This is a genomic window from Fluctibacter halophilus, assembly GCF_020687825.1.
Taxonomy (GTDB): domain Bacteria; phylum Pseudomonadota; class Gammaproteobacteria; order Enterobacterales; family Alteromonadaceae; genus Fluctibacter; species Fluctibacter halophilus.
On record NZ_JAJEWP010000006.1, the window covers coordinates 1 to 57,671 of the forward strand.

Consider the following 57,671-nt stretch of genomic DNA (forward strand, 5'->3'; position numbering starts at 1 on the left):
TTCCTCACTGCGTTCGTTATTTTAGCCAACAATTAAAAGCCCCTGAATGGGGCGTTAACAGTCTGCTATTCACCCAAAGCCCCCATTCACTTTTGAGCTAACCACCGTCCACTACTGGCACTTAGCGTTCTTCCCACCATCAGTCACTGGTCGTCCGCTCTATCGCATTGCCCCGTGAAAATCGATAGCTAGCCTTGCCGTTGCGGCAACAGCGGAGGCTGTCTGACATCAAACAACGAGGATTTAATGATCGAAGTGTGGGTTTCCGCAAGGTCATGAAGCTCGCGCAGGATGTCATCCAGTTCGGCAACATCCACCAGTGCCAGTTTGGCAACGAAGCAATCCTCTCCGGTCACCCGATCACAGGACATGAAGCGAGGTTGTTGTTGGATCATTCGCTCTACCGTGTGCAATTGACCACTGCGAGGTTTGACCCGCACCAATGCCTGCAGGGAATAACCGAGTTCGCGTAGATCAAGTCGCACACCAAACCCGCTAATCACCCCTTGCTCTTTCAATCGGCGCACCCGTTCACCCACGGCCGGGCCGGACAACCCGATCTGCTTGCCGATATCAGCAAAACTGGCGCGAGCGTCCGCATCCAGCGATGAGAGAATGGCGGTGTCTAAATGGTCGAGGCGTTTGGTCATCTTGCATCACCAATGATGAATTTATTAATCATTAGCATAATCTGATCAATAGCGACAATTCAAATGCAGGTGAGCAAAACAACCTTTCATATCACAGTGAATTAACCGAACAGGCAAACGTATAATAAACCTACATTTAATCACTCATCACCCATGTACCCTGGCTATTGAGGAACCATTGGCTGAGCGGTAGCGAGGGTGATCAGACAGCAAGACAAGGATAAAGACATGCGTATTGCAAAAATTGCCGCCTTTAGTCACAACCGTACCGGTGGCAACCCCGCTGGCGTTGTACTGCTAGACACGCCGTTGACGGATCAGGAGATGGCGCGTATTGCCGCCGACCTCGGCTATTCAGAAACCGCCTTTGCCGTGGCACAAGACGGGTCAACACTCGCATGGCGTGTGCGTTATTTTTCACCTCAATCTGAAGTGCCGTTTTGCGGTCATGCGACCATAGCGTTAGGTGCCGCGCTGGGTGAACAGTATGGAAAAGGTCAATATGATCTAACCCTCAATGATGCAGCGATCAGTGTACATGCTCAGCATACTGATGGGGGCTACACAGCTACCCTGACCTCGCCACCGACCCACAGTCGCCCGCTGACGGCTGACGAACGTGCGGAAGCAATGTCCTTGTTTGAACTCAGCGAAATTGATTTCGACCCTCGCCTTGCACCCGCCCGTATACACGGTGGCTCGGACCATATTGTGCTACCACTGCGCAATCGGGAACGGTTGTCACAGATGCACTACCGTTTGGCGGATGGCAAGGCGATAATGGACCGTCATGGTCTGGTCACCATCATGCTCGTGACCATCGAAGATAACCATACCTTTGATGTGCGCAATGCGTTCGCCTCCGGCGGTGTATTCGAAGACCCGGCGACCGGCGCCGCGGCAGCCGCGTTTGCCGGTTACCTGCGCGATGTTAACTGGGAACACGGCGGGCACATCACCCTACACCAGGGCCACGACATGGGTCACCCCTCGCTGATCAAGGTTCAACTCAGTGACGAAAAAGGCAGTCCGGTTTCAGTTTCAGGTGCGACGCGCAGCATTACTGACGATTAGGCAGTGCAAGGTGCATAAACGCCCGTAATCCGCTATGGTTGCGGGCGCAGGCTGAAGACGAATAACTCGGGAGGATCAGGCTGATGGTCGGATTGATTGGCGTGGTGGTGGTTGGCGCAGTGCTGTTGTGTTTATTGCGCCTGCGTGATCGTCATGACGACAGCCGGGCCTGGGCAAGGTTGGCCAGCCTGCAGCCCAAACTACCTGCTCGATTTAACCCGGCGATGCTGGCGACACAAGCAGAGCCGGTGCAGCGCTTTTTCAACTATATGATCGGCCCTGATGCGCCCTTGTATACGGTGGCTGAAATCCACATGCAGGGCCAGTTCAGCCTGGGCAGTAAAGCCAACCCCGACTACAAAGCGATGCGCGCAAAGCAACTGCTGGCCGCGCCTGCAGGGTTTATCTGGCAACTGGTGTTGCCAACCGGGCTGAGAGTGTCGGGTTCCGACACCGAGCGTTGGACCCGCTTTCGTCTGCTTGAATTATTACCCGTGGCGCGCCTGGGTGGCGACCCCGACCACACACTGTCGGCCTATGGCCGCTACATTGCAGAAGCGATCATCTGGTCTCCGGCAGCGGTATTACCCGGCGCGGATGTGATTTGGGAGGCCATTAATGACCACCAGATCCGCGTCACTGTAAGCCATGAGGGATTACGCCAAACCGTCAACATTGACATTGCAGCTGACGGCGCTCCGCAAACCATCACCTTCTTACGCTGGTCCAATGCCAATGCGCAAAAGATCTTCACCTGGCAACCTTTTGGGGCGTATCTGAGTGATTTTCGCGAGGTCTGCGGTTATCGATTACCTCACTACGTTGAAGCCGGCAACCTGTTCGGCACAGAGCAGTATTTCCCGTTTTACAAAGCGCAGGTTACCTCGATAGCCTTTCCGACCCGGTCATCCTGACTTGGCGCCTCAGTCTGGCGCGTCGAGACGGGCCAGGTATTCCGATCGCAACAGGGAGTACATGATCAAATCAACCTGACGACCATTGAACTGTCGCGCGCCGCGCAGCGTCCCTTCACGGCGAAAGCCGCAGCGCTCAAGAATGTGTGCGGACACGTCATTGCCGTCAACAATCACAGCCTGCAGACGGGCGAACGGGGTCGATTCAAAAAACAGTTTTGTCAATAACGACAGTGCTTCACGGGCATAGCCACGACCCCGGTGGCCGCTGAAAATGCGGTAGTACAGTTCACGCCCGTCCATGTAATGGGCCGCTTTAAACAGGCCGGCTTCTCCGACCAACTGTCCCTGCACATCTTCGATCACCAACTTGCCACTGTGATCGTGCCAGAAACCGTGTTCGGCAAAGGCTTGTTGAAAAGACACTTCAGAAACAACCGCCAAAGGCATGTACTCACCGGCGTCAGTGTAGTCATTTGCCAGCGCATACAATGGATCTAGATCAGACGCTCTGACCGTTCGCAGGCGGATTTTCTGTCCTTGCAACATCGGGAGTCCCTCTTATCGTGGCCAGCCAGGCCTACGGCTCTTGTTCCTGCTGATCCAACAGGCGTCCATACAACATTTTGTCCACATCGCTCATGGCGTCGCGGGCACACTTTTTTACGATCCCCGGGCCCACTTTTAATGTCGTGTTGTCCAGGCTCAGAGGCTTGCCACAGCAGGAGCAACACAAGCGCGGATTAGCCACCTCACCACACTCGGTATGCACATATTCGACCGGCACACCGTCATGATCGCACACCCACTTGTCGCCCCACTGGGTGATGGTGATCATCACCGGGTACAAATCCAGGCCCTTCTCTGTCAGCCGGTATTCATAGCGGTTGTAGCGCTCATCGTAGAGGTGCTTAAACACGATTTCTTCTTCAATCAGGCGATTCAGGCGGTCCGTGAGGCGATGCTTGGTGATCCCCAGTGATTGCTGAATATCCGAAAAACGTCGAATACCCAAAAACAGCTGGCGAACAATCAATAACGTCCATCGATCACCGAAGATGGATGTGGCTTTGGCAATCGAACAAGTCTGGGCACTGATGTCATCCCAACGCATGGTCGCACTCCTGAAATAAAACGTTAATGATGATTTTACTTGACAGGTTCCATTTTGCAACCATAATTAGGGTTCCATTATGAAACTATAGTAAGAGGAAACATCATGAGCCTTATCATTACCGCAGGACTCATCAGCGCGCTTATGACAGCACCCCAGTCTGTCCCCGCACATGCGACGCTCAGTCAGTCGACCCTTAAGCAGCAAGCTGTCAGCATGTGCTCACAAGCCGCCACCGACGTGTATGGCGAAGATGCCATCGTCGGCGTTCGCCAACACGTCGAGTGGCAGCGTTCGCCCAGTCGTCTGGCATGGCACAATGGTTTAAACGCGAAAGTCAGAATGGTATTGAGGGTGGATGAGCAGACACTGGCACGGGTTGAATGTGGCGTTGATCAGCGCGCCCAGATCAGCCTGTCTACGCTGACCACAACAGCTCAGGACAGCCACGAACTGTTCGCCAATACCCAACAATGACAGGTCAATCATGGTTGCGAAGTACCAGAAAGGTTGCACCCGTTTGTCAGAATCCTGCAACCTTTCTGAGTACCACCGCGACCAGGGTTAACCGGATGGCATACTGTATCCCGCGATCGTTGTCGCTTGCAGGCTCAAACAGCCACGCTTTTCAAGGCAAAGGGCATGGTTGCCTGGCGTATTGGTTATGGACAGCCAGGCATCGGTACTGATATCCGGGGTCGACTGGCCATTCAACGTAGTAACAATATCACCGGCCTGAACACCTGCAGCACTGGCAGGCAGGTTTGGCATCACGTAACGTACAATGAAACGACCATCAGACAGTTTACGCAGTTCCAAACCGAGTAGATTGAAGCGACTTTGAAACGGCGTTTGTTGCGAAGACGTGCGCAAAATCATTTGCTCACTGAAATAATCGATGATGGTGGTGTAATGTCCCAACAAGGCACTGCCAATGACCCACAATTCGTCTTCATCCTCGGTCTCAATCAGGTGCGTGCGCAAATTGTTTACCTCAAGCGTCCCCAGACGCAATCCCTCCAGACGCATGCGTTGATGCTCCGCCAGACCACTCAGGCCAAAGTCACCGCCCTGCACCGTGACGCCGGGGTCTATGTCTCGGTTGCGTAAATACAACGCACTGAGTTTGAGCACATGCCGACTGCCGGTATCAATCAGGATCGGCTCTTTGCGCCACTGTCCGTCACCTACATTAAATTCGGCATCCACGCTGATCCGGGTCATAAAGGTATCCAATGGCAGGGCCACATCACCCGACTCAACCTCGACCGGGGTATTGGCAACAGTGATACGCCGCTGTTGCTTTTCAAACGTCCAGCGGAAGTGCCGCAGGACATCGTAGCCCAACACGCCGTCAAAAATGACTTCTCTGGGATCGGCAAAATACGGCGTTGAACCGACAGGAATGTAAGCAAGGTTGAGTTTTTCCATCTGGAAAGGGCCAAAATCAACGCTATCCACCTGGGTCTGATAAGCACGGGAACCTTGTTCATCTCCCCATCCGCTCATTGGCAATTCAAACCCCGCTTGGAGTCCTAATGCACGTACCCTTGGGGAATCTGTCAGGATCGAAATCGACGCACCGGTGTCGATCAAAAAGCGAAAGCCGTCAATGCCGTTGATCGCGATATCAATGTAAGGTTTTTCCCCTTCGTAGTGCGCTTTCAGGGCAACCTCAGACGCCGAAGCGGTCCATCGTGGCTCGATATCATCATTGGCACTGCGCATTTTGAGGGCATTGATCACGCCACATCCACTCACCAGCGTCAGCACTATGCCAACGCATAAAAGCTGGCCCATGCTGTTCATAGCGAACCTCCCTGTGCCAGCCCATTGATGCGGCTAAGCAGTCGAATCACCCCGACGGTATTGCCCAAATCGCCTTGCATGATGCCCAGAATGGCATGCACCGCAATCAGCTCTTTTTTAAGCCGCAAACCAGCCTTTATACGTTGCTCCGCTTCCACCACAGCAGCTTCCAGCCCCAGATGGTGATAGGCCAGCAGAACATCCACGGCATGCTCCTCGTCGGTGCGCTCGCGGGCAACCGGCGTATAGCCCAATGATGCGACAACCTCTTCGGCAAGGGCCCATACGGACCAGGGGTTTTGTCCGGTCAGCAGACGATCATCGATGGCTATCTGGGCGAGATAGTCTGGGCCTGTTACCACCTCAGCTTGCTGCTGTGACAACTTGGTTTCGAGCAGAAACGGAAAAATCTCTTGTGCATCGCTTATTAGCAGCAGCTCTTCACTGTTGGTAAAGGCACTGACCCGTTTGTCGGCAACCAGCGGTGTACCGTCAGAAAGGGTCACGTTCACCAGCGCAGCGGGCCCATGACAGACACCGGATACCACATTACCCTGCTCATAAAGCTGGCGTATCAGTGTCTGTAGGTGTGGGTTGTCGGGAAAGTCGAACATTGCGCCTTTACCGCCAACGAAAAACACCGCGCGATACCGTGAGGCATCCAGCGTCGACACCGGCATGCTGTTACGCACTTTTTGTTGTGCCTGGTCGTCATTTAAAAACGCATAGTCAAAATCACCCATATCGTCAGCATCAATCACCGCCGGCGGTGTGCCGCCCAAAATGCTGGCGATCTCAACCGCAAAGCCATTGGCGCTGAACACGTAATAGGCCCGGGCGAGTTCCGACAGTTCATAGCCGGTTGGCTTATCGCTATTGCCCATCACATCCGTGCTGGTCAGGACCATCAGGATAGTGCCGCGGGTCGCGGGCATGGCATTGGCAATGTAGGGAATGTGTGCGGGCATGATATCCGGATTGGCGCGGACATCTCCCTCGATAGACTGTATCAGCCATTGAAAGCCACTGAACGCGGCAATGATGAGGGCAAGGATCACCCCCAGTATGATTTTCCACATAACGTATCTCCTGCTTGGTACAAGCAGGCTACGTCAGGCAATGTAACCGGAATGTCAAATACAGGAAAGAGACCGACTCAGGAGATGCTTTTTGGCCGCGCTGATTAAATCAGCTCTCGGGGAAACTCACTCATGCTTTTGTTCAGCCAGCGGGCATCAAACAACAGTTCTTCGACCTTGGATTGGGCATTGGCCATTTGCCGATCGGTCATTTTCTCGTGCAACTGAAAATAGTCGGCATTGATCTCCGCCCGCTCCTTATCTCTGGCGCTGTATAGCCCTTGCCAGATGGCAGCTTTGTGGAAATCTTCCTTGCGGATGTAGTACTCGATGTAGAACTCATACACCTTGGGTTCGATGTCCGCGATGACGGTTGCGTTAGCAAGCACTTTGCGCGCATAGTCGCGCGCCTTTTCCAGGTCGTGACGGGCCGCTTCATACATCATCGCAATGTACACGTCTGGGTGTATGGACTCCGCCATTTCCACACCGTTTTTGATCGACTCGAGGTAATCGTCATTCTGGGTGTTCTGCCACAACCACAAATTGATTTCCGGCCGTACCAACGAACGGGTGTCAGCCATGATATCCCGCTGTATTTCAGGTATTTTTCGGATTGTCGAAACCTGTGACTGTTTGTCTTTTTTGTTGCGCACGTTCTCCGACACGTATGCATCCTCAAGACATAATCGGTACTTCTCAAGGGTCTTAAGAGCATTGTAAGCATTCAATGAGGAGAGGGTTTCATGGTGTTGGGCAACGGCGCGAATGGTGTCGTTTTTCTGGATCCCGCACAGTGCACCACTGTGTGTCGCATCACACACTTCCGGGTACTTCTCACAAATTTTCCAGATGGAGCTCTCGGCCACGCTCTGTTTCTGACATGCCGATAATAAAAGGGTCATCGACAGAACCACCCATATCCCGAACCGTTTACGCTCACCAACCACTGACCATCGTTCCCAAAGTCACCTAAAAAGTATGACTCAAAAATAGCCTGTCAGCGTTCACTAGTCCAGCCTGTTCCCGTTACGGCGTGTATCTTCCAGCAATCCGGCTTATTGACCCAGATAGCTGGAAAGCTGGTCGACGTGCCCCTTGGTTTGTTCAATCAAGGACGTAATTTGCTCTGCCGAGTCGGTTGAGCTGCTGGCCAAATTGCGCACTTCATCGGCAACAACCGCGAAGCCCCGCCCGGCTTCGCCAGCTCTGGCCGCCTCGATCGCTGCGTTCAACGCAAGTAAATTGGTCTGATTGGAAATATTGTTGATGGAGCCGACAATCGCACTGATCTTATCCAACACCTCTGACATGGCAGCATGGGTCTCAGCAATCACTGCATTCTTGCGAGTGATGTCTTCGGCATAGAACAACACCCGAATCACCTTGCCTTCGGCATCAACAATCGGTGTGCCCTCCAGCTCTAAGGTGATGGCATTGCCATTGGCGTCTTGCAGCCCACAGTTGCGGGTAATATCGTTGCCTTGCAGCGCCTCTTTCCACACGCTGTCACTCAATAATGAAGCTGCGTTACCCAGCAATGCTTTTGCACTATCAAGGTCGCGACAAGCCAGCGCCTTGAGCATCAGTTCGTTGGCAGTGATCAGTTCGCCCTGATGATTCACTTCCATCATCAGGCTATTCTCATTCAGTGCCTTCATCCGCACCGCACTTTCCAGTGCGCGCTTCTTGGTGGCATCAATGTTAGCCTGTACCGCGACGTAATTGGTGAGGTTACCGTTGTCATCAAACACCGGATCAATGGCCAGTGATATCCAGTACGGCGTGCCGTCTTTATGGTAATTAAGGATTTCCTCGTAGAATGGCGTCTGTTTGTCCAGATGATGGCGAATTCGGGCAACGGTTTCCTGACTGGTGTGTTCGCCCTGCAAAATGTGACCGGGCTTTTTGCCTTTCACGTCGGCCAGTGAATAACCCGTCATCGTTTCAAAGCCCGCATTGACATACTCAACCAAGCCCTGATTGTCGGTAATAATAACGGCGTTACTGGTGTTGTTCGCAACCAGAGACAAACGCTTGAACGCCTCTTTGGCATGATATTGCTCGGTGATGTCGCGCACAAACGCCGTATACAGAATACGGTTTTCAAGGGTCACTTTAGACAATGACAGTGACACCCAGATATCTCTGCCATCCAGGGTCTCTACCGGCAAGTCAATCGAAGAGCCGACAACACGGTTCTCACCGGTACGTCGGTTACGGTTCACTTTGTCATCATGGCTATCACGGATTGAGCGTGGCACTAACATTTTTACATTGTTACCCAATACCTGCTCTTTTTTACAACCCCAGATCTTTTCTGCTGCAGCGTTGAAGAAGATGACATTGTTGTGCTCATCAATGGTCACCACGCCATCTACGCATTGCTCCAACGTCTGATTGATCAGTTCTTTGGCATCGCGTTGCTCGGTAACGTCTTTAACGATGGCGGAATACCAACGCTTACCCTCTACAGAGAGTTTGGACAACGACAACGAACACCATATTGTTTTACCTTGTTTGGTTTCGATGGGCAGCTCAATGGTCGTACCGACCAACTTGTCGTTGTCACTGCTGCGGTGCCTGTTAACGTAGCTATCGTGGGCGTCGCGGTGAACTTTGGGCACCAGCATTTTAACGTTCTGCCCCAGCACTTCGGATCGCGTAAAACCCCATAAACGCTCCGCGGCTGCATTGTAGAACACCACGTTGTTGCTTTCGTCTATGGCGATAACCGCATCAATCGATTGGTCGAGAATTTGCTCATGAAAAGACGTTTTATTCGAACCGAAGAGTGACAGCATAACGACTCCTAAAAATTTAGATTTGATACGGCAGCAGACACAGATTGGTTCAGAATCATCTTTTGAGCTGCTCAACAATTGAACCATATGCAACATCAGGGCGTATTACATCGGGTTCAGTAAATGGTTGAGGTGAGTAACATGTGGTGTGCCGATTGTGAGTCCGTGGAAGATTACTTTTTTGATCAGACCTATTTTTGGTTTTTCCTACCCACCACCGAGTCATTCGGCAAGCTGGCAGCGATGTGTGGCGACAGTGGCCTAGAAGCCACTCAGCAACCAAAGAACACCATTTGCGTCAACGTTCAAAACAGTCACATTGGTACTTTCCTGACCAGCTTGAATGGTTGTCTGGCGGGTCCCGAGTTTGGCAAGGCCAAGGTAACCACCACACAAACGTCGGCGATGCCTGATATCGAAGCCATGAGTCGGATGACCACTGCGGAAGTGCTTGTTCGCCGTTACCAGGCCCAATGGATACGTGCGGCGATGGAAAACGACTCCTATCAAAGCTGGTATCAACCCATCGTCCATGCTGACTCTAGCCAAGATGAATTACGCATCTTCGGCCATGAGGCGCTGTTTCGTCTGTTTGATGAGAACCAGCAAGTCATGCCGCCCGGTATGGTGTTCCCGCTGGCCGAGCAAAGCGATCTGCTGTACTCGCTGGACCTCATTGCACGCCGCTCTGCGGTGGAGCATGCTGCCCGGGGAGGATTGAAGGAAAAAATCTTTATTAACTTTAATCCTTCCAGTATCTACGATCCGGCCTATTGCCTGCGCTCTACCGCAGCGGCCATCAATGAACTGGGCCTGAAAACTGAAAACATTGTGTTTGAATTAACCGAAACCCACAAAGCCCGGGACATGAACCACCTCAAGGGCATATTGTCGTTCTACCGCAGTTCCGGGTTTGCAATCGCACTGGATGATATCGGTTCCGGATGGTCGGGCCTCAACCTGATGGCACAGTTGCGACCGGATTTTGTCAAAATAGACATGGAACTGGTGCAGGGCATCGACACCAATATGTTCAAACAAAACATCGTTAAACACCTGATCCAGTTGGCCCATGACAATCGCATCCAGGTCATCGCCGAGGGCATTGAAACAGCCGAGGAAGCCGCCTTGCTCAGAGAACTGAATGCAGATTTTCTGCAAGGTTTCTATTTTGCCAAACCGGCGCCAGTAACAGACCGGCTGTCGGGACGTCAGAATGATGAAATTTCACGCGGGGTTCGGCCGTTATCCCAAGCGGCCAAAACCATGGCCAAGGTCTGAACTGCCAAACAGCAACCATCCAACACAAAAAAGCGCACCGTAGTGCGCTTTTTGTTATTTGATCACTTTAAGATTGGGTCGACCTTTAGCCGGAGGGCGACTCTGGCCTTCGCTGTGCTGGTCAGAGGCTGAAACCGGCGCTGGCGCCGGTGTTGGTGTTTCCTCGGCATCCATCTCGTCTTCAACGGTGAACACCGTACCCGCACCGTTTTCCCTTGCGTAGATCGCAAGCACTGCCCGACAGGGCACATTCAGGATGCGAGGAACGCCACCAAAGCGCGCCTCAAATGACACATCAACATTACCCAACTGCAATTTCCCACACGCAGACGGCGAGATGTTCAGCACAATCTGGCCATCTTTGACGTGTTCCTGAGGCACTTGGGTACCCGGAACAGTTGCGTCCACGACGATGTACGGGGTCAGATTGTTATCCACAATCCAGTCGTAGAACGCGCGCAACAGATAAGGTTGATTGGAAGTCATAGGTCTCCCGTTACAAAGGATCGTGAATTTCGCGTTCCTGATCGGTCAGTGACGCTTTAAATGAGCTGCGAGAGAAGATGCGGTTCATGTAAGCCAACACTTCTTTGCTGCCGGCACCACTCAATGTGATGCCCAAGGCAGGCAAACGCCACAACAACGGTGCCAGGTAGCAATCCACCAGACTGAACTCTTCGCTCATGAAATAAGGTGTTTCTGCAAACAGCGGGGCCAGGCTCAGCAATGCTTCACGCAGTTCATTGCGCTGCGCATCGACATTGCCTTCACCGCGCAGGATGCGCTCGGCAATGGAATACCAGTCCTGCTCAATTCGGTGCATCATCAGACGACTCTGACCACGAGACACGGGGTAAACCGGCATCAAAGGAGGATGAGGGAAACGCTCATCAAGGTATTCCATGATGATGTGTGACTTGTACAGCACCAGCTCACGGTCAACCAGTGTTGGTACCGTGCCATAAGGGTTTAACTCCAACAAATCTTCCGGCAAGTTGCTTGGATCAGTAAAGCTGATCTCAACTCCCACGCCTTTTTCAGCCAATACAATACGAACTTGATGACTATAAATATCAAGCGTGTCAGAAAACAGCGTCATGATAGAACGCTTATTCGTGGCAACAGCCATTCACTATCCTCCAGAGTAAAACATAGGCTCCGAACACACGCTGTTAAACAACAAAGAGCCCTCGGTACGACCGCGGGCTCTTTTTGACGTTTGTCCGAGCAAACTTTTGATGGCCCTGAGCTGCTCAACAAAGGCAACTCAGCCGCGCATTATACCGCAATTTTTGCCGAATTAATGCACATCTCGCCAATATTCTTTCTTCAACAGGTAAACAAACACGAACAGTACCAGAATGAACACCAGCACCCAACGGCCAATGGATTCTGCTTCAAGTCGCGCAGGCTCACCCACGTAGACCAGGTAGTTGACCAAATCCAATACCGCGGCATCGTATTCTTCAGGGCTCAGCTCGCCAGTGCCGTCAGATTTGATACCCACGTATTGGTCGACCATTTCACCGTCGATCAAACGTTTTTCATGGGTTTCACGAGGCAGACCTTGCAGTTCCTGCAAAACGTGAGGCATACCCACGTCTTTGAACACCTTGTTGTTGACGCCGAACGGACGGCTGTCATCGGCGTAGAAAGCGCGCAGGTATGTATAGAGCCAGTCTGCGCCACGCACACGCGCGACCAAGGTCAGATCCGGTGGCGCAGCACCGAACCACTTGGCTGCGCTTTCTTCCGGCATAGTATTGGTGACATGGTCAGTCACTTTTTCACCGGTGAACTGCAGGTATTCCTGACCCATTTCCAGGGGAACACCCATGTCTTCAAATGAGCGTGAATAACGCTGGTACTGTTGCTGGTGACATCCCAGACAGTAGTTCATGAACAACTTGGCACCGTTTTGTAAAGAAGCCTTGTCGGTCAAATCATAGTTGGCTTTGTCCAATGGGACACTGGGTCCGGCGGCCAACGCCAAACCCGGCACCAACAAACAAGCAATCAATAACAATTTCTTCATTTGGTGATCCTCTCTGGTACAGGCTTGGTGTTTTCGTTTTTACTGTACATCCACAGCAGGCCGAAGAAACCGAAGTACATCACGGTCAGAATTTGCGACGCGATGATTTTCCAGTTTTCTTGTGGCGTGCCACCCAGGTAACCCAGGAAGATGAATACGCCAGCAAATACCAACAAGTTCCACTTGTGCAGGCCACAACGGTAACGCCATGAACGCACTTTACCGCGGTCAATCCAAGGCAACAGGGCCAGGGCAATGATGGCGGCAAACATGGCAATAACACCACCCAGTTTGTCCGGTACCGCTTTCAGAATTGCGTAGAACGGCGTGAAGTACCAGACCGGGAAGATATGCTCAGGGGTCTTCAGCGGGTTGGCAATTTCAAAGTTAGGGTGCTCGAGGAAGTAACCGCCCATTTCCGGATTGAAGAACAACACGTAACAGAACAGTGCCAGGAACACGCAGAAAGCGACCAGGTCTTTTAGCACGATGTGCGGGAAGAACGGTACCACGTCATCAATGATGTCGTACTTCTTGGTGTAGTACTCATGCATGGCAAACTTGGTTTTGTCTTCTTCTTTCAACGAGCCTTTCGGACGCTTCACTTCTACGCCGTCAGGGTTGTTGGAGCCGACTTCATGCAGCGCAACAATGTGCAGGAACACCAGGATCACAATCACCAGCGGTAACGCGATGACGTGCAAGGCAAAGAATCGGTTCAGTGTTGCGCCAGAGATCACGTAGTCACCCTGGATCCAAATCACCAGGTCTTCACCGATGACCGGGATAGCGCCGAACAGCGACACGATAACCTGTGCGCCCCAGTAAGACATCTGACCCCATGGCAGCACATAACCCATAAAGGCCTCTGCCATCAGTGCCAGGTAGATGAACATACCGAACAACCACAGCAATTCACGGGGCTTCTGATAAGAGCCGTACATCATGCCGCGGAACATGTGCAGATAGACCACGATAAAGAACGCAGAGGCACCGGTGGAGTGCATGTATCGCAGGATCCAGCCGTACTCTACATCACGCATGATGTATTCAACCGACGCAAACGCACGTTCTGCAGACGGTTCAAAACTCATGGTCAGCCAGATGCCGGTGACAATTTGGTTTACCAGTACGATAGTGGCCAGAAAACCAAACACGTACCAGAAGTTCATATTACGCGGTGCGGGATATTGGATTGCGTGCATGTTCGCAACCCGCATCATGGGTATACGATATTCAATCCAGTCGAGAAGATTTTTCCACATCTTAGGCTGCCCCTTCTTCTGAACCGATGAGTAGAGTTGTATCGTCCAGGTACATGTACGGCGGTACAACCAGGTTGGACGGCGCAGGCACGTTTTCAAACACGCGACCGGCCATATCAAATTTGGAGCCGTGACAAGGGCAGAAGAAACCTTCCGGCACCCCTTCAACACGCTCTTCAAACGCACCGTCTTTCAGATGCTGCGGCGAGCAGCCCAGGTGCGTACAGATACCGACCAACACCAGATACTCTTCTTTCAGAGAACGGTAGCGGTTCTGCGCAAATGCAGGTTGTTGTTCAACCTCGGAGTTAGGATCTTTCAATTGATCTTCATGATTGGCCAGCGACGCCAGCAATTCCGGTGTACGGCGTACAATCCATACCGGCTTACTACGCCACATCACACGGATCAGTTGTCCCGGCTCAATCTTGCTGATATCCACTTCAACGTCAGCACCCGCGGCACGGGCTTTGGCGCTTGGATTCCAGGAACCGATAAACGGAATAGCCACACCAACGACACCCGCCGCGCCTACAACCGAAGTGGCAACGGTCAGAAACCGACGACGTGTATTATCTTGGGGCTGGCTTGCGACTTCAGACGAATCATTCGCATCTGCTGATACTTTGCTCATCCACTTTATCTCCAAGGTCGGATTTAGTGAAACTCTTTGCGCAATCGAACGTCGAAGCTGTCGCGCGGGGTGCGCAGTGGCCGACCTATTGACACAAAAAATTACGGTTTTGTTATTAGCCCGAAATGATAAAAGAAAACCCCCAATAAAGACAAGGAAATACACAATAAAAGCCACAATAACTTGTGGATTCGGAAAGGGATTTTTACAAATGCTTAACGTTTTAAGGGTTTCAACCCCGTAAGGGCTGAACCAATAACAGGGCAGAACGGTAGAAATAAAAAAACCCGGTCGAATGACCGGGTTTTTGAAGCTTGCAATTCTGTTGCGAATTAACGCTTGGAGAATTGAGGACGCTTACGTGCTTTGTGAAGACCAACTTTCTTACGTTCAACACGACGCGCGTCACGGGTAACGAAACCAGCTTTACGCAGTGCAGGACGCAGACTTTCGTCGTACTCCATCAGTGCACGAGTGATACCGTGGCGAATCGCACCAGCCTGACCGCTGATACCACCACCAGTAACGGTGACGTACAGGTCAAACTTGTCAGTCATTTCAACCAGCTCTAGTGGCTGACGAACGACCATGCGTGCGGTTTCACGACCAAAGAACTCATCCAAAGGACGCTTGTTAACCACGATGTTGCCACTACCTGGGCGAATGAATACGCGAGCGGTAGAGCTTTTGCGACGGCCAGTGCCGTAGTATTGAGTATCTGCCATTTTTGTCGCTCCTTAGATGTCCAGTACTTGAGGCTGTTGAGCAGCGTGCTTGTGCTCAGAACCCGCATATACTTTCATTTTGCGGAACATAGCACGACCCAGAGGACCCTTAGGCAACATACCTTTAACCGCTTTCTCAATGATCATTTCAGGCTTGTGGGCCTGAAGTTTTTCAAAGTTGGTCTCTTTCAGACCACCTGGATAACCAGTGTGAGCGTAGTACATTTTGCCCTGTGCCTTGTTACCGGTCACAGTCACTTTCTCAGCGTTGATAACAACGATGTAATCACCGGTGTCAACGTGAGGGGTGTACTCAGGCTTATGCTTACCACGCAGGCGGCGAGCGATCTCAGTCGCCAGGCGACCCAATGTTTTGTCAGTGGCGTCTACCACGTACCAGTCACGTTTTACCGTCTCTGGCTTTGCAACAAAAGTTTTCATAAAAACTTACCCGAAAAATCGTTTTAAACGTTACAGATGTTTTCTGTCCGGCCTTACGGCAACTGCCAGAAAACCACTTAAACCAACCTGTCGACCCCTTCGAGTCCGTTGATTTTTCCGCTCATACAAGCGGGAGTAACTGGGCAGGGCGCGCATTATACAGCAATGACCACAAAAGGCGAGTAGAAATTTTGCGCAACCAAACGGCCGGGAGTAAATGTCACGAAACGGTTGCTGTTTGGTCATTTTAACGTCACCCCAAAAGCCCATGCTAGTGGGGGCTGAAGAACCATTATCAGATCAAAGAACCATTCAATAAATCCGCCAAACCTGACCAGCCAATCAAGTTATCTATTTGTATTCACTTGATATTTTTTTTAATTGATCGTTCAATTAACTGTCACCTAATCGTCACATTTCACCCGTAAGGTGAGCCACGAATTTCACATTAGAACCATTAGGGAACACACATGAACAACACTCTACTGCCACGCAAAAGCGTGCTGAGCCTGGCGATTGTGGGCGCACTATCGAGCCCGGTCATGGCACAGGAAGCCCCTTCCGAAGAAGGCGCTATGGACGAAATCATTGTTATCGGTCGTAGCGTTTCCTACGCCAATAACGCCACCGATGAAGCGATGATCAAGCAACAGTCGAGCATGACCAGCGCTCTGGCGGTGATTGATAACCTGCCCGGCGTATTGATCAACGAAGGCGACACCTTTGGCACCGATGACTGGTCTACCAGTATTTCAATCCGGGGTTTTCAGACCAACCTCGACGAACAACAAATCGGCATGACCGTCGACGGCATTTCCAACGGTAACTCCAACTACGGCGGTGGCGCCAAAGCCAACCGCTACATCGACACTGAAAACCTGCGCAATGTTGAAGTGTCACAGGGTACATCCGACATCAGCTCCCGCTCCAACGAAGCGCTGGGCGGCACCTTAAACTTCACCACCATCGAGCCGGGCACAGAGCAGCAGATGATCGTCAGTGCCACCATCGGCGACTTCCAGGCGCAGAAACTGTACGCCCGCTTCGAAACCGGTGAACTGGCAGAGAATACCTATGCCTGGATCAGTGCATCGAGCATGGAAAATACCGACTGGATCAACGGTGCGGCGGAGAACACCCGTACCCACCTGGCCGCCAAGCTGACCAGTATGATTGGTGATCTGGACCTGACTGCCTACCTGTCGTATGACGATGTTCACGAAGACAACTACCAGCGCATTTACGGTCTTGCCCAATATGCTGAAAACCCTGAATGGGATGGCCTGACCGCGGATTGGACCGGTATCCCATACCAGGACCAGGCATACCGCAAAGGCTGGTCAACGCTGCGCGAAAACCTGTTCGGTTACTTGCAAGCGACCTATCAGCTTGGCGAGGTGATGCTGAAAGGCAATGTCTACTTCCACGATAACGAAGGCCGAGGTGACTGGGTTCCTCCCTATGTGGTTGATGTGATCAATGATGGCGCAGGCAATCCGCAAACAGAGGTGCTATCCAACGAGCCGATTCGGGGTGGGTCTGCGATTGGCCAGATCTATTTCGTCGATGCCAACGGCGTTCAACTGGCACCCATCGAAGGTTGCCAGAGCAGCATCTCCTTCCCCTATGGTGGTGCAGGCCCGGAGTATGATCCTGGCTGTTATGCGCAAGGTGCCATTCCGGTAGGTTCATACCGCAACTCTCATTACAACAAGTCTCGCGTAGGTTTCAACGGTGATTTCGAGTGGATGACCTTCGTCGGTGACATGGAAAACACCCTGCGCGGTGGTATCTGGTATGAAAACTACCAACGTGAAGAATACCGTGACTGGCACAAGATCATTGACTCTGCCACCAGCTACGAATTTGATCACGTACCTTACTGGATCCAATACAGCCGCGAATACCCGGTGGATACCACCATGCTGTACCTGGAAGACACCCTGCGTGTTGGCCCGGCAACCCTGCGTGCCGGTGTGAAGAAATTCATGGTTGAACTGGAGCGCAACGACAAATTTGGTGAAACGCCATCGGTCACCGTAGACTCCGATTCCGATCTGCTGTTTACCGCAGGTGCGGTGGTGGAGACACCGATCGACGGACTGGAAGTGTTCGCGGGCTATGCCGAGAACTTTGCCGCCATCAAAGATGAAGTGCTGGAACGGGATGCATCTTCATTAGCTAACATCGACCCTGAAACCGCCGACAACATCGACGTCGGTCTGCGTTACAGCTCTGACAACCTGCAGTTGAACCTGACCTACTATGACATCACCTTTGAAAATCGCCTGACCTTCATCGCACCGGATTCCGACTCTGGCATTGACTACCTGGTCGGTACCAACGGTGTTTTCCGCAACGTTGGCGGGGTGGAGTCAAAAGGTATCGAGGCGTCACTGAGCTATTTCCTGACTGACGATTTAACCGTGTTCGCGTCCTATACCAACAATGATTCGACCTATACCGGCAGTACGATCACCGACGAAGACGGTGATGCCATCGAAGTAGGTTTCCCCAAAGGCAATACGGTCCTGGGCTCGGCGGAAGACATGTTTGTGGTGACCTTTGACTGGCAGCGCGACAACTACTTTGCCGGTCTGTCCAGCAAGTATGTCGGCGAGCGCTACATCGATGGCGCGAATAGCGCCAAAGTCGATGCCTACACGGTCAGTGATTTCTATGCCGGTGCTACCGTGGACATGAGTGCGTCGAGCGGTCTGCAAAGCCTGGAATTCCGCCTGACCATCAACAACCTGTTCGACGAGAACTACCTGGGCACCATTTCTAACGGTGCTGGCTGGCTGGGTGCGCCGCGCACGGCTGCCCTGAATGTGAAAGCCACGTTCTAAGTCGTCCCACAAAAGCCCGTCAACCTCCCTGGCGTTGACGGGCTTTTTCTTATCCGGAGCACACTATGCGACGTTTCATTTTGTTGCTACTTGCCCTGAGCAGTATGGTGCAGGCAGCCCCCAACCTGATTGTGGTTACCCTCGACGGTGTGCGTTGGCAGGAAGTGTTTTATGGCGCCGACCCGGCCCTGATCAATCACCCTGACTACGTCGATGATACGGAATCTTTGCGACAGGCATTTTGGCACGAGGATGCTGATAAGCGTCGCCAAAAACTCATGCCGTTTACCTGGCAGACCCTCAATCAGCAAGGCGCTCTGCTCGGTGACCGCCGACGAGGTTCGCACATGCGCGTTGCCAATCAGTGGGTGTTTTCCTACCCCGGGTACAACGAAGTGTTCAGCGGCCAACCGGATCCGACCATCAATACCAATGCCAGTAAACCCAACCCCAACGTTACCTTTGTTGAATACCTGCAACAACGGGACGATTTTGGTAACAATCTGGCCGTGTTTGGCAGTTGGGATGTGTTTCCGGCCATTTTTAATCGGCAGCGCAGCGGTTTACACATCAATGCCGGCTTTCAGTCGGCACACAGCTACGCGCTGAGCGACAAAGCCCGCTGGCTAAATGCCCTGCAACGAGATATCCCTAGTCCATGGCACAACGTGCGCCTGGATGCGTTTACCATGGGTTTTGCCCTTGATTACCTGGCTCAGGAAACACCCCGTGTGACCGTGATCGCTCTTGGCGAGACAGATGATTTCGCTCACGATGGTAACTATGCAGCCTATTTACAGGCGTTGAAGCGCAATGACCAGTTGCTGGCCAGGCTGTGGGATTTTCTCAACGATCACCCCTTTTACCGGCAACAAACCAACCTATTGATCACCACCGATCATGGTCGCGGCAATACGCCGGAGGGTTGGCCTCACCACGGCTCAGCCGAAGCCGTAAAGGGGTATATGGCCTCGCTCAAACGTTTTAGTCAGGGTATTCCCGGTTCTGATCAAGTCTGGTTAGCCGCCATCGGCCCGGACATCAAAGCACGTGGCCTGATCACGACAGACACCCCAGCTACCCTTTCACAGGTGCCTGCCACTGCCTTGACCCTGCTGGGTATTAACCCGCACGATTACAACCCGGCAGTCGCCCCGCCCATACAGGAGTTATTAAAACCATGACATCACGATTATTGAGTGCCTGCTTACTGGCGTTTGCAACCCAAGCCAATGCAACCACCTTGCTGTTTGGTTCTTGTGCTCACCAGGATGAGCCGCTACCTATATTGCGCCACATTGCCGAGCAACCAGCGGATGCCTTTGTGTTCTTGGGCGACAACATCTACGGTGACACGGAAGACATGGCGGTACTGGCGGCCAAGTACCAGAAGCTGGGCAACAACCCCAACTTTCAGGCACTACAGCATGCCATGCCTGTGCATGCTATCTGGGATGACCATGACTACGGTGAAAACGATGCCGGTGCCGAATACCCGCAAAAAGAAGCATCCCGTCAAATCATGCTGAATTTCTGGGGCGCCCCCAAAGACAGCCCACGGCGCTCGCGCCCCGACGGTATCTACACCGATTTCTTCATCGGAGAAGGCGAACAGCGGATCCACGTGATCCTGCCCGATCTGCGCTGGAACCGTGCGCCATTGAACGGGATGGGTAAAATCGAATACGTCCTCAAACGTCGGCCCGACAACCGCGGTCCCTATTCACCCAGTGAAGATCCCACCGCTTCGATGCTCGGTGAGGCACAATGGCAATGGCTGGAAAACGCCATCAAGCAACCCGCGGCGCTGACCATCATCGGTTCCAGCTTGCAGGTTCTGCCTGATTTTACTGGCTGGGAGGCATGGGTGAATTTTCCTGCCGATCGACAGCGCCTGTTTAACGTAATCAGAGAAAACAACATCAACGGCGTCATGCTGATCAGCGGCGACACCCACTGGGGTGAAATCAGCCGCTATGACACTGAACTCGACTATCCTCTGTGGGAAGTAACCAGCTCCGGTCTGACGGAAGAATGGAAGCAGATCAGTCCCAACAAACATCGAATTGGCGACGCGACCCACACCAACAACTACGGATTTGTGACCATCAACACCGAGGTGGAACAACCCTTTGTGCATGTGGGGTTGAAAGATGCTGCCGGTAATATCCTGATGGCACAAAAAGTATTATTGTCCTCACTGCGTCCCTACTGACCCCACTTTTTTTATCACAGGATTGTGCCGCCCAGGACTTGCCATCGGATGGCACAACCCCTACACTTTTTATTGAACGATCATTCAAAATAAAGAGAGCAGCATGCCAAAAGTTGGAATGGAGCCTGTCAGGCGTCAGCAATTGATCGAAGCGACCATCAACGTGGTCGCCAACGTCGGATTGCAAGCCACCACCATTAACCTTATCAGTCGCGAAGCCGGATTGTCCTCCGGCATCATCAGTCACTATTTTGGTGGTAAGCAGGGTTTGATCGAAGCAACAGTGCGCTATCTGCTCGACCAGTTAAAAGTCAATTTGCTGGCCGCGCTGGCCAATCAGAAATTGACCCCATTGCAACGTTTGATGGCGATTGTCGAAACCAACTTTTCGCCAGTACAGCGGGCGCCTGCAGCGACCAAGACCTGGTTAAGCTTCTGGGCCCAATCATTGCACGACCCTCAACTGGCACGTTTACAGGATATCAATAAGAAGCGTCTGGTCAGCAACCTGCGCTATGCCTACCGCCAGGTGCTTGCCAGAGAACAAGCCAGCGAAGCGGCGGAAATGACGGCGGCACTGATTGATGGGTTCTGGCTACGTTGTTCACTGAGTGAGGCCGACGACAAACGTTTTGATCAGGCTGTTGCACACTGTAAACGCTTTATTGAAACCCAATTACCTGCCACCCACCACTGAGCTTAAGCGGAGACCCGAATGCCCTCGTCTGAGTTGTACAATTACATTCACGGCCAACCGATGCCCAGCCCTTCAGCCCCCTGGTTTGAGGTCATAAATCCCGCCACAGGCGCTACGGCTTACCGTGCACAAAGTGCCGATGACGCCCTGTTCGAACAGGCCATCACCAGTGCCCAACAGGGACAAGCGGAATGGGCGGCAATGCCAATGGTAGCCCGCTCCCGGATCATCAGCCGCGCAGCCCAATTACTGCGTGAACACAATGACGCATTGGCCGCGATTGAAGTTGAGGATACCGGCAAGCCCTGGCAGGAAGCCTCGGTCGTGGATGTTGCCACCGGCGCAGACGCACTGGAGTATTTTGCGCATCTGGGCCAATCCCTGCGTGGCGACCAACAACCCGTGGGTGATGATTTTTATTACACCCGACAAGAACCCTTGGGCGTGGTGGCCGGCATCGGTGCCTGGAACTATCCGTTACAAATCGCTTGTTGGAAAGCTGCACCGGCACTGATTGCTGGCAATGCCATGGTATTCAAAGCCTCGGAAGAAACCCCACGGGGTGCCATCAAGCTGGCGGAAATATTCACCCAGGCAGGCGTCCCCAACGGGGTGTTCAATGTGATTCAGGGCGCAGCTGACATTGGCCGCCGGTTAACCACCGATCCACGAATCGCCAAAGTGTCTTTTACCGGCGAGGTCTCTACCGGCAAAGCGGTGATGCGTGATGCAGCTGGCAGCCTCAAATCAGTGACCATGGAACTGGGTGGTAAGTCACCTCTGATCATTTTTGACGACGCCGATCTGGAACAAGCCGTGTCCGGAGCCATGCTGGCCAACTTTTATACCCAGGGTGAGGTGTGCACTCACGGCACGCGTGTGTACGTCCACGAATCCCTGTACCCGGCTTTCGTGGAGCAACTGCTACACCGTATTCAGCACAACGTCGTGGTAGGCGACCCGATGGATCCGGGTACCAACATTGGTGCATTGATCTCTAAAGCCCACCAGGACAAAGTCATGTCCTACATTCGCCAGGCCCAGCAAGACGGCGCAGTGTTACGCTGCGGCGGACAAACGGTCCATCCCGAGGGCTTTGAAAACGGCTACTATGTGGCGCCCACGGTGTTTACCGACTGCCGAGATGACATGCAGCTGTGCCGAGAGGAAATTTTTGGGCCGGTCATGGCGGTGCTGACCTTCAACGATGAGCAGGATGTCATCCGACGCGCCAATGACACCGACTATGGTTTGGCTGCCGGTGTCTTTACCCGTGACATTCAACGTGCTCATCGGGTAATCCATCAATTGCAGGCCGGCATTTGCTGGATAAACGCCTATGGTAACTCTCCTGTTGAGATGCCTGTGGGGGGTTACAAACAATCGGGGCTGGGCCGTGAAAACGGCGTTGAAGCCCTCACTGCGTATACCCAAACCAAATCCGTCTACGTGGGCATGCAACCCATCGATAGTCCGTTCTGATGTCTTTGCAATACGACTACATCATTCTTGGTGCCGGTTCTGCCGGTTGTGTGCTGGCTAACCGGTTGTCGGCCAATCCGGCCAACCGGGTGCTGCTGCTGGAACAGGGTGGCTCCGATCGCAGCATCTTTATTCGTATGCCAACCGCCTTGTCGATCCCCATGAACACCGACAAATATGCCTGGCAGTTCCATACCCAGCCGGAACCTTATCTGGATAACCGCACAATGCATTGCCCACGCGGCAAAGTATTGGGTGGCTCGTCCTCCATTAATGGCATGGTGTTTGTACGCGGTCATGGGCGGGATTTCGACGAATGGGCCGAACACGGTGCCAAGGGGTGGGACTATCAATCCTGCCTGCCCTACTTCAAGCGCATGGAAGACTGGATGGGTGGCGAGGATGATTATCGTGGTGTCGATGGGCCGGTAGCCGTCAACAATGGCAATAATATGCAGAATCCGATGTATCGGGCCTTTATCGACGCAGGACATCAGGCCGGCTATCCCGTCACCGCAGATTACAACGGTGCACAGCAAGAAGGCTTCGGCCCCATGCACATGTCGGTAAAAAATGGCCAGCGTTGCTCAGCCGCGGTGGCATACCTGCACCCGATAACGTCGCGGCCGAACCTTCGCGTAGAAACCGGTGTGCTGATTGACCGCGTTGTCCTTGATAACGGTCACGCTGTGGCAGTGGAATACTACCAACATGGACAACATCGACGGGTTAACTGCGACAAAGAGATCATCGTCAGTGCCGGCGCCATCGGATCGCCGGCTATCCTGCAGCGTAGCGGTATTGGTGTCCCCGACGCCCTCAAAGCCGCCGGTATCAATTGTGTTCATGCACTGCAAGGGGTTGGACAAAACCTGCAGGATCACCTCGAATTCTATTTTCAGTACCGTTGTCTGGCACCCATTACCCTGAACGGTCAGTTGGACTGGTGGCACAAAGGCTTGATTGGCGCACGCTGGTTACTCACCCGAAAGGGGCTGGGTGCCACCAACCATTTCGAGTCCTGTGCTTTCATCAAATCCCGCCCAGACGTTGAATGGCCGGATATTCAGTACCACTTCCTGCCTGCGGCCATGCGCTATGACGGTCGTTCGGCATTTGATGGTCATGGTTTTCAGGTACACGTTGGCCACAACAAGCCCTTCAGCCGGGGTTGGGTCAATGTGGCGAGCAGCGATCCGGCCGCCGCCCCCAAAATCCAGTTCAATTATTTACAGGATCAGCGCGATATCGAAGCGTTTCGTGCCTGCGTGCGACTGACCCGGGAGATCATTCAGCAGGAGGCCTTCGCGCCCTACAGAGGGCCGGAAATACAGCCCGGTGAAGGGGTGCAATCGGATCATGAGATTGATCAGTTTGTACGCCAGGCCGTCGAGAGTGCCTACCATCCTTGTGGTAGCTGCCGTATGGGTGACAGTGCCGATCCCGGCGCGGTGGTGGATCACCACACCCGGGTCATTGGTTTGCATGGGTTAAGGGTCGTGGATGCATCCATATTCCCCACCATCCCTAATGGTAACCTGAATGCACCGACCATGATGGTGGCCGAGAAAGCTGCCGACCATATCCTGTCTGCACAAGGAACATTGTCATGACGTTGTGGCTCAGCGCCGGGATGTTGTTCACACTGCTCGCGGTGGTGATCATCCTGCTGGTGTACGGGCGACGCACCTTAACCGGCACCCAACCGGTTTCTCTGCTGACCTTTGTGGCGATTCTGTTCACCTCGGGGCTGGATGTGGGACTGGTGATGTTTCCCCTTACCGAGTTTCCTCAGTATGCCGATACCGCAGCCAACCCGGAATATGCGTTTACAAACCCGCTGGCAATAGAATTCGGCTTCTGGGGATTTCTGGTCTGGGCGATTTACTTTCTGACCTGTTTTTATTTCTGTGCCATCGAGCCTCGGCTGGGGTTCTTCCGCATCCCGCTGATCAAATGGTTGAACAATCTGGTGATCATTGGCACCTGTGCCTTTACCGCACATTTGTTGTTGGTCAACCTGGAATGGTATCTGCCTGGTGTTGCCCAATCCGACATCGCCAAGCCGGTGTTTTACACCATTGTGTTTACCACCATTGCCCTAGCAGTATATTCCTCGACTCACCTTATCTATATCAAAGTGTTCAGCGTTGCCACGACCTTGTTGTTTATCATGCTGATCCTGTTGCTCGGCTCCCACAGCGCAGTCGAGCACGACGCCAGTCTGCAAGGCTATTGGCGATCGGTGCAACTGTTGAGCGACTACTTTACACACCTGCCGGATTTTATCCTGCCAATGAACAGTTACCATAGCTTTTACCTGTTCTGGTGGTTCGCCTGGAGCATTATGATCGGCCAGTTCACCGCGCGTTTCGTCGGTGGCCTGAAAACCTATCAGGTCTTTCTGGCCATGTTGGTTCTGCCTTCAATCCCCATTGCCTTATGGTTTGCCACCTTGCATCACTACTATGTGCGAGACTGGTCTACCCAGGGACTACTCAATTACGCCATGGTGTTTGTGGGCGTAACCTTTGTACTCAATTCACTGGACTCCCTGATCCGTCTGTACGGCGACAACCTGTCGCTCACTCTGTCTCGGCTGGGTCCTGCGCGCTATGCAGTCTTGCATGGCGGTATGCTCTGGGCACTGACACTGCTATTCACGCTGGGTTTTATGCGTATTCAATGGATCGGCGCATTGGTGATCGGCTTGTTCTTTCTCTGTGCCGTATATGGGATTAAATCCTTGCGCGCTTTTCAACAGCAGGACTAAGAGCACTTTTACTGTGCAAGGATTACGCAGGATGGGCGTCAAACACCTATATTTAGGGGGAAGCGACCAAAAGGGGATGCTGTCAATGCGTAACTTCAGTGATGTTAAAGCCTTGCTAAAGCACAACCAACAATTTCATGCACATAATGCCGAGTTTTACACCAGCCTGGCCCGCCAGGTTATTGATGAACGGGTTAAGATGTTGTTGTCCAGCCTGGTGCGCCACGAGGTGGAACTCAGCAGAGAGTTAGAAGTCTACTTACAACAGGCGCCGCAAAGTATTTTGAACACTTACTTTCAGTATGATCATGAACAGAATACCGATGACCTATACCGTACCGAACTGGCACCCAGTCATCTCAATTCGGAGGAAGTAGAAAAGCTCGCCCATCGGCTGGATGACTATTTATGCATGTTGTACCAGGAGATGATTGCCGCGGCAGGCAACCCGGCAGTACAGGAATTATTCGATAATCTTCACCAGCACATGCAACTGGAAAAACGACGCCTAACCCTTGGTATGCACGGGATGTGGGACTGTTGACCGTGAAAACCCGGCCCGAAGCTGACCAAATGGTCAACTTTGTGCATTGACAGTGGCTTTGAGGCGGTTGAAAATGCTGCCTGCAGAGCGGGAAGGACTCTGTCAAAACAATAACTACAGTGCGGATTGCCCCGCCGAAATGGAAAAAATGATGAAAACGAAACTGCTTGTGTCGGCCTTGGCCGCGTTGTCTTGCGCCGCCCTACCTACAATGGCTGCAGAAACGCCCAAAGCCATTAAAAAAGCCCAGCTAAAACTTCCTGTCAGCCCCAAAATTGTTGGTGGTGAAGAAGCGCAGGAAGGTGATTTCCCCGCTATCGTAGCGCTGGTTGCCACCTATCAGGAAGTCCAGACGTCACTCAGCGTTGATGGCGTTGACTACGCATCTCAGGCATTTAATTTTGGCCCTAGTGGCTCTGCGACCGGCGAAGTGGTTGATTGCGGACTCGGTGGGGACGTGTGTGCCGATGTAAACGGTAAAATCTGTCTGATTGAGCGTGGTGAATTTAATTTCTCCGACAAAGCCGACAACTGTGAAGCAGGTGGCGGTATTGGTGCCATCATCTACAACAACGACGTTGGTGATATTAACGGCACCTTGGGCGAAGACTTTGCCGGTGGCATTCCAGTGGTTGCAATCAGCCAGGACGACGGCAAGGCGATCGCGGAACTCGACGCGCCAACGGCGACCATTGAAGTGGCTGAATCTTCGACTCTGGTACAAGACTCCAGCTGTGGCGCAAGCTTCATCGGCGACAAGTGGGTATTGACTGCCGCACACTGTGTCGAGGGCGTATCCCCTGACAGCATGAAGGTCAATATTGGCGAATTTGATTTGCGTGACGGTGCCGAGAACGCCATCGATATCGCCAACATCTACATGCATCCCCAATACGATGCCGTGGCGCTGAACTACGATATCGCACTGCTTGAACTGACAGAGTCTGTTGATGCACCTGTTATGACACTGGCGGACAAAGCATCCACTGATCAGTGGGCAGCTGAAAATGCCACCGTCACTGTTGCTGGCTGGGGTGGCCGTCTTGGCTATGCGCCGGGTGAAGGCCCTACCGGCGACTTCCCGGACATCCTGCATCGCGTGGATATGGAACTGCGCACCAACAACGAATGTGCCACAATCCTTGGCGACAGCTTTGGCGTGCCCGGCGCAACACCTGAAGAAGCGGGTATTACCGATGTTATGCTGTGTGCCACGGTACCCGAGGGTGGTAAAGGTTCCTGTCAGGGTGACAGTGGTGGTCCGCTGATGGTCAGCACCGGCGCAGGCTGGGAGCAGGTTGGTATCGTCAGCTGGGGCTACGGTTGTGCCGCGCAAGGCTTCCCAGGTGTTTATGCCCGGGTTGCCGAATTACGCGGTTACGTCGATGCTGTCACCAGTGGTCTGGTGATCAACAACAGCCCTGACCTGGTACTTGCGCCGGTAGGGTATGCGCAGCAAGCCACACTGACCTTGACCAATAACAGTGATATGACCGTGTCTCCCACCGTTGCAGTGGAAGGCAGTGACGACGTGTTGGTCGACACCGCCGCCTGTACCGATCTGGCTCCGGCCAGCAGTTGTGAACTCAACGTCAGTGTTGCCGCCAGTGCAGCCGGCCAGCAAACGGCGACGCTTGTCGTAGATGCAGGCATGGACATCGCTACCAGCGGTGTAACGTTCAGCTTCGACTCACTGGACACATCCACAGAAGCCGATGGTGTCGCAGGGGAAAGCAACAGTGCCGTAAGCTGGTTCTCAGGCGGCGATGCACCGTGGGCTGCCAGCGATGTTGAGGGCGTGGTTGCCGGTATCATCGATCACAGCCAGAGCTCTTCTCTGCTGGCGCAGATTGAAGGTGAAGGCACCGTGACCTTTGACTGGTCTGTGTGTTCAGAAGAAAACACCGAAGCGCCAGATGATGCGGCAGAAGTGTACGATGCCATGTTCCTGACCGTAAACGGTGAGCTGACCGACTTTATTGCCGGCGATGTGGATTTCACCAGCAAATCGGTTGTACTGGGTGAAGGTACTCACCTGATTGAATGGACCTTCAGCAAAGACGGTAGCGTCACCGAAAGCTGTGGTACCGCAGGTGAAGTCGCCGAATTTGCCGCCGTTCGCCGTGTTACGTTCACGCCGAAAGCGACCCCGGTAGCACCGCCTACGCCACCGACCGATTCTGGTTCCAGTGGTGGTAGCCTGGGCTGGTTGAGTCTGGCGCTGGTCGGCTTGCTGGGTCTGCGTCGTCGCATGCACTAACAGCAACCGTCGTAACAAGCTAAAAAAAGCCCGGCCATATGGCCGGGCTTTTTGTTATCACTATAACGAATTGAGTATCTGCTGTGGCTCAATTCGACGATTCGTTACCTTTCACCTGCTGCCAGGCTTCCTCCATTTCTTGCAAAGAGGCATCTTGCAAGCGACTGCCCAACTGCGCTTCAACCCCACGAAAGCGCCGTTCAAATTTGCGGTTCGCATCCACCAGCGCCTGCTCGGGATTCACCCCGACGTGACGAGCCAAATTCACCACCGCAAACAACAGATCGCCGATTTCCTCTGCCAATGCAGTGGTATCCATCGACTCTGCTGCCAATTCCTCACCGCACTCGTCCACTTCCTCGCGAACTTTGTCCAGCACCGGCAACGCAGAGTCCCAGTCAAATCCAACCTTGGCGCATTGCTTTTGCAGCTTCTGCGCGCGCAACAACGGCGCCATGCCGGTGGGCACGTTGGCCAATATGCTGGTATCCTGATGACCCTTCTGCGCCCGTTCCTGCTGCTTTATCGCTTCCCATTGACGGTGTAAATCCTGTTCATCGACCGACTGATTGGCAAACACATGAGGATGCCGTCGTTCCAGCTTGTCAGCAATACTGCCGGCAACCCGTTCAAAATCGAAAGCGCCCTCTTCCTGACCGAGTTGGGCATAAAACACCACCTGGAACAGTACGTCACCGAGCTCGTCACAAATGTCTTCCCGATCGCCTGATGCGATGGCGTCGGCCAATTCATAGGCTTCTTCCAATGTGTGAGGCACAATGCTGGAAAACGTCTGGGCCCGATCCCAGGGACATCCACCGTCAGGATCTCGTAAAGCCCGCATAATGTTGAGCAAACGCTCGGTTTGCGGCAATCCGGCCATATCAGCGATCCAACCTGATCACATCACTTACTCCTTTAACCTGTTTCAGCCGGGTGATGGTTTTGGACAGGCTGTTGAGATCTTTGACCTCCAGCCGGAGCTTGATTTTGGCGGTGTGATCCTGAGTATTGCTGAGGCTGTTAACCCCCAGTAAGCCAACTTTTTCGTTCGCCAGCACGGTAGTAATGTCGCGCAGAATACCGTCGCGATCAGCACTGTAGACGTCCACTTCCGCCTGGAAAGCACCGGCATGCTCATTGGCCCAGTTGACATCAATCTGACGCTCCGGGTGCTGATCCAACAGGTGCTGCAATTGCTCACAGTTTTCCCGGTGCACACTGACACCACGTCCCTGGGTGATGTAGCCCTGGATCGGGTCGCCCGGCAACGGCTGACAACATTTGGCCAGTTGACTCATCAGGTGACCGACACCTTCCACTACCACACTGTCTTTGGCGGTTTTGCCTTTAGGGGTCTTACGCGCTTTGAGACGGGGATCGATTTCGGGTGGCGGGGCATGCAATTGCTGCAGAAAATTAACCACCTGCATGATGCGTACATCACCACCACCAACGGCGGCATACAAGTCATCCAATGAATGAACATTAAAGCGCTCACAGGCTTTCACGGTTTCCTTCAACGGGATACCGGCCTTGGTCAGTTCATGTTCCAGCATGTCCTTGCCGGCTTGCAGGTTCTTGTCACGATCCTGCTTCTTAAACCAGGTATGAATTTTGGCCCGCGCGCGGGAAGAATGCACATAGCCCAGGCCCGGATGCATCCAGTCACGACTGGGGTTGGGTTCGCTGCCGGTCAGCACTTCGACCTGATCACCGGTCTGCAATTGATACGTGAAGGGTACGATGCGTCCACTGACTTTCGCACCGATGCAACAATGCCCTACGTTACTGTGAATGTAATAGGCGAAATCCAGCGGCGTTGAGCCCAATGGCAGGTCGACTACGTCACCTCTGGGAGTGAACACGTAAACCCTATCGTCAAACACCTGGCTGCGCAGCTCTTCGACCAGATCTCCTGACTCAGCCACTTCTTCCTGCCATGACAGGATTTTACGCAACCAGTTGATCTTGTCTTCGTACGCGGAGCGTTCACTGCTGACACCCTCTTTGTATTTCCAATGCGCTGCGACACCCAGCTCAGCGTCCTGGTGCATTTGCTGGGTACGGATCTGAATTTCCACAGAACGCCCGGCGGGACCGACAATCACGGTATGAATCGACTGATAGCCGTTCGGTTTAGGGGTTGCAATGTAATCATCAAACTCCCGCGGAATATGTTTGTACAGTGAATGCACCACACCCAGCGCCCCATAACAGTCCTGTAACCGTTCGGCGATAATACGCACCGCGCGGATGTCAAAAAGCTGTTCAAAGGTCAGGTGCTTTTTCTGCATCTTTTTCCAGATGCTGTAGATGTGCTTGGGGCGTCCATAGACCTCGGCGCGAATATTGGCATCATCCAGCGCCTTTTGCAGGTCGGCGACAAAGGTCTTAATGTACGACTGGCGATCAGCACGGCGTTCATCCAACCAACCGGCAATTTGTTTGTAGGTCTGTGGGTGCAGGTAGCGAAAAGACATATCCTCCAGCTCCCACTTGAGCTGGCCGATCCCCAGACGATTCGCCAAAGGCGCATAGATGTTGGCGCACTCCCGCGCCACCAGTACACGGGTTTCTTCGTCGGCATCTTTGAGTTGCTGTAGCGCGCAGATACGCTCTGCCAACTTAATCAGCACCGCCCGCACATCTTCTACCATGGCCAGCAGCATGCGACGAATATTATCAATCTGACCTTCATCGGCTTTGCGGCCGTTACGGGCATGCAACGATTTGATCGCGTCCATCCGTCGTACACCACAAACCAGCTTCTGGATCGCCGGTCCGAACTGCTCACCGACCTCTTCATCGGTCAACTCGTGCTGCTGACAATAGGGAAACACCAATGACGCCTGCAGGGTTTCATCGTCCATGTTCAGCTCGTGCAGTATTTCAACCATCTCCTGCCCGACCAGTAAAATGTCCGGGGTCTGGGAAATGCTGCGTAACTTGTCCTTGGTGGACGCTTTCAGCTTCAGGCTGTCCAGCCATTCTTCAAATGGCGGACGGTCGGGTTTGTGCACCTTACGGATAGAAACCATGGTGTAACAGATCCTCGTTGCGTGTTCAGTGCTTACGCACAAACAGTGCCATCAATTCAGTGTGCGCAGTTTGTGGGAACATATCCATCAAACCGATTTTCTCCAGTGTAAACGGGCCATCCAGTAATACCCTCGCATCCCGTACAAAGGTTGCAGGATTGCAGGACACATACAATACATGGCTATGGTGGCTATTGGCCAGTGACTGACAGGTTTCGTAGGCACCTTCTCGGGCCGGGTCCAGCAACACTTTATTGAATCCGTTATCGCTGATCGGCGCGGCCAACTGCTCAGGCTGGCTCAAGTCAGCCACGTCAAAACGCGCATTATCAATGCCATTTTTAAGTGCATTGCTGTGTGCCCGATGCACCATTGTGGTGATCCCTTCGATGCCCAGTACCTGTTCACAGTGGCCTGCCAGCGGCAGACTGAAATTACCCAATCCACAATACAGGTCCAGCAATCTGTCCGAGGGCTGCAAGTCCAGCCAATGTGCGGCCTGAGCAACCATGCGCTGATTGATTTGGCGATTGACCTGCAAAAAGTCACTGTCGGTCACCGTCAGGTGCAATTCACCATCCGGTGAATAGGTCATGGGTGCATCATCGTCGCCCAGCACGGTATGATTTTCATCGCTGTGTTCCAGCAACACCCTGCACTCATGTTGTTGGGCAAATTCCCGCCACAACGCAATATCCGCCTCACCCACAGTGCGAGTTAGCCGCACGCTGACCTGGACACGGTTTTCGCCGGACAACAAACTGATGTGTCCGATGGCCATTGGCGCCTTCAGATCATCCAGTACCCGATGCAACGGTAGCAGCAATGCATTCAGTTGCGGTTCCAGGATAGGACAACTGTCAACGTCGACAACCGTTTTACTGCTTTGGCCGCGAAAGCCGAGCAAACGTTGATCCGGTCGCCGGGCATCGACGGCCAGACGCGTCTTACGTCGGTACGCCAGGGGTTGCCCACTCAAAGGCGCTTGCCAAGGTACATCAGCCAGCGCGCATTGGCGCTGCAACAGACTTGTCAGTGCCGATTGCTTGTGCACTAACGCTCGCTCAGGGTCGACGTGCTGCAACTGACAACCGCCGCAACGTCCAAACAGTGGACAAACGGGGGTTATCCTGTCCGGTGACGGTGAGTGAATATGGCTGACATGCCCTCGCCACAGGCGTTTCTGACGGTCATCCACACGCACATCCACCCGCTCTCCCGGCAAGGCGCCATTGACAAACAACACCGGCTGATGCCCAGGCACGACGCCAACACCGCGGTGATCCCAATGGTCTATCTCAACATGGTTGACCGTTGCAGGGAGGTTGCGAGCGGGCTGCTTGCCCGGTTTAAACACCCTTGCCATATCAACGCTGCTCTAAAATAACAGTGGCCGTGGCATAGCGCTGTTCATCGGCGATCGATAACCAGCTGTGCGTGATGCCGCGCTGCTCGCACAGCGTTGCAAAATGACCATTAAAGCGCAAAAACGGCTGGCCATTGTCGTGATTCCCCACTTCAATGTGTTGCCAGCTGATGCCGTTACCAATGCCAGTGCCCAACGCTTTGACCGCCGCTTCTTTGGCGGCAAACCGTTTGGCCAGAAACCGCGCCGGGTAACGATGCTGGCGGTAGGCTTCCAGCTCATTGTCAGTCAATACCCGCTGGGCCAGGCGCTCAGATTGCTCCACATGACCGGCAATACGGGCGATTTCAACGATGTCAGTACCTATCCCACAGACACTCATGCGCCTCGTCTCGCCTCCTGCATCAGCGCTCGCATGTCCGCCACTGCACGATGCAAACCATCGAAGGCGGCCCGGGCGATAATGGCGTGACCAATATTCAGTTCAATCACTTGCTCGATGGCCGCGACAGGCTTGACGTTGTGGTAGTGCAGACCGTGACCGGCATTGACGTTCAAACCGATGCTGGCGGCATACTCGATGCCCTCGCGCAACTTGGCCAGTTCTTCCTGCTGTTGGCTTTCACTGGCAGCCTCTGCATACTGCCCGGTGTGAATTTCAATGTAGGGTGCACCACACGCCTTAGCAGCATCAATCTGGCCACGCTCTGCATCGATAAACAGCGACACCTGGATCTCTTCGGCTGCCAGCCGACCACAGGCAGTACGAATTTTGTCAAACTGACCCGCGACGTCGAGCCCGCCCTCGGTGGTCAACTCTTCACGCTTTTCCGGTACCAGGCAGCAAAACGCGGGACGCACTTCACTGGCGATCATCAGCATTTCCTCGGTCACCGCCATTTCCAGATTCATACGGGTATTCAGCGTCTGGCGTAACAGGCGCACATCACGATCGGTGATATGCCGCCGGTCTTCACGCAAATGCACGGTGATACCATCTGCACCCGCCCGTTCTGCCACATCGGCGGCGTGGACCGGATCCGGATAATGGGTGCCACGTGCATTGCGCAAGGTGGCGATATGATCAATGTTCACACCGAGCAGGATATCGTTTCTCATCGTCGCTCCAATTGGATAAATAATTCTCTGCTTTTCAACGGCTTATCGCCGATCAGGGGATGCAATGCCAACCGCATGACCTGTTTGGCACAACGTAAACTGTCAGGCCCCCATCGACGTTCAGCCACATCCAGCAACAGTTGTCCCTGCCACCGGGCATGGGCGCCGGTTCCGGCCACAACAAACCCCTGTTGGGCCATGTACGTGTATGTTTGTCCGGGATCTATCTCAGTCCCCGTTTCAGCATCATGTTGCCAATCAAAACCATAGCCCAAGTCCTCCAACAACACCCACTCAAATTCCCGTAATAAGGGCTGCAAAGGTGCACTCTGGGCCAGCGACAGCAAACTGTGCTCGTACTGGGCATACAGTGCATCCTGGGCGACCTGTGGCAATAACACACGATTGAGCAATTCATTCATGTACATACCACAGAACAAGGCTTGCTCCCGCAACGCCAGGCGCGGCCCCAGGCTTTCAACACTGCGGAGATTTTTCAGTTCATGGCGACCGTACAGGTTGACTGACAGCGGCTGAAACGGCTGCAAAAGGCTTTTTTTATCACTTTTACTGCCCCGCACCCCTTTACACACCAGCGTCATTTTACCCCACTGACGGGAAAACAAGTCGACCAGTAGGCTGGTTTCCCGATAAGGTCGGCGATGCAGCACCCAGGCGTCAATGGCACTATCCTGAACACTCATGTGCGTTTAATTCTCACCACATTCATGATTTCAAACGGCATGCCGGCCACCGTCTCGTGACTGGGGTAATACGTCAGATTAACCCGCGCGCCACGCAATGATGCATACTGGCCTTTACGGCGAAACCGAAACGGTACGTCAATGCCATCCAGCATCAGCGTGTGCACAACCCAGTCATCGTCATCACGTTGCACATGCGAGACCACCTTGAGACCTTCGCTGTGGGTAAGGGACGGGTGCTTGTCGAGCAATTTTTTAACGCTTTTCGCGCTCATACGCCGCTCATCGTTTGATTCTGGGTTTCAGCTAACTGGTGTATTGCGGGCGCTTAGGATACCATGCCCGATGAAACTATTGGACATAGAAACAGGGATTTAGCGTGAAAAAAGTCCTCACCGCCAGTATCACGGCCATGCTGTTGTCGGCCTGCGGCGGCCCACCGGCAAAAACCGACTCACAACGCTTTCGTGACCAGGCCGATGCCGATGCCAACCACATTGTTGACAGCACCCGACACTGGATCAAAAACGACACTTTCAGCAACCCACAGGAACACCTGGCAGAGCTCGTGCTGATCCAGAAACGCTTGCGCGAGGTCCGCAAAGTCTACAGCGCCAAAGGGATCACCGAGTGGCAACTCGACGGCTACCAGCAGATACAACAGGACATTGATGGCACCCTGCCACACCTGGCAACCCATGCAGAAGACTTATTACGTGAGTTGGTCGACCGCACAGAAGCGTTGCGAGCCCAAATAGAAGAAGTAAAAAACCGTCCATACAGCGCCCAACATATGGATCCCACCGGCATGGTCAGCCGCTTGTCGGACGAATATAACAACGCCATCGAAACTTGCTGCACCGCTGCACTGGCCGACATCCGTCGCCTGTTGGTGCGCGACAAAACCCGCTATGCAGATCACCTCGCACTGCTTAGCAACCTAACCCCGGCGCTGGAAAAAATGATCCGCTCACCCGAACACATTGCCGATTTCCGCCAGCGCATCGACGCGCTGCCTGACGTTCACCCATAAAAAAAGCGGGCCAATGGCCCGCCACTCTCGCCCGTGTATAACCCGTAAGGCTCAGGGAGACGCCACCTCGCAGGTATCAGACCAGGTTTGGCTGGCAAACACATAACAACCATCACGCTGACGGGACAAATCCGCCGTCTGCCCACCGCTGCCAGTGTTTGCATCATTGAATATCAGGTTGGCAGAGCGCACACCGTCAGGCATCTGAAAAAAGAACCAGCCCCCTGCCAACGCCGTCATCACTTCACCGGGCCAGGCGGTGCCAGCAACGCTACCCGCATTCCAATAGTGGATATGAATGTCATTGCTCCAGTCCGCCGGTTTTTGAAAGTACACGCGCAATCCAGGCAAACTGCATGAATCACTCCAGCTCGCTAACCCGATGTCGTAACAACCATCCCCCTGACGGTACAAATCGGTGGTCTGTTGCCCCTGACCGTCGTTAAAAATCAGGTTGCTTTGGTCAACCCCGTTGGGCAGTTGCAACTGATACCAATCATCGCCAAGGGCGGCCATCGGGGCACCAGGCCAGCCAACCGAAGCTTCCACCGGGGATGTGTTCCAGTAGTACAGGTTCACGGTACTCCAGTCAGCGGGCTTTTTCACATTCACCACCATACCGGGCTGATTACTCGTACCCGCCTGAGGGTTACAGGGATAATCGCCCTGCAGTGCGCCCTGAGGCTTGACCAATACGGTCGCTGTGTGCGCCGGTACGGTGTAGGTTTCGTGATCAATCAACACGCCCTGCTGGGCACTGTCTGACGACACCGCCAGTAATGGATGCAGTGAGCTTCCGGCCGTACCCGGCACGGTGATCTGCAGCGCCTGATCATCGGCATTGAACAGCACCAACAGGCCGTCAACCTGAGGATCAAGATCGACACCACTGCACTGGCCGTCACTCAATGTCATCGCGATCAGTCCCGGTGTCTGAGCCGCGCCGGTGTTGTGAAAGGCCAGACGCGTGTGCACGTAGTCGGCATCGGACAATCTGAACAGTGGGCTTGAATAGCGCACCTTGAGCTGCTCAATGAACAGATCATGGGCACGCTGCTGGTGCGCAGGCGTGACCACAATGTTGCCGTTGGCAATGATGTCACTCATGGTTTGCCAGCGTACCTGATTGTCCTGCGCCAGCGGCAAACCGGCGGCCCACTGATTGTCCTGGGCACTGAAATCGACACGGTTAAACCAGTCACCGGAGTTGTAGGAGTTACGGTCCAGCGACTTGCTGCGCAACAGATCGGTGCCCATCTGATAGAACGGCACCCCTTGGCCGTAGTTGATCAACGCGGTACTGAGCATATGCACCCGCACCCGGTCATCCATACTCATGCTGTCGGGCAGCTTGGCCTGGGTATTGTCCCACAGGGTTTCGTTGTCGTGCTTATCCACGTAGTTAACCGACTCCTGCGGATCCAGGGTATAACCCACACCGCCGTAGCTGACACCGGTGTTAGCATTGCCACTGTGGTCAATAAACGGATAGGTTTGCAAATTTCCGGCCAGGCCGATGCGGATACGATCGGCCTGATCATTCACCCCGCCGCCACTGACGTAACCGTTGGAAAACAGTTCGTTGCCGCTGGTCCAGCCCTGGGCCCGCCCGCTGTCTGTGAAATTACCGCCCCGAACGGCACTGCGCAGACGATCATTGAACGTGCCAATGTCGGTGCCGGCCATATTGAACTGGGTGGCCTGTTCAAAGCGCTGGTTACCAGCCACTTCGCCGAAATCCCAACCCTCACCGTACAAATAGACATTGGCGCCATCAACGCCGTCTTCGGCCAGGGTCAATTCTGCGAGCGCCGCTTGGGCGGCCAACATCGCCGACTTGGGAATGTGGCCCATCAAATCAAACCGGAACGCGTCAATTTTGTAGTAGCGCGCCCAATGCACCAGGGTATCCACCATCAGTTTTTCCATCATGCGATGCTCGGTGGCGGTATTGTCACAACAGGTACTGTTTTCAACCGCACCGCTGATCGGATTGAGGCGGTGATAATAGCCCGGCACCGTTTTGTCCAGCACGGAATTGGACCATAAACCCGAGGCTGAGGTGTGGTTGTAGACCACATCCATCACCACTTTCAGGCCAATTTCATCCAGTGCCTTAACCATCTGGCGGAACTCCAGAATTCGCGTGATGCCGTCAGGTGACGTGGCATAACTGCCCTCCGGGGCATTGAAATGAAACGGATCGTATCCCCAGTTAAAACTGTCGAGGTTGACCATTGCCCCGACAAGGGCCTGGATATCCTCAGTGCCGGCGTCGGTATCTCGCAACGCCTGCAACACGTCAACGATGGGGGTTTCCCCGTAGGTGTCACAGCGAGACTGTACGACGTCATCTGTCGACAGGCTGCACAGGCGACTGAACGGGTCGGCAATATCGACCCGATGATCAGGGTTCTCATCCACCGACGAAATATCAAACACCGGCAATAGATGAAAGTGACTCAATCCGGCCTGTTGCAGACGTTTGAGATGGGCCATCCCCAATGACAACGCAGCGCCGTTTTCACCATTATGGGTAAAGGCGGTGTATTTGCCCCGATCCGCGACCGGTACACTGGTGTCGTGCTGGGAGAAATCGCGCACATGACCTTCGTACAAGGTGATGTCCTGTGCCGACGGCAGTGCCTTATTGATTGACCACCAATCGGTGGGTGCCAAAGTACTGTCACTGCTGGTCATGTCGACAAACTGGCTGAAGCTGCTGTTAGCCGACAAGGTCACCGAATACGGGTCGGTGACTTCATAAAACTCAATGCTGTTGGAAACGGGGTGATAAACGGTCAGGGCAAAGCGGTAATACTGGCGATCCCAATCCGCGCTACCGTTAAAGGTGTAAGCCCCCTGAGAAACCGCATCGGCGCTGTGGCGGGCCAGTTCATTGCCGTCGCTATCGTAACGCACCAGTTCCACCGATTGCGCCGTTGGTGCCCACAACGTAACCGACGGCACCCCTTCGGCATACTGCACACCAAGGTTACCGTCATAGGCAAACAACGTATCCAGTGCACCTGCACGCTGCACACGGGTTGCCTCGAGCAGATTGCCGCTGCTGTCAAAAGCCGCCGCCACCAGTTGTGCCTGAGCCAGCGTGCCATTTTGTGTGGTATCGCTTAACTGGAAAGACGCCCAACCCGCCAGGTGTGGGTAGCGTTCCTGCAATGCAACGGACAGACTGCCGCTGTTGGTCAGCGACACATAGCCATCTTCTCCCACCATCGCACCGGCTTCGACATCCAATGTCGCGTTCATCGCATAGTACAGGCGATATTGACTGGCGCGGCTGTCTGCCACCTGCCAGGCCAGTGTCTCGCCGCTCAGCCAATGGGCGGCCTGATTGACAATCTCCACCCCACTGTCGCTTGGCACCAGACACGACTGACGCCAGCGGTCACCAAATTCTCCGTAACACCCGCCGTTTTCACGGTATAAATCGGCGGTTTGATTGCCTTGCCCATCATTGAAAATCAGATTGGCGGCAGTCACGCCCTGGGCGAAGGTATAGCTGTACCAGCCTTCACCCAGAGACACCATTGGCAGGCCCGGCCATGAAGGCGCATCCGGGGCATTGAAGAAATACACATTGAGTGCACTGCCCCAATGATCCGGCTTGTAGAAATAAACGGTCATGCCCGGTTGCGGTGCTTCGCAGGTATCTGTCCAGCCTCCCTCCAGGGTGTAGCAACCATCGCCGCTGCGTGACAAATCTGCCGTCTGTGGCTGGCCTGCATTGTTAAAAATAATGTTGGATGCCTGTACGCCATCGGGCAATTGATAGCTAAACCAGTCATCGCCCAGAGCCGTCATTGCCTCACCCGGCCATCCCACACTGGCGACATCATAAGGCGATGTAGACCAATAGTAGGCGTGGGCGTTGGACCAGGCCGCTGGCTTCTTGAAATACACCGTATAGCCGGGGATTGGGCAACTGTCGGCCCAACTGTTGCTGTCAAGGTCGTAACAGCCGTCACCCTCGCGATACAGATCACCGGTCTGATGTCCGTTGCTGCCGTCGGTTTTATCATTGATCACCAGATTGGTTGCCGTCACACCGTCCGGGAGCTGAAAGGCGTACCAATCATTACCCAACGCCGACATCTCTTCGCCGGGCCAGGTCGATGCCCCGCCATCGTACCAGTAGTGCACATTCGGCACGTTCCAGTCTAACGGGCGACGGAAGTATACTGTCATGCCTTGTGGCAACACATCGGTGACGCAGCTGTCCTGCCAATTCCCACCGACATAGCACCCGTTCTGCGTACGGTAAAGATCACCGGTCTGGTTACCCTGTCCATCGTGGAACAACAGATTGGCACTGTCGCCATTGAGGGGAAACTGGTAGCTGTACCAATCATTGCCCTCATCGGTCATTTCGATACCCGGCCAGTTGGTTCCTGCCACCGGCTCACTGTTCCAGTAATGGATGTACAGGGTTTCAGCCCAGGTGGCAGGGCGTTTAAACAACACCTTGATCCCCGCAACCGGTGGCGTGCAATCGCTCAACCAGGCCTGTTCGACATAGCAGCCATCACCCTCGCGGTACAAATCGGTGGTTTGCTGACTACCGTCATTGAAAATCAGATTGGCCGCGTTGACGTCATTGTCAAACTGGAAACGGTACCAGCGCTCACCAATCAGGGTCATGGGTTGCCCCGGCCAGTCGGTCGCCGACTGACCCGGCGTATTAAACCAATACACATTAACATCGCTGCCCCAATCTGCCGGTGCCTGGAAATACACGGTCATGCCCGGCTCAGGGATGTCACAGCTGTCCTGCCATGCCTGCTCGACATAGCAACCATCCCCCTGACGGAACAGGTCTGCGGTTTGCTGGCTGCCGTCATTGAAAATCAGATTGGCCTGGCCAACACCGTCGTCAAAGGTAAATTGATACCAGTCATCGATGACGGGGGTCATGGCAACGCCGGGCCACTGGACGTCAGCCTGCGGCGCACTGCCAAACCAATAGATGTTCACCTCGTCACCCCAGTCTGACGGCTTTTTGAAGTACACCGTCATGCCTTTCACCAGCCCTTTAGTGACGGTTACTTGTGCGCTGTTACTGGCTTGGCCATAGCCATCCACGGTGGCATAGAAAGTGATCTGACTGTCATCAGGCAGCATGGATACATCGGCGAACACCCGATAGTCCGCCGTCAGATCGGTACCCAGTGGCTGAAGAGGGCCATCACCCACCTGCATGGAAAAGTGAACCCGGTACAAGGGAACCGGCGAATCATCACCACCGCTCAGTTGTGCTTGCACGTCAACAAGACCATTGACCAAATCGCCTTCGGATACATTGGCAAAACTCACCGTTGGCAAATTTTGCGGCAACGCCAGCACCTGATTGGACAGATAGACCCTGGCACTCAGACCCGGTACTTCCAGCTCCATCTCTGCGCCCTTGATTGCGGGCTGGTTGCGTGCCATCGATGGCCACACCTGATTGTAGTGGCTGGATAAAGCAGGCAGGGTCAGCGACTGAGGGTCGGTCGACGTATTGATGGCAATCACCGCCTCACGCGCTTCGCCGGGAAGAATGCGGGAGGTGACGAACAGTCCCGGTGTTGACTGGCTGTAACGCACAATCTGCGTACCACGACGCAATGCCTTGACTTGCTTTTTGATCCGCGCCAGGTTGCGCAGATGATTGTACAGTGGGTGACGGCGGTCAAAGTTATCATCTGCCGTTGTTGCCTCAGTACCCAGCAAGTCGTTGTCGTTGTAGCTGGCAACGCTGGACGGCATCATGTCTTCACGGGCCTCGGCATCGCCACCATCCCCCGTGAAGCCCTGCTCATCACCGTAGTAAATCACCGGCACACCTCGACTAAAGAACATCAGGGTTTGCGCCAGTTTGGCGCGCGCCAGCTTCTCTACCTCGCTGATCGGCATCTGATCGATGAAGTGACCAATGCGACCCACATCGTGGTTGCTGACAAAATTCATCAGGTGATTGGCCTGGGTATCCGCATCCAGATACCCATCGTCCTGGGAAAACACCCAGGCCAGGCGGTCAGTGCCCTGGTAGTCACTGACTACGTCTTTGAACGCATAGTACAAGCCAAAATCCAACACCGATGGGAAGGTGGCTTCCCGGGTAAACGTCGACAAACGCGCCGGAGCGCCATCGAACACTTCGCCAAAAATGAAAAAATCGTTGATACCCTGCGCTTCGGCGTGGGCCTGTATGGCCGGAACCCATTGCTGCCACAAGCCGACGTCAACGTGTTTTATGGTGTCGACGCGGAACCCGTCGATCCCAAAGTCGGTGATCCAGCCTTTGAAAATATCAATCATGCCGGCGATGACCGTCGGATTTGCGGTATCCAGATCGTCCAGCCCGAAGAAGTCACCGTTCAGGGATGACTCGCCATCAAAGGTACTGTCGCCCTGATTATGGTAGTACGCCGGATCGTTCAGCCAGGCCGGCGACTTAACAGCCTCTTCTCCGGCGGGGATAAACGGCGTGTAAGGTGTCGTTTGTGCTTCGGCAACGGTTTTGTACGGACAGGAGGACAACCCCTCAAGCAACGCGCCGCTGGCATCGTGACATTCACTGAACTTGATCACGTCTGCGGTATGGTTAATCACCACATCCAAAAACACCTTCATCTTATAAGCGTGGGCGCGGGAGACAAACGTGTGCAAATCGTCGTTGCTGCCCCAATGGGGGTCTACCTGCGTGTAGTCAGTGGCCCAATAACCATGATAGCCGGCACTTTGCCCTTGCACGGGCTTGTTCACAAACGGCGGACTGATCCAGACGGCCGTCACGCCGAGGGTTTTCAGGTACGGTAGTTTCGCGGTCAGACCGGCCAGGTCTCCGCCGTGATAAAAGCGGCTGTCAGTGGCATCAAAGCCATGCTGGTATTTACCACCATTGATGCCACCGGTGTCATTGGTGTTATCTCCGTTGGCAAACCGATCAGGAATGACAAAATAAAACACCTGGTCCTGAATGACATCGCCCGCAGAAGATTGCGGTTGTGCTGCCAGTGAAAGTGAACTGACTCCCAGCATGACCATGCTGAAAATCCAACCTTGAATTACCCTGTTCATGTGTCCCTCGCTCATCCGAAGATGTGGCCTGTACATGGCGAAAAAGCGGAACGGAACAGCGCACATCCGGCCAACTTTTAACCAACATAAAATTTACATTTTATTTACCGCACGGGGCCGGGAACAAGTGAAAAGGCGTGTCAGAGACTTTTACACCGCCTCACGCCTTATTCGTTTAAGAAAATATTTAAACTATATTTTTCAGTTAGTTACAAAATAACGAAGGGTAAAAATAGTACGCCAACATAGCGCAATGAATACGAATGCAAAGGCTAAACCGGCCCGTCAGGATCAGGCCGGTTCCAAGGCTTCGACCAACAATTGGACGCTGATCCGGCCGCGAAATTCGTTGATGTCCAGCTTGTAGGCCATGCGTGCCTGTTGACGGGTTGGGTCAGGCCAGCGACTCAGATCGACATTGAAGGCGATGGCATCGAGCAACTTCCCATCGGGTTGCTTGAGCAACATTTTGAGGTGTTTCTGGCCCACAATCCGTTGCTCCAGCAGGGTAAAGGTGCCGTCAAAACGAGGCTCCGGGAATTGCTGTCCCCAAGGGCCAAGTGCCTGCAATTGCTGGGCAAAATCGAGGGTCATATCCAGTGCCGGTAACTCGCCGTCACTCAGCACCTGACCGTGCAACGGTTTGCCCGCCATCCACTGTTCGACCGTGCGGTTGAACAAGGTCTGAAAAGCCTCTAGGTGGGCAACAGGCAAGCTTAATCCCGCGGCCATGGCATGACCGCCAAATTTGTCCATCAGGCCGGGCTGGCGCCGGTCAATTTCATCCAAAACATCGCGGATGTGCAGACCTTCCACCGAGCGGGCTGAGCCTTTCAGGGTCATGTCGTCCTGATGGGCAAAAGCGATGGTCGGACGGTGATAACGATCTTTGATCCTGCCGGCCAGAATACCGATGACCCCCTGGTGGAAATCCGGCTGATACAGCACCATGCCATAGGGTAGATCGCTTTCATCCAATACCAGTTGCTCAAGCTGCTCAATTGCCTGCGCCTGCATGCTGGATTCAATCTCCCGTCGCTCGCGGTTCAGACTGTCGAGTTGTACGGCCATTTCCCGGGCAACGCCTTCATTAGGACTGAGCAGGCACTCGATGCCCAATGACATATCATCCAAACGCCCGGCGGCGTTTAAACGGGGACCCAGCACGAAGCCCAGATCGCTGGACTGGATTCGCGCCAACGACTTTCTGGCAACCTCCAACATGGCCCGAATACCCGGCCGACAACGACCGCTTCTGATCCGTTGTAAGCCCTGATAAACCAACACACGGTTGTTGTGATCCAACGGCACGACATCCGCCACTGTGCCCAACGCAACAATGTCCAGCAGGTCAGCAAGGTTTGGCACCGCGATACTGTTTTGGCTAAACCAATCACGGCCTTTTAAGGCATGACGCAATGCCAGCATCACATAAAAGGCGACGCCAACACCGGCCAAAGCCTTGGAAGGGAATTCACAGCCGGGTTGATTAGGATTCACAATCGCCGCCGCATCCGGCACGCTGTCACCGGGCAAATGGTGGTCGGTGACGATCACGTCAATGCCCTGTTGTCGGGCGCGCTCTACCCCAGCGTGGCAGGCAATGCCATTGTCGACGGTCATGATAAGGTTGGCACCCTGCTGAGCTGCAACATCGACAATTTCGGGGCTCAATCCATAGCCGAAGTCGAACCGGTTCGGTACCAGGTAACTGTGCTTTTTACTGCCCATCTGGGTCAGTGCCAACATCACCAGGGCAACACTGGTTGCGCCATCCGCGTCGAAATCACCGATCACAATGATGTGTTGCTGACGGGCAATGGCATCCGCTAACAACTCAACCGCAACATCGATCCCCCGTAAGCGATCAAAATGGACCAGTTGTTGGGCGGAAAGATCCAGCTGTTGGTTATCTTGCACGCCTCGATTAGCAAGGATCTGGCGCAGTAGCGGATGCTCAACAGAGGTCAGGTGACCGGCATCCTGAGCAGGTCGGCGAACGATTTCTAAAGGCATTGGCAGTCAAAGGCAAAGACGCGGCAACAATGCCGCGTCAGGTTAATCAGATGTTTTCCAGGGTTTTGGCCAGAATAGCGGCCGGTTGGTACCCACCGATCAGATGGCCGTTGGGCAAAATGATGTACGGTGTACCATTAACGCCAACACTTTGGGCAAACTCATATTGCTCGGCAATATTGTTCTTACATTCATGTTGCTCAACTTTGCTGCCACGCTTGGCATCGGTCATCGCTTGTTGCGGATCCTTGGCACACCACACAGACACCATATTGTGGTAGGTTTCGCTGTTCACACCGGCACGGGGAAAAGCGAGATAACGCACGGTGATACCCTGGTCGTTGTATTTACCAATTTCTTCATGCAATTGACGGCAATAACCACAGGTGATGTCAGTAAACACATCCACCACGTATTTTTCGTTTTCAGCCTTGAAAACAATGCCGTCGTCAACGAACGCTTTGAGCCCTTCAACACGCATTTTACTGATTGCGGATTCGGTTTCGTTGCGCATGCCGGCATCGAGATTAAAAATTCTTCCCTGCATGAAATACTTGCCATCGGCAGTGGTATAAAACAAACCACGATTGGTGGTCAGTTGCAGTAATCCGGGCACCGGAGAATCGGCCACAGCGGTGACATCCAGGCCTAACATATTTTCGATTTTGGTCTTCACAGAACCGGTGGATTCGACCGCCGCCATTGCGCCGGCGGAAACCGCAACCAGTGTCGCTGCAAACATTGAGACAACTCGCTTCATATTCCTTCCATCAAAATAACACTGTCCTATTGGACCGTCGGGTAAGGGGTTTTGTTTCATAGCCACCCAGTGTATCGAACTTTGACAGCATGGGACAGGCCATTGGTCGTGGTTATCCATACATCCGTATCGTTCCCCCCGGCATTGCCACAAGGTTCCAATTGCAGGATACTGGGATACGGCAAGGCAGTTTCGTCGTGCCGACCGAGGGACGCAGTGAGAAGGACGATTAGCGCGATGAACCAGCGATGGCGAGGCCCGTTACTGACCGGGTTAATAATGTGCTTTTATTCATGGGCTGTGCACGCAAGCCAGCCGCTACGCGTTGCTGTCAATGCCCCGGGTTCTTATCCTTATCTGTTTTTTGCCCCTGAAAACGGCCAATATCAGGGCGTCATCCCCGACTTTCTGGCGGCGGTTTTTAATCCGAAGGGGATTGAAATCGAATACCTCGACTCCAATCAATTGCGCAGCGAACAGCTACTGCACAGCGATGAAGTCAGCTTCTACCTCGCCAACCCAAAATGGCTGAAGAACACCACGGGTCTGTTGATCAGTGAACCTCTGGCAAGCCACAAAACGTTTTTGTACAGCCTCAGACCTTTTCCATCCGGCTTTTCATTGCGTAGCCTGGCAGGTTCGCGGATTTGTGCTCGTCAGGAGTTTGTCTACACCGGTTTAACTGACAGCTTCGCCCAAGCTGACATTGAACGGGTGGATAGCAGCAGCCAGTCAATCATGGCAGACATGCTGGTTGGTCAGCGCTGTGACTACGCCGTACTGAACAATTACAACGCCATGGACGTCTTTTCACCGCCCAAGCACTGCCATCTGCGGGTCTTTGAGTCTCCGTGGCCAACCAGTACGGTAACCTTGCACCTGATCATGTCGGCGTCAATGGCAGAAACAAAACCCGTGGTGGATGCTGCCATCCGTGAATTCAGAACTTCCGGTCAACTGAATCGCATCATTGCGGCTTACACCGGTAGCCGTACTTTTCAAACCGATGGCCGTTGCCGCTAGCTATCCACGCCATGCACGGGGCACTGTGCGGGCCATGCAATACTGGTGAAAATGACCGATAGTTAGTCAACAACACACGAGCCTACTGTTTTAGAACACCTAAAATTTAGCTATCCAATTGAAATAATTAGCTTATTTTTCTTGGTGCAAGATTTGCTTGTGGTAACAGGTTTACGATCACAACCCGTCAATTACGAGGACAAAAAAATGGATGGTATGGAATTTGTGTTAGTTATCTTGTTCTTTTTTGTCGCCCCCATTGTCATCATCGGCATGTGGACGTCGCATAAAAAGGACATGGCCAAAATGAAAATGGAACTGGGCAAGTCAGAAAAGCAGAACATTGACAATGAATTTGCCGCGTTGAAATCACGGCTCGAAGTGCTGGAAGCCATCGTGACCGATAAAAAATACCAGTTGAATGAAGAAATCAGCCAGTTGAACGACAAGAGCGCGCCACTGAACTGAATGCACCTCGCGCCGGATAATCTGCCGACGTTGTTCTTGACAGCGTCGCGCGGGCAATCGTAGTTTAGGCGTACCTGAACACACAAGGAGTGGGTGTGAAACGCCTGGTGCAAAAATACGGACCGACTTTTCTACTCGAATTGTTGTCCATCGTCATCGCCATCCTATTGGCATTGGCCATCAATCAATGGGCCAACGAACGCACGGTGTTGGAGAATAACCACTGGTTGCTCAACGACATGTATACCGATGTCGAACAGGAACTGACCGAGCTGAACCAAACCATTGCCCAGATAGAACAGCAGAATGCCGATTTATCCCAGTATATCGCCGATATAGAGGCGGATCCCGATACACCTGAACGACCACTGGGGCGCTATTTGTCCTTCGATCGAAGCGTGTTCTGGGATCTCATCGTCAGCCGTGCAGACCTTAGCCTGCTGGAGAAAGATTACCCGGATCTGATCAGGGCCGTTTACAGCCTGCAGACCCTTGAGGATGCGGTGCGCGAGCACTTTACCCTGATGCGCAAGCACATGTTTACGGTGTGTCCGGCCGGGCATCAAAACCGTCTTGCCTGCCTCAACAATGAGCTGGACATGAATCAATTTCTGATCCGGTTGCTGGAGCTGAACAAACAGGCCTATCAGGATTTTCAGGCAGAATACCAACGCTATCAGACGCACTAAGGCTCGAATCTTTATATCGCCTGCATGCAGCACAGCGGGCGTCAATCGACAGTGACAGACAATCACCACGGTGAGGGAAAACAGAATGACGCATGTATTTAACACAATCGGAAGACTTGGCTGGATTTGCTGCGCCGCCTCCTTGGTAGCTGGCATGGCACAGGCCGCTACAACGCCCTTGAGTGATGCCCTATCCGATCCGGTTCAGATGGGGTGGATGCAAGGGTTCCCGCCCCCGCCGGACAAGCGCATCACTCAGCCTGACAGTAACTTTTTCAGCTTTCCAAAGCTACGCTGGAGCGTCTGTCACATTCGTGAACTGGTGCCGACGGCTCAGGTCAGCCGAGGGCTGGGTGCGCCAACCCCTTTGCCGTACGCGTTGGATGAAAGCATCGATGCACTGACGTTCACCCCACTCAACAGCACATCCACAATGACCTGGCAGGATGCGTTGGCAGCTAACTATACCGATGGTGTACTGATCCTGCATCAAGGCAGAATTGTGTATGAAAAGTACCGTGGCTGCCTTGACGAAACCGGCCAGCATGCCGCGATGTCGATGACCAAATCCCTGACGGGTTTGTTAGCGGAAATTCTGGTCGCTGAGGGCCGGTTGAATGACAATGCCCGGGTCTCTTCCCTTGTACCTGAACTGCAAGGCAGTGCCTTTGCAGATGCGACGGTAAGGCAGGTGATGGACATGACCACGTCGCTGGCCTACAGCGAAAACTATGCCGACCCAAACGCCGATATCTGGACTTACTCAGCTGCCGCGAACCCGCTGCCAAAGCCCGCCGGATACACCGGACCTAACGGCTACTTTGAATACTTGCAAACTGTGCACAAAGCCGACCAACATGGACAGCAGTTTGGCTATAAAACGGTCAATACCGATACCCTCGGCTGGATCCTGTCAAAGGTGACGGAAAAGGATGTAGCAACCTTATTGTCTGAACGGATTTGGCAGCGTATGGGGGCCGAGCAGGACGCCTACATGACTGTGGATGGCATTGGAACCCCTTTCGCTGGCGGCGGACTCAGCGCCGGCTTACGGGACCTGGGCCGGATAGGGTTATTGATGCTACAGGAAGGCAGTATCAACGGTACACGGCTGTTCCCGGATACCGTGGTCGAGCGCATTCGTGCAGGCGCGAACAAACAGCATTTTGCCCAGGCTGGCTACAAAACCCTTGAAGGGGGAAGCTATCGGAGCATGTGGTGGGTCCTGCATAATCCAAACGGCGCTTTTGCAGCCCGCGGTGTACACGGCCAAACCATTTATATCGACCCCACCGCAGAGATGGTGATTGTGCGTCTGGCCTCCTACCCCAGCGCCAAAAATGCCAGTATCGACCCGACCTCGTTGCCGGCCTATCAAGCGGTAGCGGATTACCTGATGAAGGCAGAACAAACACCATGACCTATCACGGTTCCTGTCTGTGCGGCGACGTCACCTTTGCCATCACCGGCCACTTTCAGCACTTTTACCTGTGTCACTGTCAGCACTGCCAGAAAGGCAGTGGCTCGGCCCATGCTGCCAACCTGTTCGCACCAAAGGCGACATTGACGTGGTTAACCGGTGCGGAAAACGTACGCGGTTTTACCGTGCCTGGTACCCGTCATTTCCGGCAGTTTTGCAACCGCTGTGGCGCGGTACTGCCGTCACTACAAATGGAGGGGCAGCTCGTGGTTTGTCCGGCCGGCAGTCTTGACAGTCCCCTTGAGCAACGCCCGGATGCCCATTTGTTCAATGCCAGCAAAGCACAATGGGACGAGGATTTGGCCAGCATCCCCCAATTCAACCAACTACCCACGGAAAACACCTAGCCTATGCAAACGTTTCCGGTTACACCTGGCGATTATCCCGCCTTGCTGCAAGTCTGGGAAGACGCGGTCAGAGCGACCCATGATTTCTTGCCTGAGGCCAACCTTCAGGCCCTGAAGCCACTGTTGTTGTCAGACTATTTTGACGCGGTAACCTTGCGTTGTGTCAAAGATAAGGCAGGCGCCATCGTCGGCTTTGTCGGCGTTGCCCAAGGCAATATTGAAATGCTGTTTGTGGCCCCCGAACATTTTGGCCAAGGGCTGGGCAAGACGTTATTGACCTACGCACGTGAGCATCTCGCAGCCAGCACCGTCGACGTCAATGAACAAAACCCGAAGGCACTGGGGTTTTATCTGTGCCAGGGATTTGTGCAAACAGGACGCTCACCGTTAGATGGCCAGGGCAACCCATTTCCGTTGATCCACATGACCTGGCCGGAGCCCGCTTAGCCACCACGGGCAGCTCACTGGGAGCGATGCTGTTTGCGATAAGCGCTGGGGGTTAACTGGGTGTGTTTTTTAAACGCGGCGTAAAAAGACGACTTGGCGTTAAAACCCACCGCCAGGGCAATATCCAAAATGGTGTCGCCACTGCTGCACAAACGTTCCTTGGCTGCCTCAACCCGGTGCTGGTTAATGTAGTCAAAAAAATTCATGCCCAAGGTTTCATTCAGGGTCTGGGAAATGTAATTGGGCGAAACATGAATGTGCCGGGCCAGCTTTTGCAGCGACAATGCCGGGTCCAGAAACAACTTGTCCTGCTCAACGGCCTGCTGCATTTTGTTTGCAATCCGCTGGGCGCTGTCGGTATCCAGTGCAGAACGCTGGTATTTTTCTGGCGCGCTCTTCTCGGCCGCCTCTATTGTTTCATGGGCCTGCGAGTCCGCATAGAGTGCTTCAAATCCGGGTTTCTGGCGCAATCCCCACAGCCCGATACTCCATACCATTACCAACACGATTGTCTGTATCGCCACGCCATTGAGGGTTGTGGGGAACAACAGATTGTCCATCACCACATTGAGGGCGACCAATGCCCAGACAACACCGATCACCACGATTAACCCGCTCAACCAGTGCAACTCCCGTGACCCGGTACTGGCGAACACATCTTTGAGCCTGGCGCGATAGCGATTGAGCCGGATGAAGATTCGGACCAGATAGTAGCCTGACTGCACCACCCAACTCAGCACCAGAATAAAGGTTGTTATCAATATCGCATACAGGGTATTTCGCCACAGGGCAGGTAGTTCGCTCAGCACACCATCACTGCCTTCGACCAGTAAGCCGTGCTGAATGTTATCGGGCAGCAGCATCGCGATGAGGGCAATAACGCTCCCCAGTATGGCTGGTATCAGAGGCATCACGGCGCTGCGCGACCACCGCCAGCGAGACTCACTGGTTAAGCCCTGCACGTAAAGCCATAAGGTGGGTGCAATCAGCAAAAGCGCCGGTAGAGAGAAAACCAGCTGAAATTTTCGCGCCTGGGGGAACAGACTACTCACCACAGGCTGACAAATCACTACACCAATGGCCAGCAGGCAGAAAGCTAATGGCAGATACACCTGACGGTTCAGCGAGCGTAGCACCAACACATGGCTGCTGAATCCGATCACCGCCAGGCTAACAGCATTGAGTACAACAACCGCAGAACTGTCCATTCAATGACTCACCATCATGTCACAACCTGCTTACCTGGCAGGTTTACGCTAGATATTAAACGTCCGACCCTGCAGGATTGTCCGCTAAAAAAGTACGGGACAACAGGCACGGACGACCTGAATACCGTCATGGTACAGAATTCACAACATCCTAACCACGAACTTGTTGTTATCCACCATGCACACAAACACAGCGACTTGCAAAACAGACAAAAAACGCTCCCGCCCCTTTGGATGGCCAGCGGTATTATCGCTACTGCTGATGACCGGCATACCAGGCATACCCGCGATCATTATTGTCAGTTTGGTTGTCCTCGGTCCTGACGCTGTAGCTGGCTTGTCTGACATGATCAATGCAGTTTACTTCGAGACACCTGCAGCGATTATCGTGCATGGCAGTGCCGGTGCAGTGTTTTTTCTGACCATGCCATGGCAGTTTTCACCGCGACTGCGAGTCAGCAACGCCTCATGGCACAAGCTTGGTGGACGGCTGGCGGTCATCGCCGGAATCGTGATGGCCCTGTCAGGGGTGTGGCTGCATCTTACGCTTCACCCTGACAGCTATGGAGTCCGTTTTATCGCCGTGGTGTCCTTGTGTGCAGGTATGTGTGTGGCGTTTACGATGGCCGTGACGCGGGTGCTTAACGGCGACATCGATGGCCACCGACGCTGGATGATCCGCGCGGTAGGGATAACACTTGCTGCGGTCACGCCGGTGTTTATCGACCTTGGGCTTTTTGTGGTACTGGGGCAATTCAAGGATATGTTTACGCTGGTGATGCACTGGCAGCAACAGATCGGCTGGCTTATCGGACTCGGGATCAATATGGCGATTGTGGAACGGATGATCCTGCGCAACCGCTCGGTTATTGAAACAGCATAAGTCACACCGTACGAAAGCGAAAAGTCCCCATCCCCGCTGAAGGGGATGGGTAACAGGTTCACACCGCTGCCGGTACGACACTCTGTGGGTGAGTCGCGACATGGCTGCCTTTCCAACGCCATAGCAAGCCAACGGCTATCGCATCTACTGCAACAGCAGCGACACTGGCCTCAGGACCAAAGTTTCCGCCCGTCAACCAACTTGGACTGTCCATCAATGTTGGTAGCAACACACCGGTATGCTGGTAGCCGCTGACGCCCATGCCGAATACGCTACCCAGCAACCAGTTCCAGCCCAGGTGCATACCGATGGGCAGTGCCAGACTACCGGTGCGGATATAGGCCAGCCCCCACAAGATAGCGCCCAACCCCATGTCCAAAGAAGCCCACACCAGGGTATCGCCCTGAAAATCAGGATTGGTCCAGTGCGCCATTGAAAACAGCACACCCATGCCAATCAGTGCCGGCCAGTTTCCCAGCCCATCTATCAGGCGTTGAAACACGAAGCCCCGGAACAACAACTCCTCCATCAACGCTGCACACAGAAACACATAAAACCCCGATGTCAGTGCCTGTACCGAACTGTGTGGGTTAAGGCTAAATTGCACACCACCGGCCAACCAGATAGTCCCAACCAACACCGCAATTTGTGCACAACCAAACAGCAACCCGATGTGTAACAGCCGCACACTCCGACCACTCAGGCTCAGTCCCACATTGGTCAATCGTTCATTGCGCAGCCGACAACATCCCCAGGTAATCGCGAGAATAAACACAAACCCCAAAGGTTCTATCCACAATTCGCCGAGTCCCGACGAAACCATCAGGTCCCGGGTTGGGGCATAAATCAGGCGACTGGCCGCCAGCAACGCGATAAAAACGACAATCCACCAGCCATTGCGCAGTTGTTGTTGTGAGTTAATAAACAGTGCTTTCATGATCCATCTCTTGTTGTTATTAAAATTTTTCAGGATCCGGGATTGCACATGTCGTGCCAGCCTAAAACAGCTATAAATCAGTTGGTTACCATCATTTTGCAACGTTTTTTTGGTGAAATTGACGACAATGTTGTGAGATTCACTGCGGGTGAAAACTGGTCCGATGGGTTGACTGAATGCCGACCAGTAATGGTAGCGCTTACATTCGGCGGGTGTTGATCAGACGTTGGCATCCATTTCAACTATTGCACTACCCATAATTACCACGCACTATAATGAGTATAAGCATTTCGAAGTCGCTAACCGTTACCAGCAATGAATATTGAACAACTGAGGGGCATTTTGGCTGCCCTGCCAGATCCAGCCTTCATTCTCTCGCGCAGTGGAAAGTACGTAGCTGTGTTCGGCGGCCGGGACAACCGCTACTACCACGACGGCTCCTCGCTGGTCGGCAAAAACCTCTCCGATGTGCTCAAACCCGACAAGGCGCGCTGGTTTCTCGACAACATCAACAATGCCTTACAGTCGTCTTCAATGACCATCGTCGAATACGAGCTGAGCGACAAAGATGTGCAAGGTTTGCCTGACACAGGGCCTGAAGCGCCCATCTGGTTTGAAGGCCGCATTCAGCCGCTGGATTTCAGCCCCGAGGACGAGCCGGTCGTGTTGTGGGTCGCAAGTAATATCTCTGCCCGTCATCACCTGGAGAAAAGCCTGCGCTACCTTAGCGATACCGATCAGCTAACCGGGCTGGGCAATCGCCGCAAACTGGATCATGAATTACCGCGCCAATTTGCCAACTATTTACGCTACAACACCCCCGCATCGCTGATCATGCTGGATCTGGATAACCTGAAAACCATTAACGATGCCCACGGGCATCAAGTCGGTGATAAGGTGATTGTCGCCATGGCAGATATCTGTCGCGCCGAATTGCGCCAGACCGACATTGCCTGTCGGTTTGGTGGTGATGAGTTTGTCATCATTCTGCCCAACACGGATCAGGAGCAGGCGCAGCAATTCGCAACCCGTATACACAGTGCATTTGAACAGCGTGCGACCGAATTTACCTGTGAAGATAGCAACGCTACGGTCAGCATCGGTGTCACGTCATTTCTGGACACTGACGCCTCCCATGAAGATACGTTGCGCCGCGCCGACCAGTTTCTTTATCAGGCCAAACACGGCGGTAAGAATCGGGTATCAATGTTGTAGCGATGGGATCTTCCCGCCGCAGCCAGGATTGTCTAGAGCTTTTTTTGCCAGAACTGAGCATGCCCTGCGCTGGGATCAAGTTCATACCCTGCGAAACCAAACCTGCGGTAGGCTGATTGGGCCACCGTGTTGTTACTCAAGACTTCCAGCGTGATCTTGCAACAGCCTTTATCCGTTGCAATCTGCTGTACTTTGTCCAGCAATCGCTGGCTCAACCCAAGACCACGGTAAGCCTCGACCACACACATGTCGTGTATGTTCACCAGCGGCTTACAGGCAAAGGTGGAGAACCCCTCAAAGCAGTTTGCCAGGCCAGCTGGCTTGCCATCCACATACGCAAGCACACTGAAGGCATACGGGCGCTCGGCCAGGCTGTCTGCCAAATGGTCATAAACCGCCTGAGGCAGAGGGGTGCCCCCGCCCATCGGGTCGATGGCATATTGATTGAGTAGATACGGGATATCCTGTTTGTGCTGGGGATTGCTGTAATCAGCAACCACAATCTCGATGTTCATGGTAGGGGCTTCCGGTTTGCCAATTGATAGCGCCAAGGTTACTACACCTCGATGGGCCCAGGATAGTATTGTCTATCACCGTATCGATGACGGTTTGATGGTGCTTACCGTCATGACTTTCGGCACATGTAAGCTGTGACTGTGCACGTTAGGCTTTAGCCTCTTTCAGTCAAGGAACGCTTATGAAAACCCTGTTATTCCTGATGCTCATGATACTGCTGTCTTATCTGCACCCAGTAACGGCCAAATCGACAGCGGATATCGCACACACCACTGCGGATTTTTACGACACTGTCCGTCAACGGCCCCTGAAGGTGGACATCTGGTATCCGCGCGGGACAAGCTGTAACGGGGTTCAGGTCTGCCTGGATGACAGTGCGAACAGTTCGCTGGTGCTGTTGTCCCACGGCAGCATGGGTGCCGCCCGGGATCTGAACTGGCTGGCAAAGGCCCTGGCCCAGAAAGGCTATGCTGTGATTGGCCTGAACCATTATGGCGAGTCGTGGGTGTATGGTCAGAACAGCATTGACCGGGCAGTGATCACCGACCTCACCTTGCGTCCCGGTGACGCTCACTTCGTGCTGGATGCATTAACGCGCAACAGGGATGTCGATGGCCAGCCGGTATTTAACCGGCAACCCGATACAACACAGGTCAGTTTCATCGGACACTCCGCCGGCGGGGCAACGGCGTTTCTATTGGCCGGTGCCCGACCGGATATCGCCCAGGCGTACCGCTACTGCCAACAGCCCGATTCCCGCAGCGACAAAAGCTGTGCGTACATTGCGCACATGCCGGAACCGGAGGATCGGGGCCCGATGCCGGCCCAGACCGAGCCCCGCGTTGCCCGTATCGTTGCACTCGACCCAGCTCTGGGCCACGCCATGACGATCGACAGCCTCACACACGTGAAGCCCGCAGCGCTGATCATCGGTTCCGTAGACAACGACTTTCTCGCCTTTGACTACCACGCTGCGCGCTATGCAAAACATATTCCCGACGACCGCCTTTTGGCACTGAACAACGGTGAAGGGCACTTTGTCTACCTCGGTGAGTGTCAGCATGCGCACCAGGCGTTAGGCGTTTCTCTGTGTCAGGACCGCCCAGATGTCGATCGCACCGTGGTGCATCAACGCCTGCTCGGACCGATCCTTGAACACCTCGGTAAAGACCAATCGGGTTCAGCCCCCAATGCTCACGGGGCATCACAGTAATCCCCTGATTTTTATGACAAACATAGACGCACTTTTTGTATGTGTAATTTTGCTTTCCCACCGATCGTGGCCTAATTTTTGTACTATTCGGAATAACTTGATTCCGATGTTGTTGCTTTAACAAGCATTCACACTAGGAAACAAATACATGAACAAAAAGACCTTTGCTCTACTTGCAACCCTCTCTCTGGGCGCCACGTCTGTGCACGCAGTTAACCTGGTCAGCGGGGACAACTCCAACCTGACGGCGATGTGTATCGCAGCGGCCACGTCCGACGATGCAATGGACGCCAAAGCCAAGGAGTATGGTTTCAGTAAAGCCGAACTGGAAAGCTTCAGTTGTAACGGCATGACGTTGAATGAATTCGCCAAAAAGTACCGTGATGACACCTCCGGTCAGGCGGTGGTGGTCTACACCTTTGAGAATACCGGCGACAACCGCGAAAGCGAGCTGTGCATTGCCGCCGCGACCTCAAACGAGGCCTACAAAGAAGCCAAGCAACGTCTGTTTGGCGGCAAAGTAGGACAAGTTGCGTGCAACGGTTTGTCGATCGACAAGTTCGCCAAACGCTACGGCAACCGTGGCTTTAAGATGTAACTTCCTGTATGACACCACAGTCCTGTGCAGACAGGCTGTGGTGTAGCCACCAATAAGTAAATATGAGCCCCTTGATGGACAAACATTGCCTATGCGTATTTCTCATTTTGATGTTTTTTCCCGCTGCAGCAGCATCCACAGGGCCCTCCCCTTCAAGCTGTAACCCAAATGCAAAAGAACAACGCTCTATTAGGCTTTCTTTTAAGTTCGAAGATATAGGGCGGCTTTGGAAGATCATAGATGAGTTAAAATCCGGGGCAGATCCTGCGGTGGAGAAATGGAACTCACTTGTATCCGGCCCTGGATACGAAAGTTTGATCAAAGAGGAGATCCCAGAGGACGTTTTACTAGAAGCTATCCGCACCGCATTTTTACCTTCAAAGCAGATCCAACAGAAACTATGGAGGGATGAGGGCAAATCAGCGCTGCATCTTGTGGATCATTTTTTGGCGTTAGACTCAAAACGTCGGGAAGTAACGGATCTCCTGCTGCAACTCAATCAGGAGCAGGGTAAGCTTTCGCAACAGGCTATTGAACTGGCGTGTGACTATTTTTCACTTCAAGCGAGTGAGGGTGCGCCCCATTTCTCAGTTGCTTTTGCCGCCTTTCAGAAGGATGCCCGGGGTTACAGAAGTTCAATCGTGATGGATCCCTTGTTTGCCCTCGAAGCGGGGAATAATCTAGTGTATTGGCTCGCGCATGAAACCCATCACATTCTGCGCCACAGTGTCGCCGTTGCGACCACGCCGGATGGCGAGTCCGCTAAAAACAAATCACTTGTATGGGTTTTGCGTCAACTCCAATCTGAAGGTATTGCGGACCAGATAGATAAACCGCATACATTTTTCGGAGAAGGATATCTTGCCCACTCAAAGTTCGC

At 53.5% G+C, this 57,671-nt stretch carries 52 protein-coding genes (1 of these 52 running past the window's edge); 25 read left to right on the forward strand and 27 right to left on the reverse strand.

Going from position 1 to position 57,671, the window contains the following annotated elements:
* Positions 1–188: 188 nt before the first annotated feature.
* A complete protein-coding gene (locus LJ739_RS15960) occupies positions 189–650 on the reverse strand; it encodes an Lrp/AsnC family transcriptional regulator (protein WP_229162119.1) in 462 nt (153 codons plus the stop codon).
* A gap of 228 nt (positions 651–878) precedes the next feature.
* Here LJ739_RS15960 and LJ739_RS15965 point away from each other — a divergent pair, with 228 nt between their 5' ends.
* Positions 879–1,724, forward strand: coding sequence for a PhzF family phenazine biosynthesis protein (locus LJ739_RS15965; protein WP_229162121.1), 846 nt, complete (start codon positions 879–881; stop codon positions 1,722–1,724).
* Positions 1,725–1,807: 83 nt separating this feature from the next.
* Positions 1,808–2,638, forward strand: coding sequence for a DUF6544 family protein (locus LJ739_RS15970; RefSeq protein ID WP_229162122.1), 831 nt, complete (start codon positions 1,808–1,810; stop codon positions 2,636–2,638).
* A 9-nt stretch (positions 2,639–2,647) separates the two neighbouring features.
* On the opposite strand, the gene LJ739_RS15975 is transcribed toward LJ739_RS15970, so the two are convergent.
* On the reverse strand, positions 2,648–3,187 hold the full coding sequence (locus tag LJ739_RS15975) for a GNAT family N-acetyltransferase (RefSeq protein ID WP_229162124.1): 540 nt from the start codon (positions 3,185–3,187) through the stop codon (positions 2,648–2,650).
* 31 nt (positions 3,188–3,218) lie between these two features.
* Positions 3,219–3,752, reverse strand: a complete 534-nt coding sequence (locus LJ739_RS15980) for a winged helix-turn-helix transcriptional regulator (RefSeq protein WP_229162126.1) — start codon at positions 3,750–3,752, stop codon at positions 3,219–3,221.
* 105 nt (positions 3,753–3,857) lie between these two features.
* Between LJ739_RS15980 and LJ739_RS15985 the strand changes: the two genes are divergently transcribed.
* Positions 3,858–4,229 carry a hypothetical protein gene (locus LJ739_RS15985; RefSeq protein ID WP_229162128.1) on the forward strand — a complete coding sequence of 124 codons (372 nt, stop codon included), beginning with the start codon at positions 3,858–3,860 and terminating at the stop codon, positions 4,227–4,229.
* 87 nt (positions 4,230–4,316) lie between these two features.
* On the opposite strand, the gene LJ739_RS15990 is transcribed toward LJ739_RS15985, so the two are convergent.
* The 4 genes from LJ739_RS15990 to LJ739_RS19085 form a co-directional block, all read right to left on the reverse strand.
* Positions 4,317–5,561, reverse strand: a complete 1,245-nt coding sequence (locus tag LJ739_RS15990; RefSeq protein ID WP_229162130.1) for an aspartyl protease family protein — start codon at positions 5,559–5,561, stop codon at positions 4,317–4,319.
* Positions 5,558–6,640, reverse strand: coding sequence for a type 1 glutamine amidotransferase domain-containing protein (locus LJ739_RS15995; RefSeq protein WP_229162131.1), 1,083 nt, complete (start codon positions 6,638–6,640; stop codon positions 5,558–5,560). Before LJ739_RS15995 ends, LJ739_RS15990 begins: the two co-directional genes overlap by 4 nt.
* Positions 6,641–6,744: 104 nt before the next feature.
* Positions 6,745–7,545 carry a DUF2989 domain-containing protein gene (locus LJ739_RS16000; protein WP_229162132.1) on the reverse strand — a complete coding sequence of 267 codons (801 nt, stop codon included), beginning with the start codon at positions 7,543–7,545 and terminating at the stop codon, positions 6,745–6,747.
* Between the two features lie 153 nt (positions 7,546–7,698).
* Complete coding sequence (locus tag LJ739_RS19085; protein ID WP_267494431.1) at positions 7,699–9,444, reverse strand: PAS domain S-box protein; 1,746 nt, start codon at positions 9,442–9,444, stop codon at positions 7,699–7,701.
* 141 nt (positions 9,445–9,585) lie between these two features.
* Between LJ739_RS19085 and LJ739_RS16015 the strand changes: the two genes are divergently transcribed.
* A complete protein-coding gene (locus LJ739_RS16015) occupies positions 9,586–10,725 on the forward strand; it encodes an EAL domain-containing protein (protein WP_229162133.1) in 1,140 nt (379 codons plus the stop codon).
* Between the two features lie 54 nt (positions 10,726–10,779).
* Here the strand turns inward: LJ739_RS16015 and LJ739_RS16020 are convergent, their stop codons facing one another.
* From LJ739_RS16020 to rplM, 7 genes are all read right to left on the reverse strand, one after another.
* The gene (locus LJ739_RS16020; RefSeq protein ID WP_229162134.1) at positions 10,780–11,211 is read right to left on the reverse strand and encodes a ClpXP protease specificity-enhancing factor; all 432 of its coding nucleotides are present in this window, start codon (positions 11,209–11,211) and stop codon (positions 10,780–10,782) included.
* Between the two features lie 10 nt (positions 11,212–11,221).
* Complete coding sequence (sspA, locus tag LJ739_RS16025; RefSeq protein ID WP_229162135.1) at positions 11,222–11,854, reverse strand: stringent starvation protein SspA; 633 nt, start codon at positions 11,852–11,854, stop codon at positions 11,222–11,224.
* A 171-nt stretch (positions 11,855–12,025) separates the two neighbouring features.
* Positions 12,026–12,760, reverse strand: coding sequence for a cytochrome c1 (locus LJ739_RS16030; protein WP_229162136.1), 735 nt, complete (start codon positions 12,758–12,760; stop codon positions 12,026–12,028).
* On the reverse strand, positions 12,757–14,025 hold the full coding sequence (locus tag LJ739_RS16035) for a cytochrome b (protein ID WP_229162137.1): 1,269 nt from the start codon (positions 14,023–14,025) through the stop codon (positions 12,757–12,759). Before LJ739_RS16035 ends, LJ739_RS16030 begins: the two co-directional genes overlap by 4 nt.
* A 1-nt stretch (position 14,026) precedes the next feature.
* A complete protein-coding gene (petA, locus tag LJ739_RS16040; RefSeq protein ID WP_229162139.1) occupies positions 14,027–14,659 on the reverse strand; it encodes a ubiquinol-cytochrome c reductase iron-sulfur subunit in 633 nt (210 codons plus the stop codon).
* A 332-nt stretch (positions 14,660–14,991) separates the two neighbouring features.
* A complete protein-coding gene (rpsI, locus tag LJ739_RS16045) occupies positions 14,992–15,384 on the reverse strand; it encodes a 30S ribosomal protein S9 (RefSeq protein ID WP_229162141.1) in 393 nt (130 codons plus the stop codon).
* A gap of 12 nt (positions 15,385–15,396) precedes the next feature.
* On the reverse strand, positions 15,397–15,825 hold the full coding sequence (gene rplM / locus LJ739_RS16050) for a 50S ribosomal protein L13 (protein ID WP_229162143.1): 429 nt from the start codon (positions 15,823–15,825) through the stop codon (positions 15,397–15,399).
* Between the two features lie 470 nt (positions 15,826–16,295).
* On the opposite strand from rplM, the gene LJ739_RS16055 reads away from it, so the two are divergent.
* From LJ739_RS16055 to LJ739_RS16095, 9 genes are all read left to right on the forward strand, one after another.
* Positions 16,296–18,674 carry a TonB-dependent receptor domain-containing protein gene (locus LJ739_RS16055; RefSeq protein WP_229162144.1) on the forward strand — a complete coding sequence of 793 codons (2,379 nt, stop codon included), beginning with the start codon at positions 16,296–16,298 and terminating at the stop codon, positions 18,672–18,674.
* 65 nt (positions 18,675–18,739) lie between these two features.
* On the forward strand, positions 18,740–19,858 hold the full coding sequence (locus tag LJ739_RS16060) for an alkaline phosphatase family protein (RefSeq protein WP_229162147.1): 1,119 nt from the start codon (positions 18,740–18,742) through the stop codon (positions 19,856–19,858).
* Positions 19,855–20,889, forward strand: a complete 1,035-nt coding sequence (locus LJ739_RS16065) for an alkaline phosphatase D family protein (RefSeq protein WP_229162149.1) — start codon at positions 19,855–19,857, stop codon at positions 20,887–20,889. The genes LJ739_RS16060 and LJ739_RS16065 overlap by 4 nt, the downstream gene beginning before the upstream one ends.
* Positions 20,890–20,992: 103 nt before the next feature.
* A complete protein-coding gene (gene betI / locus LJ739_RS16070; protein ID WP_229162152.1) occupies positions 20,993–21,586 on the forward strand; it encodes a transcriptional regulator BetI in 594 nt (197 codons plus the stop codon).
* Between the two features lie 18 nt (positions 21,587–21,604).
* The gene (gene betB, locus LJ739_RS16075) at positions 21,605–23,068 is read left to right on the forward strand and encodes a betaine-aldehyde dehydrogenase (protein ID WP_229162154.1); all 1,464 of its coding nucleotides are present in this window, start codon (positions 21,605–21,607) and stop codon (positions 23,066–23,068) included.
* Positions 23,068–24,681 (forward strand): choline dehydrogenase, encoded by a 1,614-nt coding sequence (gene betA, locus LJ739_RS16080; RefSeq protein ID WP_229162157.1) that lies wholly within the window; start codon positions 23,068–23,070, stop codon positions 24,679–24,681. The genes betB and betA overlap by 1 nt, the downstream gene beginning before the upstream one ends.
* Entirely contained in the window at positions 24,678–25,841 is a 1,164-nt protein-coding gene (locus tag LJ739_RS16085; RefSeq protein WP_229162158.1) for a BCCT family transporter, read from the forward strand. Before betA ends, LJ739_RS16085 begins: the two co-directional genes overlap by 4 nt.
* 85 nt (positions 25,842–25,926) lie before the next feature.
* Complete coding sequence (locus LJ739_RS16090) at positions 25,927–26,385, forward strand: hypothetical protein (RefSeq protein ID WP_229162159.1); 459 nt, start codon at positions 25,927–25,929, stop codon at positions 26,383–26,385.
* A 151-nt stretch (positions 26,386–26,536) separates the two neighbouring features.
* Entirely contained in the window at positions 26,537–28,645 is a 2,109-nt protein-coding gene (locus LJ739_RS16095; protein ID WP_229162160.1) for a trypsin-like serine protease, read from the forward strand.
* An 88-nt stretch (positions 28,646–28,733) separates the two neighbouring features.
* Here LJ739_RS16095 and mazG read toward each other — a convergent pair whose 3' ends face one another.
* The 7 genes from mazG to LJ739_RS16130 are packed head-to-tail and all read right to left on the reverse strand — an operon-like array spanning position 28,734 to position 35,150.
* Positions 28,734–29,528 carry a nucleoside triphosphate pyrophosphohydrolase gene (mazG, locus tag LJ739_RS16100; RefSeq protein WP_229162162.1) on the reverse strand — a complete coding sequence of 265 codons (795 nt, stop codon included), beginning with the start codon at positions 29,526–29,528 and terminating at the stop codon, positions 28,734–28,736.
* A 1-nt stretch (position 29,529) separates the two neighbouring features.
* Positions 29,530–31,686, reverse strand: coding sequence for a GTP diphosphokinase (gene relA / locus LJ739_RS16105; RefSeq protein ID WP_229162164.1), 2,157 nt, complete (start codon positions 31,684–31,686; stop codon positions 29,530–29,532).
* A gap of 25 nt (positions 31,687–31,711) precedes the next feature.
* Positions 31,712–33,052 (reverse strand): 23S rRNA (uracil(1939)-C(5))-methyltransferase RlmD, encoded by a 1,341-nt coding sequence (gene rlmD / locus LJ739_RS16110; RefSeq protein ID WP_229162166.1) that lies wholly within the window; start codon positions 33,050–33,052, stop codon positions 31,712–31,714.
* A gap of 1 nt (position 33,053) precedes the next feature.
* Positions 33,054–33,434 (reverse strand): holo-ACP synthase, encoded by a 381-nt coding sequence (gene acpS, locus LJ739_RS16115; protein WP_229162168.1) that lies wholly within the window; start codon positions 33,432–33,434, stop codon positions 33,054–33,056.
* Positions 33,431–34,171, reverse strand: a complete 741-nt coding sequence (gene pdxJ / locus LJ739_RS16120) for a pyridoxine 5'-phosphate synthase (RefSeq protein ID WP_229162170.1) — start codon at positions 34,169–34,171, stop codon at positions 33,431–33,433. Before pdxJ ends, acpS begins: the two co-directional genes overlap by 4 nt.
* Entirely contained in the window at positions 34,168–34,875 is a 708-nt protein-coding gene (gene recO, locus LJ739_RS16125; protein WP_229162172.1) for a DNA repair protein RecO, read from the reverse strand. The genes pdxJ and recO overlap by 4 nt, the downstream gene beginning before the upstream one ends.
* Positions 34,872–35,150: a hypothetical protein gene (locus tag LJ739_RS16130; protein WP_229162174.1), complete on the reverse strand. Its 279-nt coding sequence runs from the start codon at positions 35,148–35,150 to the stop codon at positions 34,872–34,874. The genes recO and LJ739_RS16130 overlap by 4 nt, the downstream gene beginning before the upstream one ends.
* 104 nt (positions 35,151–35,254) lie before the next feature.
* Between LJ739_RS16130 and LJ739_RS16135 the strand changes: the two genes are divergently transcribed.
* On the forward strand, positions 35,255–35,908 hold the full coding sequence (locus LJ739_RS16135) for a hypothetical protein (protein ID WP_229162176.1): 654 nt from the start codon (positions 35,255–35,257) through the stop codon (positions 35,906–35,908).
* Between the two features lie 51 nt (positions 35,909–35,959).
* Here LJ739_RS16135 and pulA read toward each other — a convergent pair whose 3' ends face one another.
* The 3 genes from pulA to dsbC form a co-directional block, all read right to left on the reverse strand.
* Positions 35,960–42,991: a pullulanase-type alpha-1,6-glucosidase gene (gene pulA / locus LJ739_RS16140; protein WP_229162178.1), complete on the reverse strand. Its 7,032-nt coding sequence runs from the start codon at positions 42,989–42,991 to the stop codon at positions 35,960–35,962.
* A 291-nt stretch (positions 42,992–43,282) separates the two neighbouring features.
* Positions 43,283–45,007 carry a single-stranded-DNA-specific exonuclease RecJ gene (recJ, locus tag LJ739_RS16145; protein WP_229162180.1) on the reverse strand — a complete coding sequence of 575 codons (1,725 nt, stop codon included), beginning with the start codon at positions 45,005–45,007 and terminating at the stop codon, positions 43,283–43,285.
* 46 nt (positions 45,008–45,053) lie between these two features.
* A complete protein-coding gene (gene dsbC / locus LJ739_RS16150; protein ID WP_229162182.1) occupies positions 45,054–45,767 on the reverse strand; it encodes a bifunctional protein-disulfide isomerase/oxidoreductase DsbC in 714 nt (237 codons plus the stop codon).
* 216 nt (positions 45,768–45,983) lie between these two features.
* On the opposite strand from dsbC, the gene LJ739_RS16155 reads away from it, so the two are divergent.
* The 6 genes from LJ739_RS16155 (at position 45,984) to LJ739_RS16180 (ending at position 50,221) form a co-directional block, all read left to right on the forward strand.
* Positions 45,984–46,790, forward strand: a complete 807-nt coding sequence (locus tag LJ739_RS16155; protein ID WP_229162183.1) for a substrate-binding periplasmic protein — start codon at positions 45,984–45,986, stop codon at positions 46,788–46,790.
* Positions 46,791–46,997: 207 nt separating this feature from the next.
* Positions 46,998–47,258 carry a hypothetical protein gene (locus tag LJ739_RS16160; protein WP_229162185.1) on the forward strand — a complete coding sequence of 87 codons (261 nt, stop codon included), beginning with the start codon at positions 46,998–47,000 and terminating at the stop codon, positions 47,256–47,258.
* A gap of 95 nt (positions 47,259–47,353) precedes the next feature.
* On the forward strand, positions 47,354–47,947 hold the full coding sequence (locus LJ739_RS16165) for a hypothetical protein (protein WP_229162186.1): 594 nt from the start codon (positions 47,354–47,356) through the stop codon (positions 47,945–47,947).
* Positions 47,948–48,101: 154 nt separating this feature from the next.
* Positions 48,102–49,367 (forward strand): serine hydrolase domain-containing protein, encoded by a 1,266-nt coding sequence (locus tag LJ739_RS16170; protein ID WP_229162187.1) that lies wholly within the window; start codon positions 48,102–48,104, stop codon positions 49,365–49,367.
* Positions 49,364–49,774: a GFA family protein gene (locus tag LJ739_RS16175; RefSeq protein WP_229162188.1), complete on the forward strand. Its 411-nt coding sequence runs from the start codon at positions 49,364–49,366 to the stop codon at positions 49,772–49,774. Before LJ739_RS16170 ends, LJ739_RS16175 begins: the two co-directional genes overlap by 4 nt.
* Positions 49,775–49,777: 3 nt before the next feature.
* On the forward strand, positions 49,778–50,221 hold the full coding sequence (locus LJ739_RS16180; RefSeq protein ID WP_229162189.1) for a GNAT family N-acetyltransferase: 444 nt from the start codon (positions 49,778–49,780) through the stop codon (positions 50,219–50,221).
* Between the two features lie 14 nt (positions 50,222–50,235).
* Here the strand turns inward: LJ739_RS16180 and LJ739_RS16185 are convergent, their stop codons facing one another.
* Positions 50,236–51,429 carry a helix-turn-helix domain-containing protein gene (locus LJ739_RS16185; RefSeq protein WP_229162190.1) on the reverse strand — a complete coding sequence of 398 codons (1,194 nt, stop codon included), beginning with the start codon at positions 51,427–51,429 and terminating at the stop codon, positions 50,236–50,238.
* Between the two features lie 262 nt (positions 51,430–51,691).
* Here LJ739_RS16185 and LJ739_RS16190 point away from each other — a divergent pair, with 262 nt between their 5' ends.
* On the forward strand, positions 51,692–52,312 hold the full coding sequence (locus LJ739_RS16190) for a DUF2306 domain-containing protein (protein ID WP_229162191.1): 621 nt from the start codon (positions 51,692–51,694) through the stop codon (positions 52,310–52,312).
* A 58-nt stretch (positions 52,313–52,370) separates the two neighbouring features.
* Here LJ739_RS16190 and LJ739_RS16195 read toward each other — a convergent pair whose 3' ends face one another.
* Positions 52,371–53,249, reverse strand: a complete 879-nt coding sequence (locus LJ739_RS16195; protein WP_229162192.1) for a CPBP family intramembrane glutamic endopeptidase — start codon at positions 53,247–53,249, stop codon at positions 52,371–52,373.
* A 315-nt stretch (positions 53,250–53,564) separates the two neighbouring features.
* Here LJ739_RS16195 and LJ739_RS16200 point away from each other — a divergent pair, with 315 nt between their 5' ends.
* The gene (locus LJ739_RS16200; protein ID WP_229162193.1) at positions 53,565–54,464 is read left to right on the forward strand and encodes a sensor domain-containing diguanylate cyclase; all 900 of its coding nucleotides are present in this window, start codon (positions 53,565–53,567) and stop codon (positions 54,462–54,464) included.
* A 32-nt stretch (positions 54,465–54,496) separates the two neighbouring features.
* Here the strand turns inward: LJ739_RS16200 and LJ739_RS16205 are convergent, their stop codons facing one another.
* Entirely contained in the window at positions 54,497–54,979 is a 483-nt protein-coding gene (locus LJ739_RS16205; protein WP_229162194.1) for a GNAT family N-acetyltransferase, read from the reverse strand.
* A gap of 182 nt (positions 54,980–55,161) precedes the next feature.
* Between LJ739_RS16205 and LJ739_RS16210 the strand changes: the two genes are divergently transcribed.
* The 3 genes from LJ739_RS16210 to LJ739_RS16220 form a co-directional block, all read left to right on the forward strand.
* The gene (locus LJ739_RS16210; RefSeq protein WP_229162195.1) at positions 55,162–56,193 is read left to right on the forward strand and encodes an alpha/beta hydrolase family protein; all 1,032 of its coding nucleotides are present in this window, start codon (positions 55,162–55,164) and stop codon (positions 56,191–56,193) included.
* A 148-nt stretch (positions 56,194–56,341) separates the two neighbouring features.
* A complete protein-coding gene (locus tag LJ739_RS16215; RefSeq protein ID WP_229162196.1) occupies positions 56,342–56,791 on the forward strand; it encodes a hypothetical protein in 450 nt (149 codons plus the stop codon).
* A 74-nt stretch (positions 56,792–56,865) separates the two neighbouring features.
* Positions 56,866–57,671 carry the 5' portion of a DUF5700 domain-containing putative Zn-dependent protease gene (locus LJ739_RS16220; protein WP_229162197.1) on the forward strand. It continues 349 nt past the right edge of the window, so the window shows 806 of its 1,155 coding nt (coding positions 1–806); the start codon lies at positions 56,866–56,868; its stop codon lies off the right edge, out of view.

Excerpts from the sequence above, each read along its gene's own strand:
- LJ739_RS15970 (WP_229162122.1), top strand. The coding sequence starts at position 1,808 with ATGGTCGGATTGATTGGCGTGGTGGTGGTTGGCGCAGTGCTGTTGTGT.
- LJ739_RS15985 (WP_229162128.1), top strand. The coding sequence starts at position 3,858 with ATGAGCCTTATCATTACCGCAGGACTCATCAGCGCGCTTATGACAGCA.
- LJ739_RS19085 (WP_267494431.1), bottom strand. The coding sequence starts at position 9,444 with ATGCTGTCACTCTTCGGTTCGAATAAAACGTCTTTTCATGAGCAAATT.
- LJ739_RS15980 (WP_229162126.1), bottom strand. The coding sequence starts at position 3,752 with ATGCGTTGGGATGACATCAGTGCCCAGACTTGTTCGATTGCCAAAGCC.
- relA (WP_229162164.1), bottom strand. The coding sequence starts at position 31,686 with ATGGTTTCTATCCGTAAGGTGCACAAACCCGACCGTCCGCCATTTGAA.
- LJ739_RS16030 (WP_229162136.1), bottom strand. The coding sequence starts at position 12,760 with ATGAAGAAATTGTTATTGATTGCTTGTTTGTTGGTGCCGGGTTTGGCG.
- LJ739_RS16200 (WP_229162193.1), top strand. The coding sequence starts at position 53,565 with ATGAATATTGAACAACTGAGGGGCATTTTGGCTGCCCTGCCAGATCCA.
- LJ739_RS16185 (WP_229162190.1), bottom strand. The coding sequence starts at position 51,429 with ATGGACAGTTCTGCGGTTGTTGTACTCAATGCTGTTAGCCTGGCGGTG.
- LJ739_RS15960 (WP_229162119.1), bottom strand. The coding sequence starts at position 650 with ATGACCAAACGCCTCGACCATTTAGACACCGCCATTCTCTCATCGCTG.
- LJ739_RS16015 (WP_229162133.1), top strand. The coding sequence starts at position 9,586 with ATGTGGTGTGCCGATTGTGAGTCCGTGGAAGATTACTTTTTTGATCAG.
- betB (WP_229162154.1), top strand. The coding sequence starts at position 21,605 with ATGCCCTCGTCTGAGTTGTACAATTACATTCACGGCCAACCGATGCCC.
- LJ739_RS16065 (WP_229162149.1), top strand. The coding sequence starts at position 19,855 with ATGACATCACGATTATTGAGTGCCTGCTTACTGGCGTTTGCAACCCAA.
- LJ739_RS16055 (WP_229162144.1), top strand. The coding sequence starts at position 16,296 with ATGAACAACACTCTACTGCCACGCAAAAGCGTGCTGAGCCTGGCGATT.
- LJ739_RS16160 (WP_229162185.1), top strand. The coding sequence starts at position 46,998 with ATGGATGGTATGGAATTTGTGTTAGTTATCTTGTTCTTTTTTGTCGCC.
- petA (WP_229162139.1), bottom strand. The coding sequence starts at position 14,659 with ATGAGCAAAGTATCAGCAGATGCGAATGATTCGTCTGAAGTCGCAAGC.
- pulA (WP_229162178.1), bottom strand. The coding sequence starts at position 42,991 with ATGAACAGGGTAATTCAAGGTTGGATTTTCAGCATGGTCATGCTGGGA.
- LJ739_RS15965 (WP_229162121.1), top strand. The coding sequence starts at position 879 with ATGCGTATTGCAAAAATTGCCGCCTTTAGTCACAACCGTACCGGTGGC.
- LJ739_RS16215 (WP_229162196.1), top strand. The coding sequence starts at position 56,342 with ATGAACAAAAAGACCTTTGCTCTACTTGCAACCCTCTCTCTGGGCGCC.
- LJ739_RS15975 (WP_229162124.1), bottom strand. The coding sequence starts at position 3,187 with ATGTTGCAAGGACAGAAAATCCGCCTGCGAACGGTCAGAGCGTCTGAT.
- LJ739_RS16060 (WP_229162147.1), top strand. The coding sequence starts at position 18,740 with ATGCGACGTTTCATTTTGTTGCTACTTGCCCTGAGCAGTATGGTGCAG.
- LJ739_RS16095 (WP_229162160.1), top strand. The coding sequence starts at position 26,537 with ATGAAAACGAAACTGCTTGTGTCGGCCTTGGCCGCGTTGTCTTGCGCC.
- betA (WP_229162157.1), top strand. The coding sequence starts at position 23,068 with ATGTCTTTGCAATACGACTACATCATTCTTGGTGCCGGTTCTGCCGGT.
- mazG (WP_229162162.1), bottom strand. The coding sequence starts at position 29,528 with ATGGCCGGATTGCCGCAAACCGAGCGTTTGCTCAACATTATGCGGGCT.
- LJ739_RS15990 (WP_229162130.1), bottom strand. The coding sequence starts at position 5,561 with ATGAACAGCATGGGCCAGCTTTTATGCGTTGGCATAGTGCTGACGCTG.
- LJ739_RS16170 (WP_229162187.1), top strand. The coding sequence starts at position 48,102 with ATGGCACAGGCCGCTACAACGCCCTTGAGTGATGCCCTATCCGATCCG.
- LJ739_RS16180 (WP_229162189.1), top strand. The coding sequence starts at position 49,778 with ATGCAAACGTTTCCGGTTACACCTGGCGATTATCCCGCCTTGCTGCAA.
- dsbC (WP_229162182.1), bottom strand. The coding sequence starts at position 45,767 with ATGAAGCGAGTTGTCTCAATGTTTGCAGCGACACTGGTTGCGGTTTCC.
- recJ (WP_229162180.1), bottom strand. The coding sequence starts at position 45,007 with ATGCCTTTAGAAATCGTTCGCCGACCTGCTCAGGATGCCGGTCACCTG.
- LJ739_RS16000 (WP_229162132.1), bottom strand. The coding sequence starts at position 7,545 with ATGACCCTTTTATTATCGGCATGTCAGAAACAGAGCGTGGCCGAGAGC.
- LJ739_RS16090 (WP_229162159.1), top strand. The coding sequence starts at position 25,927 with ATGCGTAACTTCAGTGATGTTAAAGCCTTGCTAAAGCACAACCAACAA.
- LJ739_RS16205 (WP_229162194.1), bottom strand. The coding sequence starts at position 54,979 with ATGAACATCGAGATTGTGGTTGCTGATTACAGCAATCCCCAGCACAAA.
- LJ739_RS16195 (WP_229162192.1), bottom strand. The coding sequence starts at position 53,249 with ATGAAAGCACTGTTTATTAACTCACAACAACAACTGCGCAATGGCTGG.
- acpS (WP_229162168.1), bottom strand. The coding sequence starts at position 33,434 with ATGAGTGTCTGTGGGATAGGTACTGACATCGTTGAAATCGCCCGTATT.
- rpsI (WP_229162141.1), bottom strand. The coding sequence starts at position 15,384 with ATGGCAGATACTCAATACTACGGCACTGGCCGTCGCAAAAGCTCTACC.
- pdxJ (WP_229162170.1), bottom strand. The coding sequence starts at position 34,171 with ATGAGAAACGATATCCTGCTCGGTGTGAACATTGATCATATCGCCACC.
- LJ739_RS16020 (WP_229162134.1), bottom strand. The coding sequence starts at position 11,211 with ATGACTTCCAATCAACCTTATCTGTTGCGCGCGTTCTACGACTGGATT.
- rplM (WP_229162143.1), bottom strand. The coding sequence starts at position 15,825 with ATGAAAACTTTTGTTGCAAAGCCAGAGACGGTAAAACGTGACTGGTAC.
- rlmD (WP_229162166.1), bottom strand. The coding sequence starts at position 33,052 with ATGGCAAGGGTGTTTAAACCGGGCAAGCAGCCCGCTCGCAACCTCCCT.
- sspA (WP_229162135.1), bottom strand. The coding sequence starts at position 11,854 with ATGGCTGTTGCCACGAATAAGCGTTCTATCATGACGCTGTTTTCTGAC.
- LJ739_RS16035 (WP_229162137.1), bottom strand. The coding sequence starts at position 14,025 with ATGTGGAAAAATCTTCTCGACTGGATTGAATATCGTATACCCATGATG.
- LJ739_RS16175 (WP_229162188.1), top strand. The coding sequence starts at position 49,364 with ATGACCTATCACGGTTCCTGTCTGTGCGGCGACGTCACCTTTGCCATC.
- LJ739_RS15995 (WP_229162131.1), bottom strand. The coding sequence starts at position 6,640 with ATGTGGAAAATCATACTGGGGGTGATCCTTGCCCTCATCATTGCCGCG.
- LJ739_RS16130 (WP_229162174.1), bottom strand. The coding sequence starts at position 35,150 with ATGAGCGCGAAAAGCGTTAAAAAATTGCTCGACAAGCACCCGTCCCTT.
- recO (WP_229162172.1), bottom strand. The coding sequence starts at position 34,875 with ATGAGTGTTCAGGATAGTGCCATTGACGCCTGGGTGCTGCATCGCCGA.
- LJ739_RS16085 (WP_229162158.1), top strand. The coding sequence starts at position 24,678 with ATGACGTTGTGGCTCAGCGCCGGGATGTTGTTCACACTGCTCGCGGTG.
- LJ739_RS16190 (WP_229162191.1), top strand. The coding sequence starts at position 51,692 with ATGACCGGCATACCAGGCATACCCGCGATCATTATTGTCAGTTTGGTT.
- LJ739_RS16210 (WP_229162195.1), top strand. The coding sequence starts at position 55,162 with ATGAAAACCCTGTTATTCCTGATGCTCATGATACTGCTGTCTTATCTG.
- betI (WP_229162152.1), top strand. The coding sequence starts at position 20,993 with ATGCCAAAAGTTGGAATGGAGCCTGTCAGGCGTCAGCAATTGATCGAA.